At 60.1% G+C, this 57,671-nt stretch carries 39 protein-coding genes, 2 rRNA genes and 1 other RNA gene (2 of these 42 running past the window's edge); 16 read left to right on the forward strand and 26 right to left on the reverse strand.

The features are described from left to right. Positions 1-507, reverse strand: partial view of a fused MFS/spermidine synthase gene (locus ACYQ6J_RS08285; RefSeq protein ID WP_460183714.1) — the 5' portion only. 153 nt of this gene lie to the left of the window's left edge; the window shows 507 of its 660 coding nt (coding positions 1-507); the start codon lies at positions 505-507; its stop codon lies beyond the left edge, outside the window. Positions 508-767: 260 nt separating this feature from the next. Further along, entirely contained in the window at positions 768-1,529 is a 762-nt protein-coding gene (locus ACYQ6J_RS08290) for a hypothetical protein (RefSeq protein ID WP_460183715.1), read from the reverse strand. Here ACYQ6J_RS08290 and ACYQ6J_RS08295 point away from each other — a divergent pair. After that, the gene (locus ACYQ6J_RS08295) at positions 1,528-1,827 is read left to right on the forward strand and encodes a hypothetical protein (protein ID WP_460183716.1); all 300 of its coding nucleotides are present in this window, start codon (positions 1,528-1,530) and stop codon (positions 1,825-1,827) included. The two genes, ACYQ6J_RS08290 and ACYQ6J_RS08295, sit on opposite strands and share 2 nt — an antisense overlap. Positions 1,828-2,145: 318 nt before the next feature. Continuing rightward, the gene (purM, locus tag ACYQ6J_RS08300; protein ID WP_460183717.1) at positions 2,146-3,243 is read left to right on the forward strand and encodes a phosphoribosylformylglycinamidine cyclo-ligase; all 1,098 of its coding nucleotides are present in this window, start codon (positions 2,146-2,148) and stop codon (positions 3,241-3,243) included. A 49-nt stretch (positions 3,244-3,292) separates the two neighbouring features. Here the strand turns inward: purM and ACYQ6J_RS08305 are convergent, their stop codons facing one another. Then, the gene (locus ACYQ6J_RS08305; protein WP_460183718.1) at positions 3,293-6,757 is read right to left on the reverse strand and encodes an ATP-binding protein; all 3,465 of its coding nucleotides are present in this window, start codon (positions 6,755-6,757) and stop codon (positions 3,293-3,295) included. Next, complete coding sequence (locus tag ACYQ6J_RS08310) at positions 6,754-7,971, reverse strand: metallophosphoesterase family protein (protein ID WP_460183719.1); 1,218 nt, start codon at positions 7,969-7,971, stop codon at positions 6,754-6,756. The genes ACYQ6J_RS08305 and ACYQ6J_RS08310 overlap by 4 nt, the downstream gene beginning before the upstream one ends. A gap of 556 nt (positions 7,972-8,527) precedes the next feature. On the opposite strand from ACYQ6J_RS08310, the gene ACYQ6J_RS08315 reads away from it, so the two are divergent. Continuing rightward, complete coding sequence (locus ACYQ6J_RS08315; RefSeq protein WP_460183720.1) at positions 8,528-11,368, forward strand: hypothetical protein; 2,841 nt, start codon at positions 8,528-8,530, stop codon at positions 11,366-11,368. 27 nt (positions 11,369-11,395) lie between these two features. On the opposite strand, the gene ACYQ6J_RS08320 is transcribed toward ACYQ6J_RS08315, so the two are convergent. The 3 genes from ACYQ6J_RS08320 to ACYQ6J_RS08330 form a co-directional block, all read right to left on the reverse strand. Then, a complete protein-coding gene (locus ACYQ6J_RS08320; protein WP_460183721.1) occupies positions 11,396-13,468 on the reverse strand; it encodes a DUF4129 domain-containing protein in 2,073 nt (690 codons plus the stop codon). A gap of 51 nt (positions 13,469-13,519) precedes the next feature. Further along, positions 13,520-14,890 (reverse strand): DUF58 domain-containing protein, encoded by a 1,371-nt coding sequence (locus ACYQ6J_RS08325; RefSeq protein ID WP_460183722.1) that lies wholly within the window; start codon positions 14,888-14,890, stop codon positions 13,520-13,522. Between the two features lie 84 nt (positions 14,891-14,974). Further along, positions 14,975-15,964 carry an AAA family ATPase gene (locus tag ACYQ6J_RS08330; RefSeq protein WP_460183723.1) on the reverse strand — a complete coding sequence of 330 codons (990 nt, stop codon included), beginning with the start codon at positions 15,962-15,964 and terminating at the stop codon, positions 14,975-14,977. Between the two features lie 338 nt (positions 15,965-16,302). Here ACYQ6J_RS08330 and gmd point away from each other — a divergent pair, with 338 nt between their 5' ends. Together gmd and ACYQ6J_RS08340 are read left to right on the forward strand one after the other, a co-directional pair. After that, a complete protein-coding gene (gmd, locus tag ACYQ6J_RS08335) occupies positions 16,303-17,292 on the forward strand; it encodes a GDP-mannose 4,6-dehydratase (protein WP_460183724.1) in 990 nt (329 codons plus the stop codon). 109 nt (positions 17,293-17,401) lie between these two features. Beyond that, positions 17,402-18,487 carry a lysylphosphatidylglycerol synthase transmembrane domain-containing protein gene (locus ACYQ6J_RS08340; RefSeq protein ID WP_460183725.1) on the forward strand — a complete coding sequence of 362 codons (1,086 nt, stop codon included), beginning with the start codon at positions 17,402-17,404 and terminating at the stop codon, positions 18,485-18,487. A 171-nt stretch (positions 18,488-18,658) separates the two neighbouring features. Here ACYQ6J_RS08340 and ACYQ6J_RS08345 read toward each other — a convergent pair whose 3' ends face one another. After that, positions 18,659-21,619: a serine/threonine-protein kinase gene (locus ACYQ6J_RS08345; protein ID WP_460183726.1), complete on the reverse strand. Its 2,961-nt coding sequence runs from the start codon at positions 21,617-21,619 to the stop codon at positions 18,659-18,661. Positions 21,620-22,535: 916 nt separating this feature from the next. On the opposite strand from ACYQ6J_RS08345, the gene ACYQ6J_RS08350 reads away from it, so the two are divergent. From ACYQ6J_RS08350 to ACYQ6J_RS08360, 3 genes are all read left to right on the forward strand, one after another. Then, positions 22,536-23,825 (forward strand): TadA family conjugal transfer-associated ATPase, encoded by a 1,290-nt coding sequence (locus ACYQ6J_RS08350; protein ID WP_460183727.1) that lies wholly within the window; start codon positions 22,536-22,538, stop codon positions 23,823-23,825. Between the two features lie 62 nt (positions 23,826-23,887). After that, the gene (locus ACYQ6J_RS08355; RefSeq protein WP_460183728.1) at positions 23,888-24,856 is read left to right on the forward strand and encodes a type II secretion system F family protein; all 969 of its coding nucleotides are present in this window, start codon (positions 23,888-23,890) and stop codon (positions 24,854-24,856) included. A 12-nt stretch (positions 24,857-24,868) separates the two neighbouring features. Continuing rightward, a complete protein-coding gene (locus tag ACYQ6J_RS08360) occupies positions 24,869-25,876 on the forward strand; it encodes a type II secretion system F family protein (RefSeq protein WP_460183729.1) in 1,008 nt (335 codons plus the stop codon). Positions 25,877-26,026: 150 nt separating this feature from the next. Here ACYQ6J_RS08360 and ACYQ6J_RS08365 read toward each other — a convergent pair whose 3' ends face one another. Further along, a complete protein-coding gene (locus ACYQ6J_RS08365) occupies positions 26,027-27,703 on the reverse strand; it encodes an FAD-dependent oxidoreductase (protein WP_460183730.1) in 1,677 nt (558 codons plus the stop codon). A 616-nt stretch (positions 27,704-28,319) separates the two neighbouring features. Here ACYQ6J_RS08365 and ACYQ6J_RS08370 point away from each other — a divergent pair. The 4 genes from ACYQ6J_RS08370 (at position 28,320) to ACYQ6J_RS08385 (ending at position 33,238) form a co-directional block, all read left to right on the forward strand. Then, complete coding sequence (locus ACYQ6J_RS08370) at positions 28,320-29,453, forward strand: coiled-coil domain-containing protein (RefSeq protein WP_460183731.1); 1,134 nt, start codon at positions 28,320-28,322, stop codon at positions 29,451-29,453. 158 nt (positions 29,454-29,611) lie between these two features. Beyond that, positions 29,612-30,892 (forward strand): formylglycine-generating enzyme family protein, encoded by a 1,281-nt coding sequence (locus ACYQ6J_RS08375; protein ID WP_460183732.1) that lies wholly within the window; start codon positions 29,612-29,614, stop codon positions 30,890-30,892. Further along, positions 30,889-31,800, forward strand: coding sequence for a TRAFAC clade GTPase domain-containing protein (locus ACYQ6J_RS08380; protein ID WP_460183733.1), 912 nt, complete (start codon positions 30,889-30,891; stop codon positions 31,798-31,800). The genes ACYQ6J_RS08375 and ACYQ6J_RS08380 overlap by 4 nt, the downstream gene beginning before the upstream one ends. A gap of 55 nt (positions 31,801-31,855) precedes the next feature. Further along, positions 31,856-33,238: a GAP1-N2 domain-containing protein gene (locus ACYQ6J_RS08385; RefSeq protein WP_460183734.1), complete on the forward strand. Its 1,383-nt coding sequence runs from the start codon at positions 31,856-31,858 to the stop codon at positions 33,236-33,238. Positions 33,239-33,272: 34 nt separating this feature from the next. Here ACYQ6J_RS08385 and ACYQ6J_RS08390 read toward each other — a convergent pair whose 3' ends face one another. Beyond that, the gene (locus tag ACYQ6J_RS08390; RefSeq protein WP_460183735.1) at positions 33,273-34,475 is read right to left on the reverse strand and encodes a sugar-binding transcriptional regulator; all 1,203 of its coding nucleotides are present in this window, start codon (positions 34,473-34,475) and stop codon (positions 33,273-33,275) included. 781 nt (positions 34,476-35,256) lie between these two features. Between ACYQ6J_RS08390 and ACYQ6J_RS08395 the strand changes: the two genes are divergently transcribed. After that, positions 35,257-35,715: a hypothetical protein gene (locus ACYQ6J_RS08395; protein ID WP_460183736.1), complete on the forward strand. Its 459-nt coding sequence runs from the start codon at positions 35,257-35,259 to the stop codon at positions 35,713-35,715. A 253-nt stretch (positions 35,716-35,968) separates the two neighbouring features. Here the strand turns inward: ACYQ6J_RS08395 and hflX are convergent, their stop codons facing one another. The 3 genes from hflX to ACYQ6J_RS08410 form a co-directional block, all read right to left on the reverse strand. After that, positions 35,969-37,336 carry a GTPase HflX gene (hflX, locus tag ACYQ6J_RS08400; RefSeq protein WP_460183737.1) on the reverse strand — a complete coding sequence of 456 codons (1,368 nt, stop codon included), beginning with the start codon at positions 37,334-37,336 and terminating at the stop codon, positions 35,969-35,971. Between the two features lie 101 nt (positions 37,337-37,437). Then, on the reverse strand, positions 37,438-38,607 hold the full coding sequence (gene rsgA / locus ACYQ6J_RS08405) for a ribosome small subunit-dependent GTPase A (RefSeq protein ID WP_460183738.1): 1,170 nt from the start codon (positions 38,605-38,607) through the stop codon (positions 37,438-37,440). Between the two features lie 148 nt (positions 38,608-38,755). Further along, on the reverse strand, positions 38,756-39,259 hold the full coding sequence (locus ACYQ6J_RS08410) for an FHA domain-containing protein (protein ID WP_460183739.1): 504 nt from the start codon (positions 39,257-39,259) through the stop codon (positions 38,756-38,758). Positions 39,260-39,357: 98 nt separating this feature from the next. Here ACYQ6J_RS08410 and mnmL point away from each other — a divergent pair, with 98 nt between their 5' ends. Together mnmL and rnpB are read left to right on the forward strand one after the other, a co-directional pair. Beyond that, positions 39,358-40,374: a tRNA modification radical SAM protein MnmL/YtqA gene (gene mnmL, locus ACYQ6J_RS08415; protein ID WP_460183740.1), complete on the forward strand. Its 1,017-nt coding sequence runs from the start codon at positions 39,358-39,360 to the stop codon at positions 40,372-40,374. 154 nt (positions 40,375-40,528) lie between these two features. Then, positions 40,529-40,918, forward strand: an RNA gene (rnpB, locus tag ACYQ6J_RS08420) — RNase P RNA component class A. A gap of 133 nt (positions 40,919-41,051) precedes the next feature. Here rnpB and ACYQ6J_RS08425 read toward each other — a convergent pair. The 5 genes from ACYQ6J_RS08425 to ACYQ6J_RS08445 form a co-directional block, all read right to left on the reverse strand. After that, positions 41,052-41,957, reverse strand: coding sequence for a TIGR01777 family oxidoreductase (locus ACYQ6J_RS08425; protein ID WP_460183741.1), 906 nt, complete (start codon positions 41,955-41,957; stop codon positions 41,052-41,054). A 48-nt stretch (positions 41,958-42,005) separates the two neighbouring features. Then, positions 42,006-42,512, reverse strand: coding sequence for an L-rhamnose mutarotase (locus tag ACYQ6J_RS08430; RefSeq protein WP_460183742.1), 507 nt, complete (start codon positions 42,510-42,512; stop codon positions 42,006-42,008). 801 nt (positions 42,513-43,313) lie between these two features. Then, positions 43,314-43,421, reverse strand: a 5S ribosomal RNA gene (gene rrf / locus ACYQ6J_RS08435). A 96-nt stretch (positions 43,422-43,517) separates the two neighbouring features. Next, a 23S ribosomal RNA gene (locus tag ACYQ6J_RS08440) occupies positions 43,518-46,435 on the reverse strand. A gap of 833 nt (positions 46,436-47,268) precedes the next feature. After that, positions 47,269-47,490 carry a hypothetical protein gene (locus ACYQ6J_RS08445; protein ID WP_460183743.1) on the reverse strand — a complete coding sequence of 74 codons (222 nt, stop codon included), beginning with the start codon at positions 47,488-47,490 and terminating at the stop codon, positions 47,269-47,271. Between the two features lie 470 nt (positions 47,491-47,960). Here ACYQ6J_RS08445 and rimI point away from each other — a divergent pair, with 470 nt between their 5' ends. Further along, positions 47,961-48,479 carry a ribosomal protein S18-alanine N-acetyltransferase gene (gene rimI / locus ACYQ6J_RS08450; protein ID WP_460183744.1) on the forward strand — a complete coding sequence of 173 codons (519 nt, stop codon included), beginning with the start codon at positions 47,961-47,963 and terminating at the stop codon, positions 48,477-48,479. A 128-nt stretch (positions 48,480-48,607) separates the two neighbouring features. Here rimI and ACYQ6J_RS08455 read toward each other — a convergent pair whose 3' ends face one another. From ACYQ6J_RS08455 to ACYQ6J_RS08490, 8 genes are all read right to left on the reverse strand, one after another. Further along, on the reverse strand, positions 48,608-50,479 hold the full coding sequence (locus tag ACYQ6J_RS08455) for a putative ABC transporter permease subunit (protein ID WP_460183745.1): 1,872 nt from the start codon (positions 50,477-50,479) through the stop codon (positions 48,608-48,610). Between the two features lie 74 nt (positions 50,480-50,553). Next, a complete protein-coding gene (locus tag ACYQ6J_RS08460; protein WP_460183746.1) occupies positions 50,554-51,375 on the reverse strand; it encodes an ABC transporter ATP-binding protein in 822 nt (273 codons plus the stop codon). Next, positions 51,372-52,334: a hypothetical protein gene (locus ACYQ6J_RS08465; protein WP_460183747.1), complete on the reverse strand. Its 963-nt coding sequence runs from the start codon at positions 52,332-52,334 to the stop codon at positions 51,372-51,374. The genes ACYQ6J_RS08460 and ACYQ6J_RS08465 overlap by 4 nt, the downstream gene beginning before the upstream one ends. 1,185 nt (positions 52,335-53,519) lie before the next feature. Then, on the reverse strand, positions 53,520-53,999 hold the full coding sequence (gene rnpA, locus ACYQ6J_RS08470) for a ribonuclease P protein component (protein WP_460183748.1): 480 nt from the start codon (positions 53,997-53,999) through the stop codon (positions 53,520-53,522). Continuing rightward, entirely contained in the window at positions 53,993-55,012 is a 1,020-nt protein-coding gene (locus tag ACYQ6J_RS08475) for a DnaJ C-terminal domain-containing protein (RefSeq protein WP_460183749.1), read from the reverse strand. The genes rnpA and ACYQ6J_RS08475 overlap by 7 nt, the downstream gene beginning before the upstream one ends. Positions 55,013-55,318: 306 nt before the next feature. Then, positions 55,319-56,275, reverse strand: a complete 957-nt coding sequence (locus ACYQ6J_RS08480) for a DUF1559 family PulG-like putative transporter (RefSeq protein WP_460183750.1) — start codon at positions 56,273-56,275, stop codon at positions 55,319-55,321. Between the two features lie 108 nt (positions 56,276-56,383). Further along, entirely contained in the window at positions 56,384-57,310 is a 927-nt protein-coding gene (locus ACYQ6J_RS08485) for a 1-phosphofructokinase family hexose kinase (RefSeq protein ID WP_460183751.1), read from the reverse strand. Then, positions 57,307-57,671: the end of an iron-containing alcohol dehydrogenase gene (locus ACYQ6J_RS08490; RefSeq protein WP_460183752.1), read on the reverse strand. 838 nt of this gene lie beyond the right edge of the window; 365 of the gene's 1,203 nt are visible here — the last part of the coding sequence; its start codon lies off the right edge, out of view; it ends in the stop codon at positions 57,307-57,309. Before ACYQ6J_RS08490 ends, ACYQ6J_RS08485 begins: the two co-directional genes overlap by 4 nt.

The raw sequence follows: 57,671 nt of genomic DNA on the forward strand, positions 1-57,671 counted from the left end.
TATCAGGTAAAAGGCGGTGTGAATGCAACCGAGAAAGCTCCCCACGGTGGAAACCGCGTATAGGGTCCCGGCGTTCGACCCGACTCGCTCCACGCTCTCGGTCAGCAGTCGAATGCAGTACGGCGACACCATCCCCAAAAAGACGCTCGGCAGGAAGAACATGGCGCCGGCGGCGAGCAACGCCCCCCAACGCTCGTTCAACCCGAGGTCGGCGAACCAACCGCTGATCTCCGGATACCATAACGCGACCGGCACCACCGACACCGCCGCGAGGAGTATCGTGGACGCCACTCCCCCTATAGACGGAAAGCGTGATGACAGACCTCCCCCGAGCAGGTAGCCCACGCTGAGAGAAAGCAGGAAAACGCCGATCACGCTACCCCATACATAGACGCCGCTTCCGAAGTCAGGCGACAGGATTCGCCCGCCGAGAATCTCCAACCCCATCATGACCCAACCGCACCCGAAGGCGGTTAAGTACAACAAGATTCTTCGGCCAAGGTTCATGGCGATGCCCTGCTGCGGGGATATCGGCTGAGCGGACGGCGTTGCGGTGATCTCGCGAAAAAACTCTCTCGTATTGACAAACTATTTGAGAAGTTGCGACCCCACCGCCGACCTCCACAGGGGTCACAACGACGACTGCGGGCAAGACGCCTGAGCCGCTAATCAAGAAAAACGGAAATCGCGGAGACTTCGCGCCTCCGCGCATTTCCGTTCAACAATGCGGTTCACATCCGGCGTTCACTCGGCGATCGGTCGGGCGATCACTCCGTCTTTCCGACGCCTTCGGGATGGAATACTGCGTGGCAATCGTCGCAACTCTTGGCCAAGGCTTCTTCGGCGGTGGCGGCGCCGGCTTGATCCTTCGCCCTGGCCGCCTTGTTCACCGCCGCCGCGGCATCGCGCATCTGTTCGCAGAAAGCGAACCACTTTTCGGAGTTGCTCGGCTGAATGGTCTCATCCAGGTTCGCCATGCTACCCTGCGCAATGGCGGCCAGCACGGCGGCATCGACGGCGATTCCTTCGGCCTGGCGGTCGAAACGACGCAGACTTCGCTTGAGTCGGGAATTGACAAGCGGCACTTGTTCCATCAACGCCTTTAGCGACGCCACCCGGACCCAGCCCGTCACCGCCTCGCCCTTAGCCGACTTGGCGGCTTGCAACTTGGCGAAGGCCGCTTTCGCCGCTGCGTAATCGGCCGCTTGGGCCACGGCTTGCGAGGTCTTAATCAATTCGCTCGCCGCCGCCTTGTACGCGTTATCCTCGTCGTGCAAGCCCAAAACGAGCGCCAAAACGGAAACGGTCTCCGCATCCTTGACCACACGCGACTGCAAATCCGCGAACTCATCCGCGTCCTCTAGCGCCTCGCCGATCCGTTCGATATACGAATCCACGGCAGCGACCAAATCTTGAGCCGGGGCAAAAGTCGATGCCTTGGGGGCAGGCGGTACCTCGGCGGCAAATATGCCCGTCGACATCGCCAGTATTCCCGCCGTCAATGATGCCAACAACAACGAAGTCCTCATGCTGATCCTCCTCGTCTGTCGAACAAATCTACGCCGCAATTGGCCGAATTGCGGCGGTACGATCGTCAACTTTGCTCAAGACCGGCGAGCTTTTCTCAAAGCAGAAACCTTACGGAAGGTCACCAACTGGGGAAAGGTGGCCGGTGGGACGCAGCGGGCCGAGATATCCCAACTCAAACGCAAACCGACCTCCGCATCAATCCGCGGCCCCACATTCTACGTTGCTCCCCCTCGTCGGGTTCGTCTCGATGCCCCTGCCTGCTTCGGCATCCTCGCCGGCTCGTTTGCTTCAGTTTGAACAACCCGCCTGCCCGTGTCAATGCGCGCGGTAATTAGTTTCTCACGAGATTCAGGTCGACACGGCGAACGTCGCCCTTTTCACGCCTTCTTATACGGCGTCTGCACAGACTTGTAAGACGAATGTCATCGGGTTACAGGCTTCTCGACCGAAGTTATACTAAGGTAATTGCGTGGAGTTACACAGACGCCGCCGGTGAAGCCTTTCCGCGCGGGAATCGCTCCCGATGTTCGGCAGGCCTCTTTCTCGCAGTGACTAGCTCGTGGTAACCGGCACTCACGGAACCGTTCCGCAACGACGGAAACATCGGTCTCGGCCATGGCAAAAGCAACGTACAAGTCGGCAGGGGTGGATCTCGATCTTTACCGCCAGTCAATGGCCCGAATACCCGGGTTGTTGTCCAAGACCAAGTGTGCGCGTGTCATCGACCTTCCGCAAGGATTCGCCGGTCTGTGCCGCCTGGATTTCCCCGGCCCGCTGTTCGCACGCAATTACGCCGATCCTGTATTGGTAGCCTGCACGGACGGCGTGGGGACGAAGTTGAAAGTGGCTTCCGCGATGGGGATCTACCGCACGGTCGGGATCGACCTGGTGGCGATGTCCGTCAACGACGCCCTGTGTTGCGGCGCGGAACCGTTGTTCTTCCTCGATTACGTGGCGATGCCCAAGGACGATCCGCCTCTATTGGCTGAGATATTGGAAGGGATCGTGGCGGGCTGCATGGAAGCCCAGTGCGCGCTTTTAGGAGGCGAGACCGCGATCCTCCCCGACATCTATCAACCGGGCGATTTCGACTTGGCCGGATTCTGCGTCGGAGTCGTCGAGCGCAAAAGCGTCATCGACGGCAAATCCATCGCCGCGGGCGATACCGTCATTGGTTTAGCCTCCACCGGACTCCACTCCAACGGTTACAGTCTGGCTCGAAAAGTGGTCTTCGAAATCGCCGGGTTATCCGTGGAGGACTGGGCTGACGAATTGGGCATGAAGGTCGGCGAGGCCCTTTTGAAGCCGACTCGCATCTACGTCAAACCCATTCGCGCAATCCTGCGCCATTACGCCGTAAAGAGCGTCGTTCACGGCATCGCCCACATCACGGGCGGCGGAATTCGAGAGAATCTTGCCCGGATCGTGCCGCCCGGAGTCCGAATCGTACTCGATCGCAATGCTTGGCCGGTACCGCCCATCTTCCCCTGGCTTCAAAAATTGGGCGACATCGACGATGCCGAAATGGAACAGGTGTTCAACCTGGGCATCGGAATGATTTTGGTGGTCAGCCCCTTCTTCGCCGCCAGCATTCAGAAGCAACTAGCTGCGGCGGGGGTGGAATCGTGGGTCCTTGGAGTAGCGGAAGCATCTGCGGAAAGCGGTGTCGTGTGGAGCAACAACTCCGCCGTCGCTGCGGCACCCCAACCGTAATCAGCCCCGGTGCCGAAATCCGAAATCACGGCCTCGTCCCCCGGGCAGATCACGCCGCTTTATTGCGACGCCCCTGAAGTCGCGTGGATCGTCGCCCGCCGGAAGCCTTCTCGGAATTCGCCGCGCCCTCGATTGGATAAGGCTCGGGAACGGCAAACCATTCCTCCGCTCCCTCCTGGGCAGGTCCTTTCGGCGACGTTTCGGACGGAGTGAATTCCTCCCCTGAATCGGTCGATTCGGATACCGCCTCTTGCAACGACGTTTGGTCCGCACGAATTACGGGCCGATTTTTTCGGGCCTTTTTCCTTCCCGATTGCAACTCTGAACCGCTTGGCCGAGGCTCGGCGACTTGAGATTCCCGTTCCACCGCAGTGCGCAATCGAGACTGTTCCTCCTCCGGTCGATCCTGCAATCGGCAGACCGCCGCTCCCGCCGAAGCAAAAACGCCGGCCACATGGTCGTGACACGTGAACAGCAGAACTTGCCGCCCTTCGCCCGCGAAGTCCAAGAGTGCATGACAGGCCGATTCCGCGCGGACCTGATCGAAGTTCACCAGCACGTCATCCAGGATAAGAGGAATCGGCTCGAATCGCCGACCGAAGTGCGAAGCCAAGGCCAATCGCAAGCACAAGAACAGTTGCTCGCGCGTACCCCGCGATAGCTGGTCCAGACCGTAACTGCGTCCTTCACGATCCTCCGCCAAGAGCACCCGCTCTTCCAAAGGCGTCCACACCCGCACAAAGCGACCGCCGGTCATCCGCCGCCAATACTCCGATGCTTCCTGAAGAAGCGCCGGCTGGCGTTCTTTTTGATAGCGAAGACGGACTCGTTCCAAGACCTTTTGCCCAAGCGACAACATCCACCAATCGCGGACGGCGTGAACCGTTTGCGATTCCACGCCGGCCCACTCCAAGGCACGCAACTGCGGCGATCGATCCGCCGTCAGGCTCTCGACTTGGGCCGACACTCGCCCCAAACGCTCCAGCAGTTCCGCAAAACGATGACGCCGGGCTTCCAGTTCCGCCTGCAACGCCTGCATGGCCTGCCGCACTTCGGCCACCGAAAGCGAGGCAAGCTCCCGCAGTTCCGTATCGCCAATTCCCCCCACCGTCGATTGCCACAACGCGGCCAGCCGCTCCAATTCCTCCCGCAGCGCCGACCGCCGCTCTTCCTCCTCGATCTTCGCCCGCAACTCGGAATAGCTCGCCACCCCGACGCGACGGTAGAGTCGCTTTAGCCGTAACTTGCTCTTCGCACGTAGGGAACGGCATTTCTTCCATTCCCGCCGCGCGGAAGACAAGACTCGGTGAATCCTTCGGCGTTCCTCTCGGGCATTCACCGCTTCTTCTATTCTGCCTGCCAGGAAACGAATCTTGTCCTCCGGCGAACCGTCCGGCATCGAGATGCCCGCATTTTTCGCCAATTCCTCGAGTCGCGATTCCACCTCGGCCAAACGCTCGACCAGCGACGGCAATCGTTTCGCTAACTCGGATTCCTTCTTATCCAGCGTCGCTACTTCCCTAAGACGCCGCCGCCAAACCGGCCAGCGCTGAGGCGACGGATTTCCGGATATCCCGCCGCTCGTCAACAGTTCTTGCCACTTTCCCAGCAAAACACGCAATCGTCGGCAAAGGGCTTGTCCCTGCTTGCGACATTCAGCAACGGCCTGCGCCGCGGCGCGCTCTTCGTCCATCCCATCCCGCAAATCCTGAAGTTCCCGAAGACGCCTTTCGACGCCCGGAACGGCCTCGGCGGGGCGTTCGGGAAGCGGAGCCAATTCCGCCTCCAGACGCGCCTGCTCGGACTTCAGCCCGCGCAGTTCGCCCTCCACAGTCTCGAGTCGACGCATCGTCTCGGCACGTACCTTTCCGGCCTGAGCCAGAAGCCGAGATCGCACGGGCGGCACAGTTGCCGCCGCAATGCCACCCACTAGTCCCCAGATCCAACTCAACCCGCTGAAACTCGGCACGCCCAAAGCGCCCAATCCGGTTGCCAGGAGCAGAGACAGCCCGGCAACGAAGGTGCCGCCCAAAGCGACGTTTTGCTGAAGCGTCAATTCCTCCGGCAGGTGTTTCAGCAACTCACGGCGAGTCGCCTCACGGTGCTCCTCGACTTCGTGCAACCGGACACGAACCTGCTCCCAACGTCGCAGCTTGGCAAGTCGATCGCCCAGGCGTTGAATCTCGCGAGCGACTTCTTCGGCGGCCATTCCGTCCGCGCGGTCGCGCAAGCCGGCGGCAATCCTCTCATGCTCCTCTTGCAGCGTCCGAAGACGCCGCTTCATTTCGCGAAGCTGAGCCACGATCTCGCGGATTTCTCGTCGCAATCGGTCGACATGTCGCGTCCACGCCGAACCTAACCGCGGACGCTTTATGACGGGTCTCTCTTCGCCGGCATCACCGGTCTCTGCATACGTCCCCCGATCGGCGTTTTCTGAACGAAGCTCGGCCGACAATTCGGCTTCGATGGCTCGCCGCTGCTCGGCCAAGGCCGCCATTTCCCGCCGGCACGCCTCCATCTCGTCGATCCATTGGCGAATCGCCGGCAGACTCAGTCGTATTCCCTCCACCGCCGGCGCAATCGACAAAAGGGCGCGCGCGGGCGGAATTTGACTCAGGTCGTGCTCCAACTCACGACGACGCGCGGAAAGCGTGCGCAAGCGATCGGTCAGACGCAACAGCCTCTTTCGCTCGCGCCGAACCTTCGTGACATAAACCGGTAGCGCAACCTCGGATCGCGGATGATTCTCGATAAGAGTGCGAAGTTCCTGCATTCGCTCGCGTTGCGGCGCCAAGGCGTCCAGCGTCCGCAGGGTCTCGAGCCGTCGCGTCAACTCCCCCGCACTCGCCTCCTCGGATGCCTTGGCCCGAAGCAATTCATCGCGGGTGCGACGCAATCGCGCATACTCTTCCGTGATCTGTGAAGCCTCTTCGACTTCCCGATCGAGTCGCCGACGTTCCGCGATGAGATGCGGTATTTCGCCGGCTTGCGTGGCGGGATTCAGCAGCGTTTTCCGCCGATTCTCGATATCCGCGAATAGCCTTTGCACAGCGGTGCGGTCGAGTCCCAGGCTAAGGTCGTAGAACTGATCCGCCGCTTGAGTTTCGTCCAGAGTCCGCAACCGGGCCAGTTCGTCCAAGGTAATGGCGAAAACCGAGCAGAAAACGCCCTCGTCAAACCCCGATAGCAACTCCCGAAATTCCGAATCCGAGAGCCGCTGCTCGTTCCAATGAATCTCGTGGGATTCTCCTTCCGAAATGGAAAACCGCCGAGCGAGAGTCAAAGGCTTGCCGCGAACATCGCAGATCAAACGTCCCGAAAGGACCTGCTCGCCGTTACACACGTATCGGGCACGACTCGCGAAGCCGAACACAACTCCGCGGATGAATTCCAGCAGCGTCGTCTTTCCCGCCTCGTTGTGTCCGTACACCACTTGGACGCCGGGCCCCAGTCCTTGAAGAGCGACGTCCTGCAAGACGCCGAAGGATTCAATGCGTAGTTCGCGGATAATCACGATGGATCCTCCGCCGCCCGGAGTCGTTCCAGAACCGTCACCGCGAGCAAACGTCCCAGCCTTTCGGAGTCATCGCAGTCCGCCGCGGAGAGCAGTTCCGCTTGCCATTCTTGCGGAAGCGCGCGGACCTCTTCCGCAACTTCGTCGAACAAGTCGCCTGCATGCCCAAGAGCCTGTCGCAGCAGTTCGCCGCGAAATGAATCTTCGCTCAGCCACTCGGCGGGCCATTCCTCCCAAGGATCCAGGTCGATACCCAGCGGCCACGGTCCGCCGTGCTCGCGTTCGCATCTGGCCCTCATTTCGCCCAGCACCCGATCGAAGACGCCCTCGCGCCGCCAAGCAATCATGCGAACCGGATCGCCGCAAGCGACGAACCGCAGCAAGGACTCGCCCGAACCGGATTGCCGCCGCGATTCCCACTCTTGCATGGATTGAGAGAAGAACTCCGCCTCGGAGCACGTCTCGGTCAGAAGCAACGGGACGGTCTCCCAACGCAACAGACCGGTGGTTTTGTGCCGCAAATCGCAGGCTCCGCCCTGATGCAGCGTCACCACCGTGACGGACGAACTGTCGTCCTCCTGCGGTCGGCGAGCCAACGGCGTGCCGGGGTCGTGCCGCGTCACCGTTCCGGAGAGATCCGTCTCTTTCTTGTGCTTCCCCCCGAGCGCCCAGTAGTCAAGCGGCACCAGACCGGGCAACTCATTGCGTTGCGATTGATGGCGCACCGCGATGACATAATCCGCTTCACTACCCGGAGAGACAAAGGCGTCGGCATCCGGTGCGGTCGCCCCCTCCGGCCAATGGACGAAAACGACGCGCGTCCCGTTTTCGAGATTCTGAGCGATCGTCCGAGGGCGCTCGCCCGATAGCAAGACGACGCCCTGGGGCACAAGCGAGGCTGGCACAGGTCCTGCGCGCTCCGCCGCACTCGTCGCCCAAACGACGGGGACACCCTGCTCGGCCATGGTTTCGCAAAAGGTAATCCATTCCTCGCAGAGAGCGGGCCCGGCCAATCGCCAATCCATCACATCGCCCGCAAGAAGGACGAACTGCACCTCCTCCGATGCGGCGGTTTCCATGATTCGCTGAAGAAGCCGAGAAGAAAGTCCCGACACACGCTCCACGACGGACCGCGGCGCGTCCACGATCGCGTGAATCGGGACGTCCAAGTGAAGGTCCGCCGCGTGGAGAAATCGCAAAGTGTCGGGCGCCACTCACCACCTCCCTGTAGCGAGTCCGTAATACCGCCGTCCCGCAATAGGCCCATGTTTTTCTGCGCGGTTTTTGCGGCGATCCAATATAGCAATTAAGGGCGGAACGCATCCAGAGCATAATTTGAGCCAAATAGAGAAAATCGGCAATGCGCCCGTTAGTGCCAGTCCCGCCAAGAAACCCCCGCTCCACGGAGTCACCTACGTCAGCGACGACGGATTCCGTCGAATCACGGCCATTCGAATGCACCGAAAGGATTTTCGCCTCGCCGGGCCCCCAAATCAACTCGGGACGCCGCCCCGGAAATACACCGGCATTCCCTAAGCAACGCGAGGCGATTGAAAAACGTTGCTGCCACGCCCTTCATAATCGGTCCCAAGCCGGCTCGGAAAAATACTGGGATTGCTCGAACTCATTTGCTAGAATACGTCCTGGGTAGAGGGTCCGGGAGACGCGTCACCTTTTCGGATAGGTGCTCATCCGTCCAGTTTTGTGAGTGCGGAGCCGAGGATCGGCAGGATGGCGTGGCCTCGCATCGCCGGGAGAGGAGTTGGCGATATGATTTGTTCCCTGGGTCGTTGGAAGACGTTGGGGTTCGTCGGTTGCCTCGTTGCGCTAAGCATCGTCGTCGGCATCTGCGTACCCGGTTGTTCGAAGAGCGATGATTCTTCATCGGCGGGCGCACCGAGCGGACCGCCGACTCCGCCGCCCGTCGCAACGCCTCCGACGCCGCCGCCGCAAGCGACCGCGGAACAAAAGCCCGAAAAGCCCGCGGAACCCGAACTCCCCAAAGACTTCGCCGAGTGGACTTTGGAACATTTCAAGAAGGCCAGGGAAAAGCAGGAGGCAAGACTTTTCGAGGCCGTCGCATATCTTGTAACTGCGACCACATCGAATCAAAAGCCCGCCGAGGAAACGGTCCCGATCCTGGCTTCTTTGATGGAGCAACCCAAGACCGCGCAGGCCGCGGCAGCGCCGTCGGGCAGTCCTGGCCCGTATGGTTCCGGTTCTCCTTACGGCAGCCCAGGATCCGGCAGTCCTTACGGATCAGGGTCGCCGTACGGAAGTCCAGGTTCACCGGGCCCCTATGGCAGTCCGGGATCGGGAAGCCCGTACGGAAGCCCCGGATCGGGAGGCCCGTACGGTCCGCCCGGTGCGGCGCCTCCCGGCGGTGCTCCTCCCGCTGCGCAAGCCGCCAAGGACCCGGAGTTTGAGCCGAAACTATTGAAAAGCTGCGTGGAAGGTCTCGTGCAAATCGGTGAAGCCGGGGCCGCGCCCGCCTTTGCCACGATCAACGACTTATTGGAAGGAAAGATCGAGGTCCTCGACGACCCTCTGGCCGTGGAGACGACCGTCAAGGGTGCGATCGATCGTTTGCAGAACGCCGAGTACGAAAAGTTGGTGGTCAAGCTGCTTTGCGATCCGCCGAGAATGCAAGCAACGCAAGGAGCAACACCTGGAAGCCCGGGCATTCCGGGTTCGTCGCCGTCGCCGTATGGGAGCGGGATGCCGCCGGGCTATGGTCCAACCGGCGCGCCGCCCGCCTATGGTTCCAGCGCCCCGCCTCCCGGATACGGCCCCACAGGCCCGCCGCCGGGATATGGTTCCACACCGTACGGATCGCCGGGTTCCGCCCCGCCCATGGAATACGGTTCCTCTCCGGAGTCGGTGCAAACCGAATACGGTTCCGAGTACGGATCCGAAGGAGCGCCTCCCGGATCGCCCTACGGCCCGCCGGGAGGTGCGGCAGGTGCTCGAAAAGCGAAGCTCACCGGTCTGGAAATCCAAAAACTGACCTTCGATCTGCTGCAAGACCAAATGCCGGAGCGGATTCGCATCCAATTGGCGTCGCATGTCCTCAGCCCGCAAGCCCGACAATCCGATCGCCAACTCTTTGTACCCTTCCTCATGAAGCCGGTCCCGGAGAATCTCCCGGTGCTATTGGTTTTCGCCCAGAAGGGTGACACGAAAGACCCCGCCGTGGCCATGGTCGTGGATATCGTCACCGAGTTTACCTCCGCGGTGCTGGCTGCCGTCATGGGCGCGGAAGATGCCACCGGGATGGCTGGACTTGCCGCACTCGTAGGCGCCCAGAACGCGCAGCAAGGGCAAGGCGCGGTGTCTCTTTCGGGCATTCTCGGCGGTACCGCGCCCTCGCCGGGAGGGTCGCCTTATCCGCCCGGCTACCCTGGAGGAAGCATGCCGCCCGGTTACCCCGGCAGCACTGTCCCGCCCGGTTCCGGATATGGCAGCGGCTCACCGCCTCCCACCGCTTATGGTTCCACCGGCGCGCCACCCGGCGGATACGAATCGGAGGGCTACCCCATGCAACCCGGCTACGGTACCCCGGGTTCGGGCCAAACGGCGGGCAATCGCGTTCGGCCCCGGGAACGAAATCTGCGCATCACGGGTTTGCCGCGAGATTTGGCGCTCAAGCTGGCGCCCCGTATTTGGACGGACGAGGGTGTGGGATTTGTCGAAACGCGGATCGCGTCCTCGAAATCGCTGAAGGAGAATCCTCGCGAAGTCCTGCTGGCCGCGACACTGCCCATGGACTCTGTGCGCGCGCGGGTCTTCCAATTTCTCAAAGCCCACTCCGAGGAAGGCCCGGAGCCGCTTATGGAATTGGGGTTGGGCGCCAATGTGTTTGTGGATCCCGGGTTCCTGGTGTCCCTCAAACTGCTGCCGCGGGAAGAGTTGCCCAAGGCCAACACTCCAGCTCGACCGAGCCGCCCCATGCCCGGACGTCGACCGCCGATGCGTCCCGGAGCACAACCGCCCGGCGAGGCCGGTTACCCGGGTTCCAGCGGGCCGCCTGGAGAATATCCCGGTGCTCCCGGGCAGTTGGGGGCCGCTTCTCAGTTGTCGCCGAAGGTCCGATGGATGTTTTTCTCGGAGGATGTTGGCCGATCGCTGGGCGATTACTTCTTCAAGGCCGCGCAGCAGGTTGCTTCCAAGGATCCTGCCGCCGCCGAGCAATTCGCCCAAAAACGGGTCTTGGATGTGTTCCCGAACGGCAACCTAGTCGCGGAATTCCACCTGGATTGGCCCAATTCTCAGCTCCGTCAAGAGTTGGGTTCCGTGCGATTCGATCCCATGCGAATCCACTATCTGCGAGCCGAGGGATTCGGGCGCCCCAGCGTCGTCGCCGGGTTCTATCGCCGCAAACTGCCGAATGTCGAACCGCGACCTATCAGCGATGGATATTGGTTGGATGTCCTCCAGACTTTGACGGACGGGAAAGCCCGACGACAATCGATCGACGTCTTCATCACGCATGACGCCGGCGAAATCTCCGACAAGGATGAAGTCGATCTGGTCGTGGAGATCATCTCCGTCGAGATTCTGGCGCAAGACGCCGTTGCCGCGACGGAGACCGGCGACGCCAAGGTGCGGTAAGGTTTCCAAGTAGTTCCTTACGGGACCTCACTCGGTGCCGACCTGCCCGCCGGCGACCGCAGGCTCGTTGACTCGATGCGTCATGTATCGCCAGGCGGTCGCCAGGGCTTGGCGATCTTCGGGTGACAGGGAAAGGGTTCCGCTTCGTCCCGCGTACGCCGCCAAGTTGTAGAGTTCGCTCAAGCGATCGAATGCGTTCGGTCCCCTCAAACCGGACGCTCGCAGGCGTCGAGCATACTCCTTGGGAGTCTCGTCCGGATCACGAGGCATCCCCATCTGTTCGCCCCAGGCTTGCAGGGCGTCAAAGGAATATACCACGAGCCAGACGGGTGCTTGCCTCGCTGCCATACCGGAAGCAAACGGATCCTGAAAACGGGAGAAAGGAGGTGATTGCGACAACGCCGGCCCCGCCGCCGAGTCGTTGCCTCCCGCGGCCTTTCTTCGCCCGAACAACGACTCCATTAGCCGCATGAGCTGCTCACACCACTGTCGCAAAACCTCTCGAACCTCGTGTCTGTATCGCCAAGCAAGCCACGCCGCCGCCACCACGAATGCAAGCGCAATCAGCAAGCGCAACAGAAACGCGAATCCGGAGGCGACCTGGTTCAGGCTCACCTGGGGCAATGACTGCTGGAACTTCTTCCGGGTGTCTTCTGAGGTCGGATTCGTTTGCGATTCGCTTGATTGCTCGGTATTCGTCGCCGTCGCACCGGCGCGACTTTGGCCCGCGCCCTGAGGGCCAACCTGATCTTTCTCCGCTGAAGTGTGGTGCGTTCGCTCGTCTTCGGATCGCTCGCCTCCGTCGGGAGAGCGTTTTGTCACCTCTCGCTCTCCCTCCCGGGATTGATTCCGTTCCGACGCGGTTCGTTGTGGCGAAGAGGATTGAGACGGTTCGGCTGTCGGTTCGGCTTTCGCTCCCCCGGATTTCGATTCATTGCGTGACGACTCTGGGCCGGTCTCCCGTGCTGCGGTTCGGCCTCTTGCCGGATCGTTCTTGGATTCACCGGACCCGTCCCCTTCGCTTTCGGTGTCATTCTTGCCGCCACCGGCCTTTTCAGCACCGGATGTCGGTTCCTGCGATTGCGTATTCCCGGACACGCTTGTCGAGGCTTGCCGCTCCGAAGGCTTCCGCGAGGCAGCCGCGGCAGGGTTCTTTGAAGTGGGCGTGTTCGCAGGCTCCATGGCTCGCGCCGCGTATGCGGACGCCTTGCGCAGGGGAGACTTCAGGTAAACACCCCAACTCCAGGTCGGCACGGCGGGCTTCGGCAATAGCCAGGCGAGGAGCAACACTCCCACGATGACGGCGCCGCCCACGACGCCCCAACCGCGGACGGCATCGCCGGGCATGGCCAAATCCCTTTGGCGCAGATAAAGCCGCAATTGCAGCAAGCTGGTGGTCATTAGCAGGCCCAAGCCGGAGGCCACGTACGTCGCCGCGTAAACCGCCGTCCCCTGCGCAGGGCCGTTCAATCCGGCAACGGCAATCACGAGCAATCCGCCCAGCAACACATACAAGACGGTTCGGCCGGGCGGGCCCTGCGGTCGCTCCGGATAGACGCGGTCCCAGAACTTGCCTAAGGCCACGTTTTCCCGCTCACCGATCGGCGCCTTTTCGGAAGGATTTTGTGAGCCGCCTTCCTTTTCGGCGGATGCTTGCGGCACGGGCGAAGACGCCCACTCCTCCAACAATCCTTTGCCGCCCGATGGCGCCGCGTCTTCGTCGAGGAGCAGGCAATCCAACATGACATGATGACAAACCAACCAAATCGAAACGACGACGATGACGTGAAAGACGGTGGTCAAGGCGGGAATGCCTAAGATGTGCGTTTCCACGAAGCGATCGAGTGCCACTACCCCGAGAATCAAGAGCGGACTGAGATACAGGCCCGCTCTGACTCTCCCCATTTCGATCGTGATCCAAGCGATCAGCACGGCGGCGAATACGAATAGGCCGCTCACCCAGCGGAGGCGCATAGGAAAATCGCCGCGGTAGAACGATTCTTGCAGCAAGAATGCGAGGCTGCCCACCATCATCATGACCAACACCGGGTTCACGAGGCGGGCGAAAAAATCAACAGCGGTTCGGCGTTCCGGCAACATGGGTTTTCCACACGCAACGGGTCCGCGACCCGGTCGCCGCGTATCGGGCGGTCAACGATAGACATACCGGCTGCAAAATGTGGGCAAGTATTCCTCCGAAGGCAGATGCCGCGTCTCGATTCCCAGATCGGCGAGGCGCGCGGCGGCAACGGCAAAATCCACCTCCGAGGGATGGTTGAAGATTGCCACAACCTGAACCCCGCGACGCCGCACAGTTTCCAAAGCGGAAGCGGTTTCTGCGGTAAGCATCCCAATGAAAGCGACGGCGGTCGTCTCCATGGGAATCCTCGGCAACGTCTCTCGGATCAATTCGGCAAACGTGAGACCTGGGTACAATTCCACCCGGGCCAAAACCTCCAAAGCATGCTGAAGCTGTTGCGGGCCTCGTTGCGGCGGAAGGATCAGCGGTGCGGCCGCGCGTCCCGCCTTGCGACCCGTATCCTGAACTCGAATCGCCGTCAAACGATGGTGCGGATCCGGGTCCCAGCCTTCCTCTCTGGCACGCTCCACGGCGTCTCGACCGTTGCATATCAAGCCGAACGGTTCGTTCATCAAGTACAAGGCATGAGCCAAGGAAGCCGCCGCCGAAACGGCCAACTCCGAGCGTGCATAGGCCTGGCCTTCCGGATAACCGCTCGGAGACAAGTCCGGCAGCAGCGTAGCGCCGGCCAATGCCGAGGGTTCATAGACCTTGCTTTGGAACTGTCCGGTTCGGGCGGTCGCCGCCCAATGAATGCGTCGGGGCGGATCGCCGGGTTGATAGGGCCGGATACCGGCGATTCTCGTCGGGTCCTCGAACAATTGATACGCAAGCCGCATTTCGCCCAAAGGTCTCTTGGCGGCGATGTCGTAGCCCTCCAAGGGAACGACTTTGGGGTACACCAGCAGATACTGCGGCGGCGCCAGCGATCGGTACCGCCGCTGCAATCCGAACGGATCGCCGGTTTCTGCGAGAAGCGGCCCAATGCGGTAGAACCCTCGCCGCATGCATTCGATTTGATAGAAGAGACGCTTGCGACCGCCCTTGGGCAATCGCAAGAAGGCCACATTTCGCCCAAGTAGCCGCAACCGCGGCGGGGTACCGCGGAGATCGGCGCTTGGAATCAAATCTTCCACCATAAGCCAAGGCAGGGCCAACCGCCCGTGATTATGCAACTCGACGTTGAAGGCGACCTTGTCTCCGATACGCGCATCGACGCGGTTGCAATCCCGGGAGGCGGATACTTGAGACGCCCAGTATCGCACCAACAGCCTCGCGGCAACGGCGGTTGCCAGCAAGAGATAGGTGGCCGCAGCCAACGGAGCGGAGCCGAGAATCCAAGCCAGGACGAGCAAAATCGCCGCCGCCACGGCCCATTGGACGATGACTCGATCGGTCGCAGGCCGATCCGCAGGCTCCCAAGAAGCTCGCTTTTTCGACACATTCGCGGAATTCAAATTTCGGCTCCCGCCGACGACTATCCCGGCCGATATCCATTGCTTTCGCCGATTCGCTTCGACTGCCCGCTACGCCGATCCGGCGGTTTTCGGAGAGGGCGGTTCCACGATCGGAACGGGCACGGCATCCAACACCTCATTCAAAACGTCCTCCACGGACACGCGACGCAAACGACTTTCGGGCCGCAAGATGATGCGGTGGCCGAGCACGGCGTGGAAGATGCGTTTGATGTCGTCCGGCAACACAAAACCGCGTCCCAACATGGCCGCCACGGCTTGCGACGTACGAAAAAGGGCTATTCCGGCCCGAGGACTCCCCCCCAGTCGCACGTCTTGATGCTCTCGCGTGGCGTGCACCAACTCCACGATGTACTGCCGCACGCGATCCTCCACGTGCACCCGTCGCACCGCCTGCTGAGCGTTCAAGAGATCGGCTGCGGAAATCACGGGCCGAATCTTGTCGATGGGATGCTCCAATTGCAGTCGCCCGAGCAACTGAATCTCTTCCTCCAATTGCGGATAGCCGAGCGAGAAGCGGAGCAGGAATCGGTCGAGTTGCGCTTCCGGCAGCGGAAAGGTCCCCTCGTGTTCGATGGGGTTTTGAGTGGCGATTACCAAGAAGGGCGGGTCCAAACGGTACGTGGCACCGTCGATACTGACGCGGCCCTCGGCCATGGCTTCCAACAGCGCCGACTGCGTTCGCGGTGTGGCACGGTTGATTTCGTCGGCCAAAAGAATCTGACAGAAGATCGGCCCGCGGCGAAATACGAACTCGCCCGTTTTCGGGTGAAAGATCGAGGTTCCCAGGATGTCGCTGGGCAGGAGGTCGGGAGTGCATTGAACGCGATTGAACGTGACGCCCATGCTTTGGGCCAAGGCACGGGCCAACATCGTCTTGGCCACGCCGGGCACGTCCTCCAACAGGATGTGCCCCTCCGATAGCGCCGCCGCCAAAGCGAAAACGATCTGCTGGCGCTTGCCGATCAGGGCTTGCTCCACATTCGCAATCACCTTTCGGGCCACGGTCTGAACCGCCGCCAGGCTGAATCCGTCGCTCATCGCCTGCTTGCTCCCGGTTTCGATCGTCCTACGTTTCGCATCGGACGCCGATTTGACCAGCCGATCGCCCCGATTCGGTAAGAAAACCGTGTTCTCGTCGATCCACCGCGGGAACGGATTGTAGCGAATGCAACACCTTTACGGGTTTACCCACGGACGACGACGAGTTTTTCGTTCCAATCGCATTCTATGCTGGGCCTAACACCGTCACAAGTTTCGATACTTTGGTAAGATAGACAATTGGACGAAAACTCGTGCAGCCAAGCAAGGAAGAGAAAAGGACTCGGTCGCCGCGCGTACGGATCCGAACTTGCGGCACCAAATCGGAGTGTCGGGCAATGTCGAAGAAAGCTCTGATAACCGGAATCACCGGTCAGGACGGATCGTACCTGGCCGAGTTTCTGCTCGAAAAAGGCTACGAAGTCCACGGAATGGTCCGGCGCTCGAGCACGGAAGGATTCGACCGAATCCGCCATATTCGCTCGCGGGTCACGCTCCATCAAGCGGACCTGCTCGATCAACTCTCGATCGTGCGTCTACTGGATGCCATTCGCCCGCACGAAGTCTACAATTTGGCGGCCATGAGTTTCGTGCCCACCAGTTGGGAGCAACCGCTCCTGACGGGCGAGTTCACGGCGCTCGGCGTCACCCGGATGCTAGAGGCGATTCGCCAGGTGGACTCGGGCATTCGCTTCTATCAGGCCAGTTCCAGCGAGATGTTTGGCGACGTCCGCGAGGAACCGCAGAACGAAGACACCCGGTTCTGGCCCCGCAGTCCGTACGGAGTGGCCAAGGTGTACGGACACTGGATCACCGTCAATTATCGGGAGAGCTTCGGTATCTTCGGCTGTTCCGGAATCCTGTTCAATCACGAGTCCCCGCGGCGCGGAAAAGAGTTCGTCACGCGGAAGGTCACCGATGCCGTCGCCCGAATCAAGCTGGGAGTGCAAGACAAGCTCCATCTTGGCAATTTGGATGCCATGCGAGACTGGGGCTTCGCCGGCGACTACGTCCGCGCCATGTGGATGATGCTCCAGCAAGAAAAGCCTGATGATTACGTGGTCGCAACCGGCGAGAAGCATTCGGTCCGGGAATTGGTGGAAACCGCTTTCACGTACGTGGGACTGGATTGGCGGAAGCACGTCGAGATCGATCCGCGTCTGATCCGCCCGGCGGAAGTCTGCACGCTGCGCGGAGATGCCTCCAAAGCCCGGCGAATCCTGGGCTGGCAACCCGAAGTCTCATTCACCAACCTGATTCAGATGATGGTGGATTCGGATCTCGAGATCGTACGCCGCGAAATGACGGAGCGTTCCGGCGTGATGTAATTCTCGACGCATGGTGGGCAGGTTGGGCCTTGCATCCGCCGCCGAGCCCCTTCCGCAGTTGCAAGAGTCCTCGCCGAACACGCGGCAAATTCAATCGTTGCAGTATTCCATGAAACGAATCCGCAAATGGGCGATCGTCTTTCTCAAGGCGGCCATCTCCATCGGAATCCTCAGCTACCTTGTGTGGGACGCCGTGCACAAGGGCGAGGGGCTTTTTCGCGACGAACACGGCTTCAATCCTCTGCTATTGCAACAACTCGTACATCATGCTGCGGATCGCTGGTACCTGCTCTTGGCGGCACTGACGGCCTCGGCGGGAGCGGTCCTCATCACATTCATCCGGTGGTGGTTGCTGATCCGCGCTTTGGGAACACCGATTCGTTTCGGCGAATCCTTACGCCTCAGTTTCGTGGGTTTCCTCTTGAATCTTGCCCCCATGGGCATCGTGGGCGGAGACATGGCCAAGGCGATTCTCGTCGCGCGGCGATTCCCCGGCCACCGACCCGAGAGCGTGGCGTCGGTACTGTTGGACCGAATCCTCGGCCTTTACGTTCTTTTCATCACTGCGGGCATTGCAATTCTCTTGACCGGATTCTACCGGCAACCGCAGGCCATCGTTCAGACCGTGTCGGTGGCGGTCGTCGCCGTTTCCGCTGTGATGACGGTCGGTCTGATCGTGCTCTGGGCACCCGACGCCACCGACGGCGCTTTCCTCCGACTTCTGGAACGACTACCCCTGATCGGTTCGGCGATCGCACGGTTGGCGGAGGCGATCCGTCGCTATCGTCATAACCTGCCGTTGATCACTGCGGCCGTATTCATGACTTTTCCCGTGCACCTACTCACGGCGTGCTCGATCTTCTTGATCTCCAGCAGCATGTTCCCTAGCGTCCACTCCTTGAGCTACCACTTTGTGATGGTTCCCGTCAGCGCTTCCGCGCAGGTGCTTCCGGTTTCCATCGGGCCGACCGAGTTCGTGCTGGATCGTTTGTACGCCTCGATTCCTCTCATCTCGGGCGAGACCATTCCACCGGGCCAAGGCCTTCTGACCATGCTGGTCTACCGCGTGATTACGCTGATCATTGCGGCCATCGGCGTCGGATACTACCTTTCCAGTCGCCAAGAATGGACGACAGCCATGGACGAAGCGGAAGCCGCCGAGACGGACTCCGCCGTCGCCCTCGAATCTGTGTAGAGGGGTCGAGGAGCACTTTTGCCGGTCGCAAAGCCGGCCCGTCGCAGATTACCAATCAAGTCCGCGGCGTCTTCGGCTTGCGATCAACGACAAGGGACCCTAACGGGGCGAAGTGTTTCACCCCGGCCTGCCGCAATTACCGCCGCGCGTGCAGCTCGACGTTTCAAGGCTTCAGGGCGACGTTTCCGCGGTCACGATCGGCAGTCGGTCCGCGAGGCAACCCACCTCTCCTGCCAAGCCAATTGCCGCATCGTCGATGAGCGGGTCCATGAGCGCAAAGTCTCGCGGGGTATGCTCGTGCGGCGGGATTCCGTCCGGCAAAGGCCCACTCCAAGGCACGGCGCCCCAGGCGGGCGAACTTTCATTCTCCCACCGCCAGTAATTCTTCCAGGCTTCGAAGGGCAGCCGAAGCGTTTCCGTGCCGGAACCGGGCGCAATGCTCCAAAAAACGGCAAATCGCTCATAGAAATTTCGTTCGCCGCGCCAACGAAACCGCCCCAACGCTTCTTCCGCGCTGATTCCGACATGCTCGACGAACACCCCTTGCGGAGGTCCAACCCAAATCGAGTCCCTCGCGTCCATCTCCACTTGCGGCACATAGGGGCGGTATTCGCCGGGGACGACCCGGACCACGCCCGACCGAACCGCGCACGTAAGGTTCTCCGCCGTCAACCGGACGACGGATTCCTTGGCCGGCGGCAGTTCGCTACCAACGGCATCCAACAGTCTTCCGGTCGTACTCGTAAAGCAATTCTTGAGCGACACGGACAACGGTTGTCCGTCGCCCACCCATACCGCCGACGCTTCACCCCGCAACACGCAATTCGTCAGCGTGATGCCAACAGGCCTCGCGGCAATACCCGGTGCCGGCAATCCCCCGGTCAACAGGACGTAGGACTGCGGATCGCTTCGAACTTCGAAGATGCGGGCGGCAGGCGACCGTTCTTGGTTACTCCAATTCTTTTCCGCCACTGACACGACACAGCGTTCCAACGCGACTTGCGAACCGAAGTCCAGGTGCATGACGGACCAACCGTCCGGCCAAACGGAGGACACATTCTCCGCACGCAGAACGACGTCCCGAAACATCAATGATGCACCCGCCGCCGCGAAGAACGTCTTTTGTCGCTGAAAGAGCGTGCCCAGCGCCGGACGAAGCACCAACTCCGGTCGACGTCCCTCGGATGCCGCGATGATCAAGCTTCGGCCTCGGACATCGCAAGGCTCCACCTCCAAGGGACCGTCAAAGTCGAGTCGAATCTCGTCCCCTGCCTTCGCCGCCGCGAGTGCGGCCCCTAAGGTTGGAAATCGTCCGGGCGATTGCCCCTTCGGATCCACAACCAAGACCCCGCGGGAGGCTACGGTACCGGGTGAGGTGGAGTAGGGAATCGCTGCCGGACTCCCGGTCGCTCCGGAGGCAGCGCCCGCCAAGCCTTCGGGCGTCTTTCCATAAACCGGATCTCCTGATGCACCCAAGAGAGGCGACGCGGCATTCGCTAGCGCGGAGGGGGCGTTGACGACATTTCCCGGGGCGTCCTGCCGCAAAGCCCGGGGCAACGGCGTCCACGGCACGGTCGCTTGCGGATCGGGGGACGCTGCCGGAAAACCAAGCCCCTGCGACGGACCGAATACGTCGTCTTTGTGCAAAGCCGAGGCCGGGCCTTCCCACGACGCGCCGGAAAGCCGATTCGCCATCTCCAGCGACGTATCGTGCCCCTGCCCATTCACCGAAACTCCCCCGGTTCCAATTGTCGCCGGAGACTCCAATCCGCCACCGGATTCGGACCGCACAGCGCTACTGCTTCCGGGAACGGGTAATCGCGTTTGGCCGGACTCAGTCGAGGCACCGAAACCGGGCCCCGCAGTCGCTGCTTGCACCTTCGCCTCACCTGGCTTTGAGGCGGGTTCCACCGGCGTCGGCAAGGGCGATCGGTCGCGGTTGGGTTGCAACGGCAAGTCGTAGATATCCCCCCCCGGCAATCCCTGAAGCGTTGCCGGCGACCACCACCAATCCAAAGCGACGGTGCCCATGAAGAAAAGCAGAACGGGGACCAACCATGGCAGGTGCTTTTGCCAGGCACGTCGTGTCGGCGACTCGGGCGGTCCCCACACACGGGTCGCCGCATAATGCTGACTGATCTCGGCCAAGACCTCGCTCAGCGCCTCGATCAGCTGGGTCGCCGTTTGATAACGATGCCGCGGCGACTTCGCCATCATCTTCCGCAGCACCCGCACCAACGCCTCGGGCACGTCCTTTCGGAGTTTGCGAATATCCGGCGGTTCCTCGGCCTGGTGCTGCAAGAGTTTTTGCAGGACGGTGCCCGTCGGAAAGGGAGGACGCCCCGTCAGCATGAAGAAAAGCGTACAGCCCAAAGAGTAAATGTCGCTGCGGATGTCCGCAAGACGCGGGTCTCGCGCCTGTTCCGGCGCGATATAGTCAAACGTCCCCAGCGTCATGCCGCTGCTGGTCAAATCGCCGGATCGCCCCGTCCCCTCGTGCATCCGCGCCAACCCGAAGTCGATTAGCTTCACGCGACCGTCCGGAAACACTAAGATGTTCGAGGGTTTAACGTCTCGATGGACGACGCCTCGCGACCAAGCGTGTTCCAATGCTTCGGCGACCTGGATGGCATATCGGACGGCATCCCCAACGGGAAGTCCGCCGTTTTCCTCAACTAAGGCGCGGACGTTCTTTCCTTCGATGAACTCCAGGGCAATGAAGGGGATTCCCTGGACTTCGCCCGCGGAAAAAACTTGAACGATGTTGGGATGGTTGAGTCGCCCTGCCGCACGCGCCTCATTCTGAAACCGCGCCAACGTCTGAGGATCCGCGGCCTGAGTCGGGGACAGCAGTTTTAAGGCAACCGTCCGTCCCACAGAGGCCTCAAACGCCCGAAACACGCGCCCCATCCCACCTCCGCCGATCTGGTCCAACAGTTCGTACGGACCGATCATGGCCCCCGGCGTCAACTTGGGAGCAACGATTTCAACCCCTAAATCCGCCGTGCCGCCCAAAGCGGGCTGATCCCCCCCGGTGATCACCGTGGGTTGATCGTCCAATCGGTGCCGAGCGGAACCACCGTTGAGGGCGGAACCGGCGGCATCTCGCGATGGCGGCGTGGAGTGAGACATCGTTCGGATCAATACGGCCTCATGCCCCGTATTGCTCGTAAAAATTGACTGTCGCCGTCGGCTATCCACCCCCCCTCCCGGTGCGGCAAGTGACGGTCATGACGTTTTTTCGTTGTTGCGAGAAGACTATGGAGAAAAGGAAGCTGGGGCGCAATAGCCGAATGTCTTCCGCCCAACCCCAGAATCCTCATTATTAACCATTCTACTTATAGACAGGGAACCGGGTCAATCAAAGGACGGCCTGTCAAAAAACGCATTAAGGATGAGGACCACGCGGCCTTGCGCCATCACTTCGACAACATAAGCAGGCAAAATATTGTTTTGGAAAGGGGAGACCAAAACGGCACTCACGGTTCCGAATCGCCGCGCACGCGGCTTTCCCTGAGCGGGACGCCTTATTATCGTACGCCGCAGTGACTTCCTCCCGGTTTTCTCTACGTTTTCACGCAGTTTTTACGACGATGGCACTTCGGAATGAAGTGACAACCCTCCTTTTAGGTGGTTTTTCTATCGAAATCCCCCCTCGCGTCCTCTCCTTGCAACGTCGATCTTTGTCTCCACTTTTTACAAAAAACTTCTTATCGCGCGGATTCTTAGGCGTCGCAATATGTCACGAATGGCGAGCGACAGGATCGCTTGGGCAACATAGGAAAACTTGTCCGGATTCGTGGGTAGTCGGTGCCCGGCGTAAGCTAGGCTTGATAGTGAAAACATTCGCTCGCTGAGGCGACGGTGCGACATAGCTGCATTTGCATCCGAGCTTCACATCCGACAACCCGTTGCAATCGCCGTCGGTCGCCGCATTATTGGTGACGCACGATCGCTTCATTAACGACTGATACATTCGTCGATTTGGGAGTTTCCCAGGATGGCACAATTCCCCACTGCCCGCCCGCTTGGAGGCCCAACCCGCGCCGTGGACTCGAAAGAACCCTCTTTCGAGGAATTGAAGCAGCGCATTCACAGCAAACTCGTGGACAAGCTGGACCTTTCCAAGGTCGGCCAGTTGGCGGGCGACGTCTTGCGTCGCGAAATCCGTCTGGTCGTTGAGCACCTATGCGACAGCGAAAACACGATGCTCAACCGCAGCGAGCGCGAGCGTCTGATCGACGAGGTGCTCGACGAGACGTTCGGCCTCGGACCTTTGGAGGCCCTGCTTAAGGATCCCGCCGTCAGCGACATCTTGATCAACGGTCCCAAGAACGTTTACGTGGAGCGCCGAGGAAAACTCGAAAAGACGACGGTCACCTTCCGCGACAACGAACACTTGCTTCAGATCATCGACCGCATCATTTCCAAGGTAGGACGTCGCGTCGACGAAACCTGCCCCATGGTCGACGCCCGTATGCCGGACGGTTCGCGTTTCAACGCGATCATTCCCCCGCTGGCCTTGGACGGCCCCGCCGTCTCCATTCGTCGCTTCGGAAGAAATCCGCTCAAACTCGAAGACTTGCTCAACCTCAAGGCGTTTACTCCCGAGATGGTCATGCTGCTGGAGGGGGCGATCAAGGCGCGATTGAACGTCGTCATCTCCGGTGGTACAGGCTCCGGTAAGACGACGCTTTTGAACACGCTGTCCAGCTTCATTCCCAACAATGAGCGGATCGTCACGATCGAAGACGCCGCCGAATTGCAACTCCAGCAGGAACACGTCGTGCGGTTGGAGACTCGTCCTGCCAACATCGAGGGTAAGGGGGCGATTACCGCCACGGATCTGGTACGCAACGCCCTGCGTATGCGTCCCGAACGAATCATCATCGGTGAGTGCCGCGGTCCGGAAACCCTGGACATGCTTCAGGCCATGAATACCGGCCATGAAGGCTCGATGACCACGCTTCACGCAAATGCCCCCCGCGACGCGATCGCTCGTATGGAAACGATGATCATGATGGCGGGCTTTGAACTCCCGCTGAAGGCAATGCGAACGCAGATCGCCAGCGCCGTCAACTTAATCATCCAAGCCAACCGTCTCCAAGGCGGCGTCCGGCGAATTACCCACATCACCGAAGTCGTGGGAATGGAGCAGGACACCGTGGTCATGCAAGACATCTTCCGTTACGAACAAGAGGGGATCGATGAATCGGGGCGCAGCTATGGGAAGTTCATATCCACGGGAATTCGGCCGACATTCATGCCGCGACTCGAGGCTCGCGGCATCCGGTTGCCGGCAAATATCTTCCGTCAGCGCGTAATGCTGGAAGCGTAATAGAGGGGTACCGACCAAGACGAGGACTCTTTCGTTCGATAGATGAGAGGAACAGGCACATCATGAGTCCCCTGCTAATCGCATTCGCCGCATTCGTCGGTACGGCGGCATTGGTCGCAGCGCTGGCCATGCTCTTCACCCGGCGAACCGATGACCGACTCGAAAATCGCCTGCAAGTGTACGCCGGCGTTCAGACGGCCAAGAGCAAGGAAGAGTTACGCAAGCAGCAAAGCCTCTTGACCAAACCGCTGGAAAACAAGAGCAGTCTGGCCGAGGCGATCGTGGAGCGTTTACCCAGCCTGAAACGCTTGATGGAACAGGCGGACATACAAATACCGCCGGCACAGCTTGTCATGATCTCGGCGGTACTGGCGGGCGCAGGTCTGGCGTTGGGCCTGCTTCTGCGAGCACCGGCACTGTTGATTCCCCTGCTCGGCGGCGTGGGAGGCATGCTGCCGCTATTGTGGGTGCTGTGGCGAAGAAAACGACGTTTGCGGGCATTCGGAGCGCAACTGCCCGACGCCCTCGAAATGCTGGCCCGTTCGCTCCGATCCGGCCAAAGCTTGGCGGCGGGATTCAACATGGTGTCCACCGAGATCGGCCCGCCCCTGGGCAAGGAATTCGGCCACGTTTTCGAGGAACAAAATTTGGGTATGCCGCTCGAGCAATCGCTCCGCGACCTCGCCGACCGCATTCCAAACTTGGACCTTCGGTTTTTCACCATGGCCGTGGTCCTTCAGCGACAAACGGGCGGCGATTTGGCCGAGGTCTTGGAGAAGATCGGAAGCTTGATACGAGAACGATTCCAGATTTGGGGTCAGGTCCAGGCGTTGACGGGCGAGGGCCGCCTCTCCGGAATCGTCTTGATGGCCCTGCCGGTCGTAATTTTCTTGGCCGTTTACCAACTCAATCCCGACTACGTCATGATGCTGTTCACCGATCCGCTGGGCAAAAAGATGCTGGTCGGCGCGATCATCATGCAGATTCTCGGGGCCTTCTTCATTCGCAAGATCGTGAATATCAAAGTGTGAGAGCTTGTTCCCATGACCGATTTCGTCGCGATCGAACCGTTGCTCGCCCTGACTCAGAGCTTGGATTGGTCGAAGCTGCTTCCCTTTGCGGCGTTCGGCATGTTCGCGATTTTGAGTTTCCTGCTTTTGGAAACCTTGGCTGCACGCAAACCGCGGACCGTCGAGCGCCTACAAGAGTTGGCGCGACCGCAAGTACGTCGCGGACCGGGGGAACCCGCTGCGATTAAGAAGCGGGACGGATTGACTCGCGCTCTGGAAAAAGCCACGCCCGCCCTGGCCAAACCGCTCGAACCGAAATCGGAAATCGAGAAGAGCAAACTGAAGCAACGACTGGCGGAGGCCGGTTTTCTCGGCGACTCGGCGGCGCAAATCTACCTGGGTCTGAAATTCGCCGGATTGGTCGGCGGTTTGGCATTGGGGGCGGCGATCTTCCTCGGTCTATGGGGCGTTCGGCAAAATTCCTTGGTTGCCGCGGCTTTCTTCGGCGGCATTTTGTTCTATCTGCCCGAAATCGTGCTCTGGTACCTGGCTAAACGTCGCAAAGAGGCGATCTTCCTCAGTCTGCCCGACGCCCTCGACCTGATGGTTGTCTGCGTCGAAGCAGGGTTGGGCTTGGACCAGGCCATGCGCAAGGTGACCGAGGAATTGGGCACGTCCCATCCCGTCATCGCCAAGGAATTCGCCCTGGCCAATCTACAGCTTCAAATGGGGCGTCCTCGATCGGAAGTCCTTCACGAGATGGGCGCGCGTTGCGGCGTACCCGACGTCCGAAGTCTCGCGGCAGTCATTATCCAGGCCGAAAAATTCGGTTCCAGTGTCGCCCAGGCACTCCGCGTTCAAAGCGACTCCATGCGTACGCGTCGCCGGCAATTGGCGGAGGAACGCGCGCAGAAGACCGCCGTCAAGCTGATCTTCCCGCTCGTCCTTTTCATCTTTCCCGGGTTGTTCGTGGTGCTTGTCGGCCCGGCGGCGATCACTATGATTCGAGAGCTATTCCCGATGATGGCGGGCGCTCGCTGAGCCTCATGTCATGGGAAAGCGAGAATCGGCAAAAAGTTCGGGCGAAGCGTGACGGATCGCCATCCCACACCGAATTGCCGCACGTGCTCGCGCCCACTTCGGCGGACGCGTAGCGTGCTTCAACCACCCGCCGGCGCTCATCCCTTCCGCTCAGCAGTTACCTCGGTCGACGGCCTTTCGGGCCAACCAAGACTTGTAACCGCCGGATAGATTGCGGACGCGAAAGCCTCGCTGAGCCAAGATACGATAGGCATAATACGAGCGCTGACCCACGCCGCAATGCACCCAAATCTCGCGATCCCTGGGCAATTCATGAAGTCGTCCGCGGATTTCTCCCAGCGGGATATTGATCGCCCCCGGAGGCGCACCCGCCGCGTGTTCCCCCGGCGTTCGCACATCGATGACCAGAGGAGGTTGATCGGAAGAAACCGCGCTCCATTCGCTCCAATAGGCGGGCAGAACGTCCTTGCGGAGGATGTTGCCGGCCACAAACCCGGCGATATTGACCGGGTCCCGCGCGCTGCCGAATTGGGGCGCGTAGCAAAGTTCCGCTTCTTCCAGATCGTGAACGGTTCCACCTTTTTGAATGAAGGCGGAGATGACGTCGATCCGCTTATCGACTCCGCGCCCCCCCACGGCCTGCGCCCCCAGAATCCGCCCCGAGTCGGGCGAAAAGAGTAGCTTGATGGTCATGGGTTCGGCGCCGGGATAGTACGCGGCATGGTCTGCCGAGTGCGTGTAACTAACCGAGTAGGGGATATTCCGCCGCTTCAGTTGCTTTTCGCCGGCTCCCGTCTGCGCGATCACCAGTTCGAAAAGCCCAACCGCGGCAGTACCCTGGACGCCGCGAAAACGACTTGGTCGGCCGCAAATCGCGTCCGCCGCCACGCGCGCCTGCCGCGATGCCGGGCCGGCCAACGGGACTCGGGTAAATCCCCCGGTCACCACGTCCGGAACCTCCACGGCGTCTCCCACCGCCCAAATCGCCGGATCACGCGTGGTTCTCATTTGCTCGTCCACGCGAATGCCGCCCAAATCGCCGATTTCCAATCCCGCCTCGGCGGCCAAGGTGATCTCGGGTCGCACTCCCGTAGCCAAGATTACGATTTGGCAGGGAAACTTTTCCCCGTCGCCTGCCGTCACTTGGAGACCGTTTCCGGCCTCCTCGATCGAGCGTAGGGGAGAATTGAGGCGAACCACGACGTCGTGAGCAGACAAAGTCGCATGGATGGGTGCCGTCATCTCGGGATCCAGGGGAGGCATCAGTTGGTCGGCGCCCTCCAACAAGACCGTTGAAATCCCGCGGCGGACAAGATTCTCCGTCATTTCCAAACCGATGTAACCGCCTCCCACGACCACCGCTCGGATAACTTTCTTCGCTTCCAACCAGCGGTAGATGTCGCCGGCATCTTCCAGTAATCGCAGCGAAAACACGCCCGGCAAATTGACACCGGGTACCTCCGGCACGATCGGCTTGGCCCCGGGCGAGAGCACCAGGGCATCGTACGGGCGGGTAAAGCGGGCGCCGCTCTGCCGGTTGCGTACGTGAACCAGCTTATTCTGCCGATCAATGCGTTCCACCTCGTGATTCACACGGATTTCGACGTTGAAGTAGTCCCGAAACCGCTCAGGCGTCGCGACTAGCAATCGCTGTTGCGGGGTGATAACCCCTCCAATGAAATAAGGCATCCCGCAATTGGCAAAGGAGACGAATCCTCCGCGTTCAAAGACGAAGATTTCCGCGTTTTCATCCAATCGGCGAAGCCTCGCTGCGCACGAGGCACCGCCCGCAACGCCGCCCACAATCACCACCCGTCTCGAGACCATCGAAAAACCTCCGAATGTGATTTCGCGCCGTACTCCGCTTGGCCCGCCGTTTTTCAGCGGGATTCCGTTTCAACTCCACTGCTTCGACCCGACAGAGCAACCTTGCGAATCCGAACCAACAAATTTCCGCCAACCGACAGGACCGACAAATGCCCTGGGGGTCGTTTACACGCCTTACCGACGATGCGTGGCAATGCGCTATTGTAGCCCCGAATGCCCTGGGGGAAAGTCAACGAGGCGGCGCAGTTGGGCGAGCACCGACGATTGCAACGGCTATCTGCCGCCGAGACCCCTCGCGTCGTCGCTGGTCTCAAGCCGGTCATGGCCAACCGCTTTAAGGTCGGATTCGGAGGCCGGTAGGAATGGAAACGGTTTTCGCGAAAGCGCCGTCCGACTCAAACTTCGCTGACCGCCCAAGAACGATTTGCGTTCGCGGCGTTCGCGGCGTAGAGTTTTTTAGCGGAAATAGCGAGTGGTTTGCCGCCGCGTGGAACAGACAAGGCAAACCGCGGCGGCGTATTGGCCGTCTTCCCCAAATCCTTGTCCTGGTATGGCGACCCCGAGAGCCTGTTGGGCATCTCGACAGTCGCAGGGGTAATCCCGAGCGAGTGAACCCATGAGCGGGCCGTCGAGCCTCACGACCTCCGAAGCCGCGGACATTCAGCATTGGCTGAATGAGCTTTTCGGCGGTGAGGACGAATTGAGCGCCGCCGTACTGGAAACCTTCGAGAAGCTCGAAAACGCCCTGGAAAGATGGCTGGAAACCGAGGCGGCGGAAAACTCCCGTCGTCGGCAAGAAGCCGCCCATCAACAATCGCTGATCGAGTCCCTTCAAAGAGAACGCCGCTGGATCGAGGAACGTCAGGAGGAAATCCGTCGCCGCGAGGAGACCATTGCCCGCCAATTGGCGGAGTTTGAGACGACTCGCAAGCAATGGGAGGAACAGGCGGATCATTTCCAGCGGGCACGCCAATCGAACTCGGAATCCGATGCTCAGAGTGCACTTCGTCTCCAGGAACAATTGGCCGCCATTCTCGAAAAGCTCGAGAATCTGGATTCCTTGTCGGGAGATTTCAAGGAATCCCTATCCTCGGAACTGATTGGGCGAGTCCAGGAGATCCGACGCGAGTGGCTCGACGCCGCCGCGTCCGCGCCTGCGTCTCTGCCCGCGGAATTGGCTCAGACGCTCTCCGCCATTCGAGAAAAGCTCGACGCCTACCCGAATCCCGACTCGACTGCGTCGGAAATCCGGACGTTGGTGCAGGAAGCCATTGCAGGCCTGGAACAACGCATCGAAGCCGTCATCGGTTCGGCCGCGTCCTCGGACCAAGAGAGAACTGCCGCTCTGGAGGAGCAGGTCCGCACTTTGCAGACCCGACTGACGACCGCCGAACAAGAGCGCATCAATTTGGAAACGGAGCTTGAGTTTGTACGTCATCGCGCCGCGGAATTACTGGAGATGCTCGGCGAGCAACGCCGCCAAATGGCCGAGGAACGAGCGACGTGGTGGGCCGAGCTGAAGCGTCTGCGGAGATTGATGGAAGTCTTGCTCGATCACCAACTGGAGACTCCGGGAGGCTACCAAGGGGAAACGCGGGCGGACGGTGTTCAGCCCCGTGTGGTGGGATACGAAGAGATCGAACCGCTAAACCGGACCGGCACGGAAGACGTCGCATTGGACTCGGTTTCCCAGCAGTTCGAGCTTTTGCAACGTGACTTTTCCAGAAGACGTCGTTCCGGTCGCGAATGACGACGTTCACCGACTTGTCCCAAATCATCGGCGGAATTCACGTCGGCTTCGCCCGATACCGTTCCAGGCGGCGAGACAAGCCGCCGAGCGAATAGCCGCGTTGATGCGGCGACCGTCCCATATCGTATTTGCAGCCTCTTTTCGGATCAGCGCAAGCCATGAGTTCTCTAACCACACCGGGTGCCGTGGGCAGTTTCAGCACCAAAATACAATCGCACTTCGGGAACTGGATCCTCGGCCCGTCGGCATTCGCGTTCGGGCTGTTATGGGAAGTTCCCGCCCGGTTGGGCAATGCTATGGCTTCAATGAGTTTCGGTCTATGGCGACGCGGCAAGCAGGATATCGCTCCGAGACCTTTTCGCCCTCAGCGTGCCGGAAAGCAAGCGCACGCATGTCCCGACGCAATTGATGACCCCGATTCTCTGGCCCGGCAATTGCTCGACCAAGGGCGATTCGCCTTGATACTCAGGCCCCAGGTCGCCGGAACCCTCAGTCGCGGGGTTTTCGACGCCGCCTTCGCCCAATGGGAGCGGACCATGGCCCTGGTGCCGGACGGCGAGGTCTCCCTTTCGCGTGTGCCGACGGAATGGGAGGAAAGCGACGGCATGGCCGATGCGACGTCCGTCAAGGCGACTCCGGAAACCTTGGACGACGAACCGACGGTCCGAGAACAGATCGTCCGCGTGCGACGATACTTCTTGGATCGCTATCCCGTCACCAACGCCCAGTATGCGGCATTCGTGGAGGCCGGCGGATATGAGCAGGCATCGTTGTGGGACGCCGCCATTCTTCCCGCAGTTTTGGACTTCGTAGATCGATCGGGGCGTCCCGGCCCCAAGTATTGGGAGAATGGTTGTTATCCTCCCGGTACGGAGGATCATCCCGTGACGGGAATCAACTGGTACGAGGCTCGCGCCTTCGCCCGCTGGGTGGGCAAGCGATTGCCCACCGACGCCGAATGGACGCGTGCCGCGGCCTGGCCCGTTTCCTTGCCCGACGGCACCCGCATGCAACGTCGATTTCCCTGGGGCGACGCCATGGACTATTCCCGTGCCGCGTTGTGGGGATCGCAGCGTAACGGCACGGTACCGGTAACCGACTACCCCGGGGGCGCGGCCGTTAACGGAGTCTACCAGTTGATCGGAAACGTCTGGGAGTGGACGCATAGCGATTATCAACCGTGGGAGGAAGAGGACGCCCGCATCGTGCTGCCAGGCCCGATGAAGAGCATCCGGGGAGGCGCCTTCGACACCTACTTCGATCACCAGGCTTCCAGCGGATTTGCGAGCGGCGAGAATCCCCTGGCCAGGAAGCGGAACATCGGCTTTCGTTGCGCATTGGGCGTCGCGGACATTACGCTTCGCCATTGCCCCGAAGAACCTTCGTACGAACCGGAACCGGGCCATGTTGTCCCCGGCTATTCGGAGCAAGGCACATGATCAAGAGCGCAGTTTTGCCCTTGGAGTCGTACCGTTTGGCCGAATACGCGGTTCCCGTCGCCTGCTACGTATGCGGCGAACAGAACCACTTCGACGCCGAGTATTGCCGCCTTTGCAGCGCACCGATGGCGCTGGCCCATCAACTGCTGGCGAACAAGGCCGAACCCCGTGTAGCGCTCATTCTGGGCCCTAGCGGAGTGGGAAAGACCGTCTATCTTGGCATGTTGATCGACATGCTTTCGCGTCAACCCCAGCGGGTCCAACTTCTGGCACGCGGGGCCTTTTCCATTGCCGTGCAGCAATCGACCGTGGCCGCATTGGCCAAGGGACGCTTCCCCGGAAAGACCCCCAACGAACCCGATCGCTGGCATTGGGTCCACTGCCAGTTACGGCGCAGGCGCCGCCGCGTCGCATCCGACTTGATCCTGCCCGACATGGCGGGCGAGGCCATCCTGCAAGAGGCCGAACATCCCAACACCTACCACGTCATTCGATCCCTGCTCAAGCGGTGCTCTTCCGTTATGTTGCTGGTGGACTCGGTTCGCGTCCGCAACGGCAATCGGCAGGACGAGTTCTTCGCCATGAAATTGGCAAGTTGCTTGAGCGAATCGGCGGGCGATCCCAAACACGGATGGAACCGCAAACCCTTCGCCTTGGTCTTCACCAAAGCCGATCAGTGCGAGGAATGCCTGGAAAACCCGGAAGAGTTCGCCAGAACTCATGCCGGGGGGCTTTTGCGTTTGATACACGAGCGATTTCCGCTGACGGGAATCTTCGCCTCGGCGGTAGCGGGAGCCTGCGCTTGGCGTATCACCGCCGACGGAATCCGCGAGCATGTCCCTTTGAGAATCGAACCGCAAGGAATCGTCGAACCTTTTTTGTGGCTGTTGGAACACATGCGCATTTGAAACCGTCCACGATCACCGCGCACGCTTCCATCGTAATCTCGCGATTCGAACGACTATGGACTGGGTGGATCAAGCCGTCTTCACTTCGCAAGCCTCGACGCACGCCCAGGGCTACCACCTGGCCGCTGCGAGCGCCGACTTGACCGACGAGGAACGGCGAGCCTTGACCCGCTGGGGACCGTCCCATGACTCCGTTCCCGACCCCTTGCACCGGGCCACCGTCGTAAGCAGTTTCCGGTTGCCGTCGGGTCGCGTGGCGGTAGCCCGCACCTTCGCCAACGGGCCCGAATACAGTCGCCGAGGGGCCATCCGGTGGTACACTCAATTCCTAGTCCTCGACGAAGCGATCTTTCGCCGATTCGCAGCGAATCCTTTCGCGATTCTGACGGCGGCCATTGCAGGCGGTTGCCTGAACGTGCACGATACCCTGCCGCCCGTACTGCCTGCCCTCCGCTTGCTGGGTAAGGCGTCCCCGGTGGATGTGGCGGGCATCGAGTACGCCGCCGCTCTGGTGGGACCGCGTTTTCTTTTGGAAGTCCTTGAGCAATTGCTCACGCACAACGGGCCCCTCGTCCTCAGCGGGGCCGAACGTTACCAGCGGATCATCGCGGGCATCTTGAGCCTGCTGCCCGTCTCGTTTCGCGCCAACATCTCATTCACCACCGGCCTGATGCCATCGTCGCAAAGGCCCTTTCGCATCCAACCGTTTTACGGACCGGCCATCGAACTGGAACGCATCAAGCGCGAGAAAGAAGCGGTGGTGGTCGACTTTTCTCGATCGCCCGCAGAATTGCCCGCCGGGGCGCATCCCTGGACCAAATTCATTTCCTACGTGCTCAACGGTTCGCGCTGGTATTTACTGAAGGCGCTCTTTCGCCGCGATGACTTGCCGAAATGCGACGATCCGAACGGCCTTCAAGCCCTGGGGCGATTGTGCCTGGAAGAAATCGTGTTCTCCTCCACCACCCAGAAACCCAGGACCGGGACCGAGCGACACGAACAAGCCGCCTGGAATTCAGCACCGGACGTCGCGCCGCCGACGGAGCGTGTCTCGACTGCACCCGTCCACTTTCGCGACCAAAGAAAAAACTTGCACGAGGTTTCGCCCCTCGGCGATAGCGCCGATCCCTCCGACGCGTCGACCGCCGCCGAGCATTCTCAGGCAAACAGCCCCGATCCGGCGGCCTTGCGTCTTTGGAGCATTGCCGCGGAACATGCGATTCTCGCGTGGCAAGAAGGCCCGGAATCGTTCAGTCGCTTCAAGACGCAATGGTCCACGTTGCGATCGCGATTGCCGGGAGCGATCCCAGATGCCGTGTTAGGGGCCGCCGTTCGCAGATTCAAGGACGCGTTGTTGCCATCCTCGGCGGCCGAGGATGAAGACGCCGACAAAATCCGGCAAATCCAGGAGCTGATCTTGTTGCTCACGGACGACTGACGCACGCTTGCTCACCCACCACGTACGGCGATAATCAGGATCGCCCGTTTTCTGAAAGCAGCGCGTGAGCCGTTCCCAAATCGGTTATCAAGTGCGTCCACAACCTTAGATCGGGGTTCCGCATCAGCGGCAGGAGGGCGTCGGTCTTCAGCATGCCGCACTCGCTGCACGGGCCGGCGATCAAGACCACATATTTGTCCGGCGTGTTCGCCAAGCGGACCAAATCGGCGATCTCAAAGAGGGTCACCACCCGGACCGGACACTCATCGAAGATCGGCGCCCGGACGGAATACGGGCGAAACTGCACGTCGCCCACCCAACCGATCCGCTTCATCCGATCGATGTCCTGCCGCGTCACGGCGCCGTCTTCGAGCAGGGCGTATAGGAATTGACCGAGCATTCCGTGCGGGTCATTCGCGGACGCGAACGACGTCATCACGATGTCGACCTCTTCAGCCATGGCGAAGGAGCGGCGGACGCTGGGATTGGCTCGGACGCGATCGAATTCTTGCGACGAGACCAACGTCTCCGAGAACAGGCCCACATACTCCACCTTGGGCAATACTTCCGTGAAATAGCCGAAATACGTGACAGGCGCCTTGTACGGCTGGTCGGCGAGGAAGCCTCCGGCCGAGAGCGCGTGCAGCACCAGGGGCGGACATTCCAGGTCGGAATACACGCGCTGAGCCAGACGCCGCGCCACCATCATGGACGAAAAGCCGGCCCCCAATGCTATATGGACCTTTTCTCGCTTCCCTTTCAGACGGTGCACCAAGTCGTAGATCACGTCGGCCGCTGCGGAGCTGACATGGTGGGGGGCATCCGCGCCGCGGACGTTGACAACCTGCACGGCGTCCTCTTGAGCCCGGCAGCCCTCCAATGCGAACGCCTCCACGATCTTGCGGCTGAGAAACCGGTCCCGCGGCGGACACAGAAGCAAGTATTGCCTGCGCATCGCCTCCCAAAAAAGAGGATAGATTCTCTCCCGCGTGAGGTCATCTCGCGCGTAGGCACGTTTCACCCAGTCCGCGACTGCGGCAGCCGCGCCCCGTTGCCGGTTCTCTTGTTTCTCCGCATCCTCGGAGGCGTATTGCTTCCCCAAATGGGCAAGGAACCTCTCGCACACGGCGAAGACCAACTCATCACTCTCCTGAGCGGGATGCCATCGCTTTTTCCGAGTCGTCAATGCGGAATCCTCCCAAAAGACCTTGACCAGGCACCGCGACAAGTCGTTCAAACATAAAAGATTTCGCCTATCAGCTTACGCGGTTTCCGCCGCGACCGCCAGATTTCCGGTGCCAACACCTCAGCAAATGACTCAGCCTTGCCCCGAACCCCCTCCCGTGGGGATTGCCATGCCCGCTCGCACCTGTCAGCGGGACTGCCGCCGGAAACGGCAATCGGTGATCGTTCCCAAGGCAAAAGTCCAACTCGTGGCTATTTAATGACGGATTCGCAACCTGAAAAACGAGCGAACAGTCTACACATCGACTTGGGGCGGCTGAGGCTACCCCTACTTTGGGCCATTGGCTGTACAGTACTCAACGACTGGGGCCGAGCAAGCGACGACCGGGAAGCGGTTTGGATCGCCTTCCCGTCGATCAATCGTCGGTGGCCGAGCGTGACGGAACTCACTGCCGAATGGACACTTAACAAGTCGTACAGACGCCTTAAGTGACTGTATTGCAAGCACTTCCGCCATTGATGATCCGAGCGTCCTTGACGGTTTTCAGTAACACCTACGGTTGGCGAACGAAGACGACCTTTCGCCACAGTTTGAAGCCTCAATTTTCGTTTTTCGCCACAGTTCGAAAAGTTCCTGTGGCATTCCGCGTGATCGGCCTGTTGTCGGATCCTCTCGCCCGAGAACACGGCAAATCCTTGACCGCTCCGAATGATTCACGGAGCGGACGCACACGCCCATCCCAGGTCGGGTTCGGGTAGCGCGAAACGGAGTGGCTTTTTCGACAACAAACTGAAGAACGCACTTAGGAGGCACGGCAATGGAGTGTAGCGACATGGATGCACTGCGACTGGAGGAAGAGCGTCTCACTCGCCTATGCGAAGAAATCGAACAACAGGCTGCCGATCTTCTACTCAAAGGAATCGACTGGGCGCAATTCTTCCGTTTAATCCTGGGACGAGACGGTCTTGTCGCGAAGGCATTCCGCTCACCCGAAGAAATGGACTGGTTCACCGATTCCGAGTCGTATATCCGACTCCACGAGATGTGGGCGGCATTGCGACGCACCCAGGAGGGCAAAAAGGCTGTGGGCGAACCTCTGGTCGTCATGACGATTCGGGTACCCAAAAGCCTCCACGAAAGCCTGATCGACGAGGCCCACCGCCTGCAAACCAGCGTCAACAAGCTTTGCGTGGCGAAACTCGGTCGCGCGATCTCCGGAAGATTCGTGCCAAAACTCCCCCAGTTCCAAGAGAAAGACCTCGTCGAGGTGACGAAAACCGCGGAGACCTAAATCGCCCGGCGACAACGACGACCGCCGATTTAGCCGAAGTCGCTCCTATCCTCTCCATTCTGCCACCATCTTGAATGCCCAACAAATGGGCAGCCCACCAAAAATGCTCGAATGCACACCGCGTACGCAGAAATAGAGAGGCCTCGTAGCAGGGCGAGCCTGTACCGGTAGCGTTCCGTTCTAAACCGGCACATTAGGCCACGCCAAAGGGCAAGAGACTGCCCGGCGTCACGTCAGTCGCATTCCGCCCATTCTAAGAAAGTTCCACCTCGGGAAAGCGGTTCGCCGAAACGTCCTGTTCCGTTTCCCAGGGAACAGTTTCTCCGTTCATTCGGCGGCGCAGCCGAATCGCCCCCAGTTGAGGGAGAAGGCCTGCATACTCTTGCGGAAGGCGGCAATGGATCACGGTTCGTCCGTCGCTGCCGTAATGATGCGAGAATATCTCGCCGTGATGGGCCAAAAAAGCGGGAAGTCGCCCGTTCTCGACGCCCGTCTCGATCTCCAATTCCAAAAATCTCCGTGCCAGCGCCTCCGAGACGGTCAGCTTCAGCCGATCCAAGCCCTCTCCCGTTCGGGCGCTGATGGGGATTGCGTGCGGATATCGCTGGGTTAGGGCGTGCAGCGTCGCCCGATCCGCAACCTTATCGACCTTGTTGATCACCAGCAACGAATCCTTGGTCTCCAATCCGATCTCGGAGAGGACTTTATGGGCCGCCGATATCTGATGCATGATGGCGGGACTGCTGCCGTCCGCCACGTGCAACAATAGGTCGGCCTGCCTGGCCTCTTCCAAAGTCGCCCGGAAACTGGCGATCAAATGGTGCGGCAAATCGCGGATGAACCCCACCGTGTCGCTCAGAAGGACGGGTCCCCAACCGGGCAGTTGCCACTTGCGCGTGCGCGTGTCCAAGGTGGCAAACAGCGCGTCCTCGACGTAAACATCCGCCCCGGTCAAGGCGTTCATCAGCGTGCTCTTGCCGGCGTTGGTGTAGCCCACCAACGAAACGGTCTTGTGCCGTTTGCGGGCGACGACCTCGCGTTGCCTGCGTCGATGGATGGAATCCAATTCCCTTTTCAGTTCGTGGATGCGTCGTGCGGTCAATCGCCGGTCCAACTCCAATTGTTTTTCACCGGGACCGCGAAGCCCCACGCCGCCCTTCGTTTGCCGCTCCAAGTGCGTCCACATGCGTTTCAACCGCGGCATGGCGTACTCCAACTGTGCCAATTCCACGGCCAGTTGCGCCTCGTGGGTCCGCGCTCTCGTGGCGAAGATATCGAGGATCAACTCCGTTCGATCCAAGACGCGGACTCGCAGTTCCTTTTCCAGATTCCGGGCTTGAGCGGGAGAGAGATCATTATCGAAGATCACCAAGTCGGCGGCGCGACTGCGGACCAATTGCCGCAACTCCTCGGCCTTGCCTTTGCCGACATAGGTCGCCGCGTCGGGGGCGTCGCGTCTCTGAACGACCTGCCCCACCACACGAAGCCCTGCCGCCTCGGCCAATCCCACCAACTCTTCCAGCGGCGTTTCCTCCACATTTCGCCGGGGTAACAAAACGCCCGCCAAAACCGCGGTTTCCGGCAATTCGTCCACGCTCGATTTAGGTTCGCGATTCGACACGCGATTAATCTTCCTCCCTTGTTGACTTTACGTCTGAAACCTGCCCGTGCGGCGTTTCCATTCTATCCGAGTTTCAATTTTCGAGGCTTCACGGAGTCTGATCATTCTTCGTCCAAAGGATACTCGGCGGCCTCTTCCCAAACGAGGTGACGATAGCTCTCGTACCGCCGCTCATCGATCCAACCGTCTGCGACCGCGTTCTTCACGCTGCAATCGGCTTCATCCAGGTGCAAGCAATCCGGAAACCGGCAACGACTGAGATACGGACGCATTTCGACGAAATAGTTCGCGGTCTCTTGGCGAGTCAGATCCCAACACTGGAACTGCCTCAACCCCGGCGTATCCGCCACGTACCCGCCGAAGCGAAACCGAAAGATGCGTGCCGTAGTCGTGGTGTGCCGCCCTTTTTCATTCTCGTCGCTTACTTCGCCCACGGGAAGGTTCAGACCGGGGTCCACCGCATTGAGGAGCGACGACTTCCCGACTCCGCTTTGACCGGTGAGCACGCTGACCTTACCTTGCAGAAGCCGAATGAGGCGATCCAAACCAAAACCGGTCTCGGCGCTTACAAGCAGGACACGGTAGCCCAATTGACTGTAAAGTCCGACCAAAGGCTGCAATGCCGCCGGATCCACCAGGTCGATCTTATTGATGCAGACGATCGGCCTGATATTCGATTTTTCGGCCGAAACCAGGAAGCGATCGATGAGGTGCGGTTTCAATCGCGGTTGGGCGGCGCTTCCGACGACGAGCACCTGATCGACATTGCTGATGATAACGTGCTCTCGACCGCGGTATTCCCTGGAAAGCACGCCTCGCCGCGGCAGTACCGACTCGATCACGCCGTCCTGAGGTCCAACCTTGCGGAAAAAGACCAGATCGCCCGTCACAACGGCGCTTCGCTGGCGTGTCAGGAGTCTCTTCAGAACTTGCCGCAGCACGCAACGGTAGCTTTGCGAGGCCTCATCTTCGACCAAGCAGATCAACCCTTGGACGGCAACGACTCGCCCGCGGACGGCATCCCGGGACGAAGGTTCGAGAAAAACGGAAAAAGGTGAACCGGAATCGACTTTCTCCGCGTCCGCCGAATCCTGGGCTATGACGGTTCCTTTTCGGGTGATCGCCCCTTTTCGCGCCCCGGTCTCCTGCGAGGGGGTCGAATCCTCTAGGAGCGAATCATCAGCGACGTACCGCCGGGTGAGATTCTTGTCCCGGGCATCGCCCTTATTCTTCCGCCGAAAATCGACGCGAACCTTTCTGCGTTTTCCCATTCGCCTAAACGGCTTCTCCTTGCTACCTATTTCGACCGCCTTCCCTCCAAAACCGAGACATGGAAATAGATGTTGCCGCGCGGAGCCTCGCACGGAAATCTTTTGGGAACCGGTCAATATGGAAGCCAACGCTTCTCCGTCTCGCAAGTTACGGCGAAGGTCTGCGTCGTTGCGTCGCCTTCGCCGACTCCAAGATGTCGTAGCGTTCCACGTCCTTGTCCTTGCCGTCGCCGCCCGCAACCTCCGTCGACGGGACGGACTCTTCCGAAGGCTTGGTCCGAACCAACCCCGCCCGTTCCAATAGCGAACGGGAAAAGATATCCGTTTCCAAAACTTCGGGCGGTGGCGGGCCGACCGCACCCAACTCCATTGGCGAGTACCGAACCTCGTATTGATGCTTGGCGATGGATAAAATGCAACCAGGGTCCAATCGCCGTTCCCGGACGCGTGCGCCGTTGACCTTGACCCCGTTGGTACTGTTCAAGTCGCGAACGTACCAGTATCCGGATACCACAAACAGTTCGCAGTGCTGGGCCGAAACGTTGGAAAAACGCAAGACAATATCGCAACTCTCGCGTCGCCCCACCAGGATTCGTTTTTTCAACAACGGGATCGGGTCCCCGCCCCCAAGAGGTATTAGTTGGCCGTACATGGATGAGCTTCCCTGTTTCCGAAAAGTGCCCTTTGCTGCCCACTCCTTCTAACATTTGCAACCCGCTTTCAGTCTAGATCGGAATCGTTTCAGCGTCAATGAATCGGCACGTCGCACAGGCTTTACAGTCTCGCACAAATCCCCCAACCCCCGCATGGCGAACGGCGGGACGTCGCTACCACAATTTGAGCTTCTTCTACCGGCAGAAGTTCGGCGGGCCGGTTTGGAAAATCCCGCTCGACGCCGGATTCGGGTGCCCCAACGCGGATGGGACGCTCAGTCGTTTCGGTTGTACATTTTGCAACATTGCCAGTTTCAGCCCGGCGCGGCGTCACGATGCCCCAGACGACGTGACGGCCCAACTGATTCACGGAATCGCAAAGCTCCGGCGACAAAAAAAGGCCGAACGTTTCATCGCGTATTTTCAAGCCGGTACTAATACGTACGCGGATTGCACTCGGCTCGACACGCTTTTCCGCGAAGCGTTGCAGGTGCCCGGCGTCGTCGGGTTTGCCGTTGGCACACGCCCAGACTGCTTGCCCAACGAAATCCTGGATTTGCTGCAAGACTTCGCCCGACGGACATGGCTTTCCCTGGAAATCGGCCTCCAGTCGGCCAATGACACCACGCTGCGGCGGATCAATCGCGGCCACGGGTTTGCGGAGTTTCGAGACGCCGTGTTGCGAAGCCATGCCCGCGGCTTGGACGTTTGCGTTCATGTCATGCTGGGATTGCCCGGCGAGACTCCCGACGATGCCCGTGCGACGATGCTCGCGCTCTCCGAACTGCCGATTTCCGGGGTGAAATTCCACAACACCTATGTCTCCAAGAACACCACGCTCGCACGGCTATACGAGGCTGGAATGTACCGCCCTTTGGCGCAGGAAGCGTACGTCGAAACGCTGATCGATTGCCTGGAACTCCTTTCTCCGCACTGTGTCGTGGAGCGATTGACGGCGGAGACGACCGACGAGTTTCTCATCGCTCCCGAATGGTGCCGAGACAAAAACGGAACGTTGCGGCTATTGGAGCGGCGTTTGATCGAGCGTGACACGTGGCAAGGCAAGAAACTTTTGCGCCCCGGCGCGAATTCTTCTGAGGTTGGCACGCCTTGATCCCAAGAATCTTCTTTCCAAAAGAACACCCCTACCGAGCGGCGGCGCATTAAGCCAAATGTCCGAGGGCGCGACGATAAAGCGGGCTGAGCCTGACGCTCGGCCAACCCGTCGCTCATCGCGCCGTTATAATGAAATACGGCGGGAAGGGAGCCGAACGGGCCGGACGGTCGCCGGCCGATATCGATCGGTATCGGCGGGAGGAAAGTCCGGGCTCCGCGGGATCACGGTGATGGGTAACACCCACCGGCCGAAAGGCTAGGGAAAGTGCCACAGAAAACAGACCGCCGAGGTTCGCCTCGGTAAGGGTGAAACGGTGAGGTAAGAGCTCACCAGCAGGTCGGGCGACCGGCCTGGCTCGGCAAACCCCACCGGGAGCAAGGTCAAGCAGGGGGTATGGCCCGGTCCAACGGGTCGCGGCGGATCCCGGCCGAACCCTCGGGTAGACCGCTGGAGGGGACGGGCAACCGTCCTCCTAGAGAAATGACCGTCGCTCGAAGCCTTGCTTCGAGAACAGAACCCGGCTTACAAGCCCGTCCTGTCCCTTTCCGCCCTTTTTTCTCCAACATCCCTTGTAAGCCTCGACCGGGGCGAAGACATCGCCGCGGCAATGGCAAGCCGCAACACGCCCCGTGCCATCTCGGTAACCCACGCTCGTGCCGAAACCGGCATCCGCATCAGAGCTTTTGATGAATCAGCCGACCGAGGCAAGCCGAGATTTTGGTATCCTCGAACGCAAAACCGACCGACGTCAAACGCATCGGTTTGACGCGGCAACCGCTGAGCAAGACTTCGTCGGCCATTTCTCCGAATACTAATCGCAGGGCAAACCGAGGGACCGGCAGCAAGGTCGGGCGGCGGAGGACCCTACCCAGCGCCCGAGTAATCTCACGATTGGTAACCGGTTCAGGGGCCGTCATATTGAAGGCCCCCGATAGGTCCTCGCGATCCAAAAGGAATAAGATTGCGCGGACGACGTCCGGACGGCTAATCCAACTCCACCATGTTCTACCGTCGGCCAAGGGACCTCCCAATCCGAGGCGGAAAACGGGCAACAACTTTCCCAAGGCCCCTCCCGCCGTGGAAAGAACGTGCCCGAATCGCATGCACGCCACGCGAATGCCTGCCGACTCAGCCGACAGGGCGGCCGCCTCCCAGTCCCGACAAACATCACACAGAAACCCCTGCCCCGGCGGTGAGGTATCGTCGACCCACTGGTCGCCTTGATTGCCGTAGTACCCTATGGCCGACGCCGACAAGAAGACCTTAGGCCGCGGGCTCGTTTCCCGCATCGCCGCCACAATCGTCCGGGTCCCCAGGACGCGACTTTCGCGGATTCCATCTTTGACGGCGGCGTTCCAGCGTCCCGAGGCCACACTCTGCCCGGCCAAATGGATCACGGCATCCACACCTTGGAAGGCATTGCCGTCCACCCAACCGTCGTTCGGTCTCCAGCGAAACTCGCGGTCACGCGCTGCCGGTTCACGGCGAACCAAATATCTTACGGCGTCACCCCGTGCTTCCAGCGCGGCGGCAACCGCGCTGCCGATCAATCCGCTGGATCCGGTCAGAAGGACGTTCATGGCCGATCACATCATGGTGCGAGGCAGACCCCGACGAAATGTCCAAGATCAGTCGGTATGGAAGACTTCCGGAATCGGCATCCACCATTTACCGTCAGGCGTCCCGGGCAACCGAATCTGACAAGGATCCGTCTCCTTCCACCAGCGTTGCGTTTCGGGATCGGCCGCGATCTTGGCCATATCACCCTCAAAGTCATCACCGACGTATTCGAAATAGCTGAACAAGTAAAGCTTGCCCTCCAGTTCCGCCAAATAGATCGAATAGTTGCGGATGTTGGATTCGCGAATCCGTTTGAGGACGGTCGGCCAGGTATTGGCGTGGAGTTCGATATAGTAATCCTTCTTTTCCGGGCGTAGACCGATCACCTGCCCGATGCGAGTCACCTTGCCGCCCGGCTTATCCGAAGTCGCCTGATCATGAAATACGACCTTCATCGCGGACGGCGCTGCGACGGCACTACGGTCGAGCACCAGGCGGTGCCAAATCATCCCCAAACCGAATCCCACCGCCGCAAAAACCCCGAAAAGCACCCAACGTCTTACATTCCCGGCCATGATGCGCCTCCCAAAAGATTCAGGACTGGAAATCTTCGATTTGGACCGGTCCGCAAACTCGGTCTCGGTCGCCGAAAGCACGTCGAACTTTGTCGAAGCACAAGGGTATTCTGAATGCTTCCACGTTGCCCGTCAACACCCAGCCGAATACCGAACAACGCCATCGGCAATTTCCATAAAAAGACCGCGCCCATCTTTCGACGGGCGCGGTGAGTTGATTTACCTGAGACTCTTACGAAAACCGCTTTGCGACAACTTAACCGTTCCGATGACTCTCCCGAGATTCTTGAGCTCGACGAACGTGCGTCGCCAGGGATAATCGCTAAGGCAAACAGCCGAACTGCCCAGCAAATCACGGAGGAGCCTGACGGCCACCGATCAGTTTCCGGTAGTGCTAGCCGGTGCCTGGCTCGGAGTATCGCTCTTCGGCGGGGCGCAGCCCAACACCAAAGTCATCGAAATGGTCGCCACGGTCAACACCATCAGGATTCCTCGCAACATCTTCATCCCCCTTGCGAAAGGCCAACGGAAACACAAAGACCGAACTCTAAGTCTATCAACAACCACACTCGTTGACAATCGGGGCACGGACCGCGTTCGGCACGCGTCTCCCCCAAGACGAACACCGCGCCAACACCACTCCGGATTCCTCAGGGCCTCGCGAAGCAAAGTACTCCGGCGAAGCCAATCGTTAACACAAAAGCAAGTGCGCACACCTGCCCGGAACGAAATTGGAGACGATTCGGTAAACCAAATAAAAAACCCCTCAGCCGAAAACGGCGTGAGGGGCTATTGAATTGAACCCGGCGACACCTACTCTCGCACTTTGGGTACTACCATCGGCTCCGGAAGCTTAACGGCCGTGTTCGGAATGGGAACGGGTGTTTCCTTCCGGATATGGTCACCGGGAAATCCCATCGGCGTCGGGTATGACGACGAAGGGCCTTGTTTCAACATGGCGTGGTCTGTGTGGATCCGGCCGAGCGGCCGAAGCGTTGGATACATGCGGCCAAGCTTTCGCCCGTTAGTAACCGGTTAGCTCAACGCCTTGCAGCGCTTACACACCCGGCCTATCAACCTGGTAGTCTTCCAGGGGGCTTTCGGCAAAGCCTTACGAGACCTCATCTTGGAGAGGGCTTCACGCTTATATGCTTTCAGCGTTTATCCTTTCCGCACATAGCTATCCAGCCGTGCCGCTAGCGCGACAACTGGTACACCAGAGGTGCGTCCCTCCAAATCCTCTCGTACTAAGGAGGACCCTCCTCAAGTCTCGTGCGCCCACGGTAGATAGGGACCGACCTGTCTCACGACGGTCTGAACCCAGCTCACGTACCGCTTTCATTGGCGAACAGCCAAACCCTTGGGAGCTTCTCCACCCCCAGGATGCGATGAGCCGACATCGAGGTGCCAAACCGCGCCGCCGCTATGGACGCTCGGGCGCGATAAGCCTGTTATCCCCAGAGTACCTTTTATCTGATGAGCGATGACCCTTCCATACGGAATCACCGGATCACTAAGCCCTACTTTCGTATCTGCTCGACCTATCGGTCTCGCAGTCAAGCACCCTCTCTACCTTTGCGCTCGACGCCTGATTGCCGACCAGGCTGAGGGTACCTTTGGACTCCTCCGTTAATATTTTGGAGGAGACCGCCCCAGTCAAACTGCCCAGCTGACACTGTCCTCCGCCCGGATTACGGGAACCGGAGTTAGAACTAAAGTGCACCCAGGGTGGTATTTCAAGGATGGCTCCACCGAAACTGGCGTCCCGGCTTCACAGCCTCCCACCTATCCTACACAAGATACACCACAGCCCCATATCAGCCTACAGTAAAGGTTCACGGGGTCTTTCCGTCTAGCCGCGGGTATGTGGCATCTTCACCACAGCTACAATTTCACCGAGTCGCTGGTTGAGACAGTGCTCCGGTCGTTACGCCATTCATGCAGGACGGAACTTACCCGCCAAGGAACTTCGCTACCTTAGGACCGTCATAGTTACGGCCGCCGTTTACCGGGGCTTCGGTCGCGAGCTTCGCCTTGCGACTAACCCGCTTCCTTAACCTACCGGCACCGGGCAGGCGTCAGACTCTATACATCCTCTTTCGAGTTGAGCAGAGTCCTGTGTTTTTGATAAACAGTCGCCAGAGCCGATTTACTGTGACCCCCGCAAGCTATAAACCAGCAGGGGCACCCCTTATCCCGAAGTTACGGGGTCATTTTGCAGAGTTCCTTAACCAGCGTTATCTCGAGCGCCTTAGACTACTCGTCTCGCCTACCTGTGTCAGTTTTAGTACGGTTACCGCGTGTTCATCGCTTAGAAGTTTTTCTTGGACGTCTTTCCGATCTCATCCGGAACGTAATTGCCGTTGGCCCGACATCGAGGCTTACGGTCGCGGATTTGCCTACGACCGCCTCTCCGCCGTGCAAGGGACATTTCTATTCGTCCCTCGACCCTCAAGACGCCGTCCCTCCATCGCTCCCACGCGGTAGCGCAGGAATGTTGACCTGCTGTCCATCGTCTACGCCTTTCGGCCTCGACTAAGGTACCGGCTAACCCCGGGCGGAATTACCTTCCCCGGGAAACCTTAGGCTTTCGGCGAGCAGGATTCTCACCTGCTTTATCGTTACTCATTCCGGCATAATCACCTGTAGAGCCCTCCACCGCTCCTCACGAAACGGCCCGTATCTGCTCTACAGCGCTCTCCTACCACTGTGCGAAGCACAGTCCACAGCTTCGGTGCAAGACTTACTCCCGTTCATTTTCGGCGCAGGATTGCTCGACCAGTAAGCTATTACGCACTTTTTAAATGGTGGCTGCTTCTAAGCCAACATCCTGGCTGTCTCGGCAATCCCACTTCCTTAGTGACTGAGCCTTGCTTCGGGACCTTAGCTGGTGGTCCGGGTTGTTTCCCTCTCGACCGCGGAGCTTATCCCCCGCGGACTGACTCCCGAGATAGTCGCACCGGTATTCGGAGTTTGGTTCGGCAGGGTAGCCGGCGAAGGCCCCCAAGCCAATTCAGTCTCTCTACCCCCGATGCGTAGTGAACTCGAGGCTAGCCCTCAAGCTATTTCGGAGAGAACGAGCTATCTCTGCGTTTGATGAGACTTTCACTCCTCCCCACAAGTCATCCCCTCGGTTTTCAACCCAAGTGGGTTCGGGCCTCCACGCGGTGTAACCCGCGCTTCACCCTGCTCATGGGTAGTTCACGCAGTTTCGCGTCTATCGCCGACGACGAAGCGCCCTATTCAGACTCGGTTTCCCTATGGCTTCGGCCCGAAAGGCCTTAACCAAGCCGTCGACGATAACTCGCCGGATCATTATGCAAAAGGCACGCCGTCACACCATCGACATGTTGCCACGCCGAACGATGCTCCGACCGCTTGTAGGCATACGGTTTCAGGTTCTCCTTGCACTCCCCTAACGGGGGTTCTTTCCATCTTTCAGTCGCCCTACTTGTCCACTATCGGTCGTCAGGTAGTATTTAGCCTTACGGGATGGTCCCCGTGGATTCAGTCGGGGTTTCACGTGCCCCGACCTACTCAGGTACCTCTGGGATGAGACTCCGCTTTCGTTTACGGGGCTGTCACCCTCTATGGCCCGCCTTTCCAGAGCGGTTCAACTAGCCGGTCTCACTCTCCCATATTGAGGCCCTACAACCCCGCAGGGAAAATCCCCGCGGTTTGGGCTACTCCCCTTTCGCTCGCCGCTACTCAGGGAATCGATTTTTCTTTCTTTTCCTCCGGTTACTGAGATGTTTCAGTTCACCGGGTGTCGCATCACGAACCTATGGATTCAGTTCGTGATTATTCGGGAATCCCGGGATCAACGCTTGTTTGACAGCTCCCCCAGGCTTATCGCAGTCTTCCACGCCCTTCATCGCCTCCTGACGCCAAGACATCCACCGCATGCCCTTAGTAGCTTGGCCGCATGAATCGAACGCTCCGACCTTTTGGGTCGATCCGATTCGCCAAGCTTAGCAACGATTCGCCCATCGGCACCCCGACCGAAATCGGCCGAAGAGCCAATAGCCTTACGCGCTCGGCATTCAGATGCCACACTAGACCACAACCAAGTTGTCAAAGATCGACGGCCGATTGCAACGCACACTCGCGCTGTCCGCGACCAAAACCTTAGGCAGCAAACTCGACTTCCGAGGAGCTTGATACCCCACGTTTTGACCGCTCAACCGACGGGCGAATCTTGAATTTACCCGATTCGCTTTTCGTCGTCAACCCACCGTTTCGCCTTCGTTCGAGGCAAACTTCATTATACGGTTGCGGGACCGCACGGCAAGGGGTGTGAAACAACTTCGTTTTGCCCGACCACCGGTTTTCCGACCGTTTATCCGGCGGCGTCACCGCGTTTCCCACAACGCATGACCCCAATGTACCTGTTCCCATCGGCTTGGCAAAGGGGGACTCTTTACCTGGCGGAAAAAATCTCGGGAAGTCGGTCGCTGCCCGTAAACCAACGCCCCAAATAGGACCCCGATTCGACGTCGCCTCGCCGCCACGGATCACGCTGATCTTCCCTGCTTAGACCCTTTCGGGGCCATTCTCGTGCTCATCGATCGCAAGAGCCTCGCCAAAAGCCGTTTGGCGTTCGCGGCACGAATGGTCGCAACGGACAAGGGAAGCGTGAAAAGCCACGACTTGCGGACGCCGCGACGGCGCGACGTGACGCACGACGATTCCGTCTGCCCCGACGCGTTACGCCGCACCACGTCTTGTAAGACGGCCCAAACCAGCGCCGCCGCTTTCACTGGGCCGCACTGCGACCTTCCGCGGCACGCTGTCCGCCTGCCGACCACGTGCGAAGGGCCTGCCCGATTCGGATTTCGAGATCGGCGAGCATCGCCAACGCCTCTTCATGTCGCCGCTCGAGATCGATCAGCAACGCTTCATACTCCGGTCCTGAAATCGGAATACCTGCCTTGACCGCGGGACCGTGGACGACTTTCGCAGCGGTTGCGGAAATCATGATGCGCCCTCGCCGAACCCTTGGAAGCCTCTCCTGCTGAAACGGTATACCAACCGCATCCGCCGGCATCTCAACAGTCGCCTGGGCGCAGTGGTCGCCCTTGGGACGTATCGGCCCAAAGACTCCGCGGGTATTGCGCCAGGTACGCGATTCTGTACCTATCCGACAACCATGACGGGGGGAGCCGTGATAAACTATTCCGGTTGCAACAATTCGCGGGGCATTCGCCCACCTTGGTTCCCGCAAGTGCAAGGGAGAACGGCAACACGTTGCGACTGTCTCAGCGGACTCGTCGCGGTCGCAGACGGACCGCCGAACTTGGATTTTTCCCGTCTTGGCGAAGCTCGCCGATTCTGCTAACCTGTATGCCGGTCGATCGACAGCGTCGATAGGCCGCGAACGGTGGTGTGACACGGTTGTTGCAGAGCTGTTCTCTCAAGCTCGACTCTGGCCGACAAGGAAGGTTTGCCATGAGCCCCGGTATCTCTCACTTGCCGAATTGCCTCGTTCGCTGGATGCTTCAAAGGCATATGCCCGAGGTGCTGGGCATCGAAAACGCCAGCTTCGAGTTCCCCTGGACGGAATCCGAGTTCCTGGCCTGCGTGCGACAGCGGAATTGCGTCGGATTAGTGGCCGAGATCGACGATCAAGTCGTGGGCTACATGATCTACGAGATGGCCAAGAGCAAGATACGCTTGCTCAACTTAGCCGTCAGTCCGGAGTGGCGACGGCGCGGGGTCGGCCGTTACCTGGTCCAAAAGCTGGTCAACAAGCTATCCCTGCAAAAGCGCAATCGGATCACGCTGGAGGTTCGTGAAACGAACTTGCCCGCCCAACTGTTCTTCCGTTCACTGGGGTTCCGGGCCACATCGGTGCTTCGGAACTTCTACCAGGATACTCCGGAAGACGCCTATTTGATGAGCTATACGATCTCGGAGCCGGAACCGGTCATCCTTCCCATGAACCGACTAGCCAAGCTGGCCGGCTAACGGGAACAAAGCCTCCGGCGGCCTCCTACTCCCGCGGTCGATCCGCCGCCGCTGCGTCCGGAAAGGCGAAGGTTTCTCCGCGATGCGTCGGGCCGAGGGTTTGAGCCTACGGTTGCGCCGGCGCACGTCTAAGGCGACTGCCGTCCCGAAACTCGCTTGCCGAAGATGCGGGCGGCGGGCGAAACGATCGGCTCTTCGAGTTGCGAAAAGAACCGCAACCCGAGGCTCAGGCAAATGCTGGTGGCGAACACCGCGACAACGGCGGCCCAGGCAGGGCCGGTCGACAGCCAGGTCTCGGTGAAGCGGTTGATCGGCACATTGGCCGATACCGACGGCAAAAGGATCGTGTTCTCCACGATGGCTCGCACGTGAATCGGTAGTCCCGCCAACCCGATAATCACCACGTTATAGGCGGTACTTAGGATCAAATTCACCGTGCCGCCGAACCCGGCGGCAATCTGTGTGGGAGAAGCGACCTTAAACATGGGGAATCGGGCGCCCAACCCTACGGCGATCGAACACAAGCCGACGGCGGCGAGAACCGTGGCGTACTGGTGATAAGCGTGCACGGCGGGCGAGACTCCCAGCATCAAGTCGCTGATCGCCACCAAGCCGCAAGTCGGCGCCAAACAGAGCGCCAAAGCGAACCATAATTTGCTCCAGACGATGGTACTCCGGGGTATGGGCATCAGGCCCAACACCCAGAAGCGCGGGCCCTCCAGGCTGATGAGCGGGAAAATGAACCGCGTGGTAAACGTCGATAGCAGCAACACGATCACCGCGAGGTTCAGAAAGCTGATGATGTTGACCCACGCCACGAAGAACTGCTCGTCGTACAATCGCCTTATGTTGACGAAGTAGAAGACCAGCAGCCCCATGAAGATCAGAATCTGCGTCCACTGCACGGGGTCTCGTCGAAACAGTCGAACGTCTTTCAGCACGAGTTGTCGAACGGGATCGGAGAGGCCGGGAAACACGTTCAGGATGACTGCATCGATCCAGCTCTTCTTTCCGAGCTTGCGATTACCCGGCCCGGCGGCAACTCGCCAATAAGCCTCGCGATAGAAGGCTCCGGCGAATCGTCCGATCACGTAGTTCAAGAGCAGCGCGTTCGCGAGCAAGACCGACAGGAACAGCACGCCGTCCTGCCAGTTTCGCTCGGCCGAAGCCAGCAGGCCGCTGGACAGCCACCAACTGGGCAGAAATCGAAACTGCGTGATGCTGAGACGATCGAGCGTCCGCTGAAGCCACTCCAAACTGAAGGCATTGGTCGCCTGAGGAAGGGCGCGGACCCATCGTCCGACCACGACGGCGCCGATGATCCCCATGATGATCCCGACCGTCCACAGAAGGGTCTTGGATCGAGGGAAAAACATCGCCACTAGCAGCGAAACGAGGCCGCCGATGGCCGTCGGAATGTAAACGAACGTCACCAAGTACGGCAACAGCAACCAATAGTGGTACCAGGGAGCGCGAACCTCGACCGCGTAGGCCAGCAGCAAAGGGCTGCCCAACATCACAAAGGCCCAACTGCTGAGGAAAACGGCGTCCGTGTACTTATCCAGAAAAACCCGTTCGGCGCGGACCGGCAGCGTGAGGAGAAACTGCGTATCCTTTCCGCGAAACAACGAACCGTGCAGCATGATGGCCGACGAGAGGATCAGCATCAGCCCCAGGGTCAGGAAAAACGTTCCAAAAACGTAGTGGATGGTCTGTTGCACCAAGTCGGTGTAGGGAATGGCAAAGATCAGAAAGTGAAACCCCTCTCGAAAGAGGGCAAAAAGCCCCAGCCACAACAAGGTACCCAAACCGATGACGAGCCACACGCGAAACCACGCGCGGCTCAGCGTCTGGAGCACGACCGTTCGCGCCGCTTCACGCTTGGCCCATCCGAAGATCCTCGCTTCTTCCGCCGGAGAGGGCAACTCCCAACCGGGCGTGATTTCGGCGGCAGGGCCTTCCGAAGCGGTTTCACTGATCTGCGGCGATTCGTACTTCATCGCTGATTCGTGGGTTCTTCGCGCGGGTTTTGGGCTAAGGCCGTTGCCGAGCGTCGGCGGTGCTTCACTCTACTTCATGAGCCGGCGACCGACATCCGATCCGACGTCGGACCTTGCGGAAGTGCGGCATCCGAGACCGTCGGCCCCTTGCCGTCCAAAGAAACCGCCTCCTGGTCGCCGTTGGTCAACTCCAAGAAAATCTGCTCCAACGAGCGATGGTCGCCCTGCTTCAACAACCGCAACTCCGACACCGATCCGAAAAATATCAGTTTTCCCTGGTGGATGATGCCGATCCTGTCGCCGATTTCCTCGGCAATGCTCAGCGTGTGCGTGGACATGAAGACCGCGCCGCCTTGCGCGACTCTCTCGCGAAGCAAGTCCTTCGCCAGTCGGGCATTCTTCGGGTCCAGTCCGACCATCGGTTCATCCACGACCAACACGGGCGGATCGTGCAGTACCGCCGAGGCAAAGACCACCCGTTGCCGCATGCCGTGAGAGTAGCTCTCCGTCCATTCATCGAGAAAGCCGGATAACTCGAACCGAGCGGCCTCGCGCTCGATTCGGTCGCGAAGGACCTTTGTCGGCAGACCGCGCAGTCTGCCCACGAACTCTAAGAACTCACGCCCCGACAGCTTGTCGTACAAGAAAGGCTGGTCGGGAACATATCCCACCTGGCGTGCGGCCTCGCGGCCTTGCTGAACGGTGTCGTAGCCGCAGACGCTGACCTTCCCCTCACTCGGCCGCAAAAGGCCGACCAACATTCGAATCGAGGTCGTCTTCCCGGCCCCATTAGGCCCAAGAAAAGCGAAAAGTTGCGCGGCGGGAATATGCAGTTCCAAGTGCGAGACGGCGGTCTTCGTCCCGTACCGCCGAGTTACATCACAAAAATCGATCATGGCGCAGGCCCGTCGGTGTTCTGAAGAAAGCTGGTACGTGCTTTGCGAATCTCCGCAGCCCGATCTGCAAGTCGCCTCGCTTCACGCCGCGAAAGTCGCGAAAGCACGATGGTACTGTCCATCAGCCGCGCCTCCTGGCGGAGCACCGTTCCGTCGGGTGCGACCCAAACCCGTCCGCGCGGCGGCTTATTTTGCGACCCGCCGTTGCCCCCCGGATCGCCTCGGTACACCACCACCCAGGCCGGCACCGTCTTGCCTTCGTGGACGATCGGCTGACGCCCTTCGACTTTCGCGGAGATCACTTCGAGCGGTCGCTTCTGCACGACTTGGTTGGGCAGATTGAATGGGCTGTACACCTCCACCGTCCATTGCTGACCGTCTCGCAAACCGGGCAGTACGCTCTGCGGCGAGAACGAATCGCTCACCAGCACGTCCGAGCGAAAACCCAGTTCCGTGTCATAATTGAAATCGCCGGCCTGAAGATTGAGTTGAAGCTTATCTTTGTCCACGGTACCGCGGATGATCACCAGGGCGTCGGGCAGCGTGGGCGTCCGTACGCGCGTCTGAAACGACGACAGTCGCTTCAAAGGGTCGAACAACATCGTGGTCTCGAATTCCAGTTCCAACCGCGGACGGGCCTGGGAGCGATCGGCAAACAGCGTCCAAATGCCGGGAAACATCTCCCCGAGTGGAAGTTCGTCGAAATGCAGGAGATGCCGAACCTCGGTCAGATCGTCTTCCACCGGAATCGTTTCGGACACCGCCCAACCGATCGATCGGTCCCGCCAGCGTACGTTCCACCCGACCACGGCCTCCTCTCGCTGCGCATCGAGAATCGCTTCGTAACTAGGCGGCGAACCCACCAAGAAGACCGGCATCACCTTGGCAGAGACAAGCCAAGACATGGCAGCCAGCCAAAAAGCGATGACGGCAAAAGGATACCAACGCGTGTACGCCATGAGCAGACTCGTGGGTCCTCGGCAGCCGATTCGGCCTCCGCTTCCCGAATGGACAAGTGTACGTACTTCTCATGCTACCCGGCGATTACCCGGCGCGGCGTCCTAGGCGAGCGTTTCGCCGTACGGCTAGCATCGAGAACAGCCCAACGATCGCCCCAACCTCAACTTTCGCCCGCCAATTCGCCAGGCAACATCGATTTCGCACATCATTCTAACGATAATCTCCCCAAAATTCATCACCCTTGAAACGAGGTGTCTGCCTAACTTCTTGGGCGGCGTTAGGTCGCGGCGTAGCGGCTGTTCAGCCAACATTGTTGCCACTGCGTGTGCGGTCGAGGGCGGCGACCACCGCTAGCTCACGCTAGCGGCTCTTCCCAGCGTACACCCGAGCCACCAGCGTTCCCATGAGCCACCGGCGTAAGCTAGTGGTGGATGAACCCAACACACCAGGACATAAACCGCGACATCCCCACGCCAAATCCACCGCTAGCTCACGCTCGCGGCTTCAGGTCCTGTCTCGCAAGCAGGTTCTGAAGTATCGTTGGATTGTGGCGAGCTTGAGCATGGTCAAGAAGGTGACGGCGAGTTGCTCGAATCACGTGGCGATCCGCCGAGCCTGCTTCAGCCGGCCGGCGGTCGCGTGGACGGCTAGCGGAGTTCCCCGGCCGTCGGTAACCGCGTGGATTCTCGCCCCAAACCGCCCCGCGAGCGGCCCAATGCATGGTCGTCCGGTTCGTCGGGGCCCCCTTTTTCTCGGCTCCGTCGCCGTCGCACGAGTCCGGACTCTGCTGCCGTCGAACGTCCGCAAGTCTCATTCGATCCGGCCTTCCTCGTCCGGACGAATCTGAAGTCGTTCGAGAATCAGATCGAGCGTGCCGTCTTTTCGCCGGCGATTGAAACGGTTGCTGGCGGTCTGTCAAGGGCCTTAACGGTCGGGCAGCTCTCGCCGGGGAGAGCCGGTATTTAGAATCCACAGCATGGCGCTGCTGACCATCGTCCGATGGCCTCGCCAAGGCCGACCTTGGGTAACCAACGGTGGAAAAAATCCTCGATCAACCTTCACTGCTCGGCCGTGAGTTCGTAGCGTCGCATCCCTGGGACCTCCATATCCCGGGATCACATTTGCCCTTCCATATACCCTAACCGCCACCCAATTCCGCCCAAATAGGACTTACGAGACAGGACCTAGGAGCATTCGCCGGGCTCCTTGCGGACGTTGGGGGCCGCCGTTCGACGCAGCTTACCGATCAATCGCCGGACAAGCCCGACAAACTCCCGATTCATGGTCGCGAAATCCGGCTTGGAACCGCGGCGCGGGATCATCACCAAATCGACGCCGGTTTGAATGCGATTGCGATTGATACGAAAAACCTCCCGCATCAGGCGCTTCCATCGGTTGCGGACGACGCTTGTCCCGCACTTTCTGGAAACGACCGGGCCGAGTCGCGGAAATCCGTAGTCGTTTTCGCACGCGTAAATGATGAGGCAACTGCCGGACACGGAGCACTTCCGAGCAAAGACCCGATCGAATTCGCGGCGTTTCCGCAGCCTCAGAATCTTGGGGAAGCCGAGACCGTTCGGAACCGCTGGGCTGGAATCGCTGCGGCGATTCGTCGTCGGTCGTTCACGACGACCGCAGGATTCCGGGGCGTTGTTCGTCACCATCGCAAATCAACCCGGGGATTTCGGCCGTAGGCCCGCCCCAGGTCTGCAATCGCCTGTCGCTCCGACGATCCAAGGGCATCGACACGGTCGGGGGCCACGATCTGGATTTCGGCGTACAAATCGCCCGACTCGCCGTCCTTGGTGCGAATCCCGTGCCCGGGGACGCGGAGACGTTTTCCGGACGACGTTCCGGGCGGCACCTTGATGCTCAGCGTCCCGCGCGGCGTCGGGACGTCCACTTTGGTGCCCAAGACGGCCTCGGGTATTGTCACCGGGAGCTTCACGTAAAGGTCTTTGCCTTTTCGCTCGAAAAGCGGGTGCGGTATCACGTGAACGGTCAAGAACAGGTCGCCGGGCGGTCCGCCGGGAGCGGCTGTTGCGCCCTGCCCTCGCAGCCGAATACGTTTGGCGTCTTCGATTCCCGCCGGAATCTTCACGGTAATGGAGTCGCGGCGACCGTCCGGACGAGCAACGATCAGCGGCACTTCCCCCCCCTCGACGGCAATCTTGAAGGGAATGGTGATCTCCTGAGAAATGTCCACGCCTCGGGTCGAGGCGGTCTTCGCGCGACGCGATCCGGCGCGGCCCTTTCGGGTACGTCCCAGATTCGCGAAGATGTCGCCCAATCCTCCGACGCCGATATCGTCCGAGTATTCGCCCCCGCCGAAGAAGGACGCCAGATCATCCCAGTCGTTGAAGGTAAAGCCGGCGGTGCTACCCGGCTTGAACCCTGACCATTCCTGCCCCGCTCCTTGGAACGAACTCCCGTAGCGATCGTACATCTCTCGCTTTTTGGGATCGTTCAGAACCTCAAATGCCTCCTGAACTTCTTGAAATTTTCTCTTGGCGTCTTTGTCTTTCGGGTTGAGGTCCGGATGGTACTTCCGGGCCAATTCTCGATAGGCCTTTTGAATCTCCGCCTGAGATGCGTTGCGAGACACCCCCAGAACTTGGTAGTAATCGCGGGCCATGCGAGTGTTCTCGAAGACTCCCACCATACCGTCTTTATTCAACTCCCTTGCAAATCCAGCTCTGTATTATGACGAGTTTCAGGTGCGATACAAATCCCTGCAAAAACCCAGCGGACTGCCAAAATGGCATCTACGGCGGATTCGTCGCCGCTTTCAGGCCGTTGTTTGCAACTGCCGTTCCGGAAGTTCCCCGCCGCCTATGAAATCACTGCGAGTTGGGGACGGTACGCTCGCGGAACCCTCCGCAGACAGGACTATCGGCCCAAACCCCGAGGAGTGGATTCGGGGCGCATCGGCGTCGGCACGAACTTCGGGTACCCGGCGAGGGTGTGCCCAGGAACGCGGCGGTCAGTATCCCTGAACCACGTTGCCGTCGGAAATTGAGCTGAGGTACACGAATGTATCGCGATCGATGTTTTGGCTGATGGGGCGACACGAACCGTCCGCCATGGCGAACTGCACGACGCCTGGGTGACGACTGGTGAATTGAAACCAGCCCGTCTTGCCTTGGGCGTCGGTCGCCAACCCCCATGCCGAGGCCATCACGCCGCATCCGAACCACCCGAACGACCGCCCCGGCTCCTGGGTACCGCCCATGACCTCGCCGAAGAGCAGCGCGTTGCTGGAACCGTCCGTTATGGATGCAAACGATTCGTGGGATCGATTCCAGAAAACCCCGCGGTAAATGTCGGAACCGGCGACGCCGGTCACGCCCATATAGCCGCCGCTTCCCAAGTAGTTGGTCCGTCCGAGGGAGGCTCCGCTGCCGTCGGAGAAATTCGCGGCCACCAAGCTGACGTGGGGTGCGACATAGTGAAAATGCAGCAAGGCCACCGCGTCCGGGTTCGACCGCGCGAAGTCGGAAGGGCATAGCAGAAGCGGCGGTTGCATCTTGGCCGCCTCCCAACCGGCAGGCCGCTGCCAGTAACCCGCCCCGCTCCTGGATTCGTCGTATAGCGAGATTCCCCCGAAATCAGCCGCATCGGAATCGCTTGCCCTGCGGATGTTCTTTTGCTCGGTGAAAGAAAGTAGGAAACCGTGGACGCTCGTCCACTGCCCCGGATAAGGCGGTACCGCGGCTTGCGGCAGCGGTCCCAAATAACCGGGCGGGAAGGCCTTGTTCACTTCGTGGAAATTGTGTGCTGCCAATGCCAGTTGTTTGAGATTGTTCAAGCACTGACCGCGGCGGGCGGATTCCCGGGCCATTTGCACGGCAGGCAAGAGAAGAGCAATCAGCAGGCCGATGATCGCGATGACCACCAGCAACTCTACGATGGTGAACCCAGGGCGCCGGGCATGTGCCATAAGGATTCCAAATAGTTGTCGCGTACCCGTTTCGTTCCCGCGCCGGTGTTCATTCCGCCAGCCTTCATCATAGAATGCCGCAACCCGGGCTAACAAGTTCGCGAAGGGTTATCGAACTCGCACGGCGGGAATCCGTTCCGCACGCTGCCGGACCCACGCCGGATCCAAACGACAGGGAAGCAGCGCGCGGAGGTTATCTTGAGCCGCGGCCACGCCCAATCGGACGGCATCGGGGACGGTAGCGCCTTCGTGAATCGCCCACGCCGCCGCCCCGGCTAAAGCGTCTCCGCAACCGATCGGGTTCACGACGGCCTCGGGTTGGGGTGGATCGATCCGATAGACTTCGCTCCGCGACGCCAGCCAAACCGGAGCGGAGCCTTGCGAGACCAGCGTCCACTCGGCCCCGCGGCGACACAACTCTTGCATCCCATCGATCAAATCTCGGTCGTCGCGAAACGAGCACGACAGCGTGGATTCGAGTTCCTGCCGATTGGGCTTGATCAAGAACGGGCGGAGCGGCAATACCGCCATCAGGCCTGGGCCGCGAAAATCCGCGATCACGGGGCCTGGAAATTCCCGGAGCAACTCGTGATACGTCTCGGGCGGCGTCCCGCGCGGCAGGGATCCGCTGAAAACCAGGATTTCGGCCGTGGCTCGGAACCCGCGGAGGCGATCCGCGAACTCGGCAAGCTCCGAAGACGAAAGAGGGGCCGACTCCTCCACCAACTCCGTCACTCGGCCACATGCCCGTTCGATCACCGTGATGCACGTCCTGGTGGGAGCGGTTGTGGCGACGACTGCGCACGCTAGGTTCAACCCAGCCATTTCGCCTTTCACGTTTTCTCGGACGTTCGGCCCAAGCGGCATGACGGCGGTCACTTCGCCGCCCAGGAACCTCGCCGCGACGGCAGTGTTCGTCACCTTCCCGGAGATACATTCCACGGTCTGCGACGCGCGATTGACCTCGCCCGGCATCACGCGATCGAAGACCAATATCCGTTGCCAAGCCGGTGTCAGTCCCGCCGCCACAATCACAGAATGCCCTCCAAAACGGCCAGGATGTCGTCTTGCGAAGCCTCCCGAGGATTGCCGTTCATGCTGCTGCCGAAGGATCCGGCGGCGATCGCCGGGAGTTGCTCGGCCCGGACCCCCACTTCCGACAACCCCCGCGGAATAGCCAATTCCGTTAATACTTCCGTTAACGCTTCCAGGAGTCGATCAACCTGTTCATTCAGCGGCAACGAAGAGGGCAAATCGAGCACCCGGCGGGCCAGCACGGCGATGCGCGGCGCTTCGGTAACCCGATTAAACTCGAGCGTAGGCAACAACATCATGGCGCAAGCCAACCCGTGAGGAAGGCCGGCGTGTACGCCGAGCGATGCCGCGATGCCGTGAG

This window comes from Thermopirellula anaerolimosa (assembly GCF_054657335.1).

What these genes read in the sequence shown, in the direction of transcription:
- ACYQ6J_RS08290 (WP_460183715.1), bottom strand. Translation starts at nt 1,529, where the DNA reads ATGAGGACTTCGTTGTTGTTGGCATCATTGACGGCGGGAATACTGGCG.
- ACYQ6J_RS08460 (WP_460183746.1), bottom strand. Translation starts at nt 51,375, where the DNA reads ATGATCGATTTTTGTGATGTAACTCGGCGGTACGGGACGAAGACCGCC.
- ACYQ6J_RS08380 (WP_460183733.1), top strand. Translation starts at nt 30,889, where the DNA reads ATGATCAAGAGCGCAGTTTTGCCCTTGGAGTCGTACCGTTTGGCCGAA.
- ACYQ6J_RS08315 (WP_460183720.1), top strand. Translation starts at nt 8,528, where the DNA reads ATGATTTGTTCCCTGGGTCGTTGGAAGACGTTGGGGTTCGTCGGTTGC.
- ACYQ6J_RS08465 (WP_460183747.1), bottom strand. Translation starts at nt 52,334, where the DNA reads ATGGCGTACACGCGTTGGTATCCTTTTGCCGTCATCGCTTTTTGGCTG.
- rnpA (WP_460183748.1), bottom strand. Translation starts at nt 53,999, where the DNA reads ATGGTGACGAACAACGCCCCGGAATCCTGCGGTCGTCGTGAACGACCG.
- ACYQ6J_RS08370 (WP_460183731.1), top strand. Translation starts at nt 28,320, where the DNA reads ATGAGCGGGCCGTCGAGCCTCACGACCTCCGAAGCCGCGGACATTCAG.
- ACYQ6J_RS08365 (WP_460183730.1), bottom strand. Translation starts at nt 27,703, where the DNA reads ATGGTCTCGAGACGGGTGGTGATTGTGGGCGGCGTTGCGGGCGGTGCC.
- ACYQ6J_RS08425 (WP_460183741.1), bottom strand. Translation starts at nt 41,957, where the DNA reads ATGAACGTCCTTCTGACCGGATCCAGCGGATTGATCGGCAGCGCGGTT.
- ACYQ6J_RS08345 (WP_460183726.1), bottom strand. Translation starts at nt 21,619, where the DNA reads ATGTCTCACTCCACGCCGCCATCGCGAGATGCCGCCGGTTCCGCCCTC.
- rimI (WP_460183744.1), top strand. Translation starts at nt 47,961, where the DNA reads ATGAGCCCCGGTATCTCTCACTTGCCGAATTGCCTCGTTCGCTGGATG.
- ACYQ6J_RS08445 (WP_460183743.1), bottom strand. Translation starts at nt 47,490, where the DNA reads ATGATTTCCGCAACCGCTGCGAAAGTCGTCCACGGTCCCGCGGTCAAG.
- purM (WP_460183717.1), top strand. Translation starts at nt 2,146, where the DNA reads ATGGCAAAAGCAACGTACAAGTCGGCAGGGGTGGATCTCGATCTTTAC.
- ACYQ6J_RS08395 (WP_460183736.1), top strand. Translation starts at nt 35,257, where the DNA reads ATGGATGCACTGCGACTGGAGGAAGAGCGTCTCACTCGCCTATGCGAA.
- mnmL (WP_460183740.1), top strand. Translation starts at nt 39,358, where the DNA reads ATGAATCGGCACGTCGCACAGGCTTTACAGTCTCGCACAAATCCCCCA.
- ACYQ6J_RS08430 (WP_460183742.1), bottom strand. Translation starts at nt 42,512, where the DNA reads ATGGCCGGGAATGTAAGACGTTGGGTGCTTTTCGGGGTTTTTGCGGCG.
- ACYQ6J_RS08340 (WP_460183725.1), top strand. Translation starts at nt 17,402, where the DNA reads ATGAAACGAATCCGCAAATGGGCGATCGTCTTTCTCAAGGCGGCCATC.
- ACYQ6J_RS08295 (WP_460183716.1), top strand. Translation starts at nt 1,528, where the DNA reads ATGCTGATCCTCCTCGTCTGTCGAACAAATCTACGCCGCAATTGGCCG.
- ACYQ6J_RS08360 (WP_460183729.1), top strand. Translation starts at nt 24,869, where the DNA reads ATGACCGATTTCGTCGCGATCGAACCGTTGCTCGCCCTGACTCAGAGC.
- ACYQ6J_RS08355 (WP_460183728.1), top strand. Translation starts at nt 23,888, where the DNA reads ATGAGTCCCCTGCTAATCGCATTCGCCGCATTCGTCGGTACGGCGGCA.
- rsgA (WP_460183738.1), bottom strand. Translation starts at nt 38,607, where the DNA reads ATGGGAAAACGCAGAAAGGTTCGCGTCGATTTTCGGCGGAAGAATAAG.
- ACYQ6J_RS08480 (WP_460183750.1), bottom strand. Translation starts at nt 56,275, where the DNA reads ATGGCACATGCCCGGCGCCCTGGGTTCACCATCGTAGAGTTGCTGGTG.
- ACYQ6J_RS08330 (WP_460183723.1), bottom strand. Translation starts at nt 15,964, where the DNA reads ATGAGCGACGGATTCAGCCTGGCGGCGGTTCAGACCGTGGCCCGAAAG.
- ACYQ6J_RS08455 (WP_460183745.1), bottom strand. Translation starts at nt 50,479, where the DNA reads ATGAAGTACGAATCGCCGCAGATCAGTGAAACCGCTTCGGAAGGCCCT.
- ACYQ6J_RS08385 (WP_460183734.1), top strand. Translation starts at nt 31,856, where the DNA reads ATGGACTGGGTGGATCAAGCCGTCTTCACTTCGCAAGCCTCGACGCAC.
- ACYQ6J_RS08375 (WP_460183732.1), top strand. Translation starts at nt 29,612, where the DNA reads ATGAGTTCTCTAACCACACCGGGTGCCGTGGGCAGTTTCAGCACCAAA.
- ACYQ6J_RS08320 (WP_460183721.1), bottom strand. Translation starts at nt 13,468, where the DNA reads ATGTTGCCGGAACGCCGAACCGCTGTTGATTTTTTCGCCCGCCTCGTG.
- gmd (WP_460183724.1), top strand. Translation starts at nt 16,303, where the DNA reads ATGTCGAAGAAAGCTCTGATAACCGGAATCACCGGTCAGGACGGATCG.
- ACYQ6J_RS08410 (WP_460183739.1), bottom strand. Translation starts at nt 39,259, where the DNA reads ATGTACGGCCAACTAATACCTCTTGGGGGCGGGGACCCGATCCCGTTG.